Raw genomic sequence first — 56,173 nt, 5'->3', positions numbered from 1 at the left:
CTTCGGGACGGCGCCGCGCACCAAGAGCTACACCGTCAAGGCGGTCTTCGAAGTCGGCATGACCGAGTTCGACCAGACCTTCGTGTTCATGCCGCTGACCGAGGCCCAGGCCTTCTTCAACAAGGACGGCGACGTGAGCATGATCGAGATCTACGTCGACGATCCCGACCATGTCGGCGACATGCGCGAGCCCCTGGAGATGGCGGCCGAGCGCCCGATCCTGCTCACCGACTGGCGCCAGCGCAACCGGACCTTCTTCGGGGCCCTGGAGGTCGAGCGGAACGTCATGTTCCTGATCCTCAGCCTGATCGTCGTGGTGGCGACGCTCAACATCGTCTCCGGCCTGATCCTGCTGGTGCGCGACAAGTCGAGCGACATCGCCATCCTGCGCACCATGGGGGCGACCCCGGGCACGATCATGCGGGTGTTCCTGATCAACGGTGCGCTGATCGGCGTCGTCGGGACGCTCAGCGGGCTGGGGCTCGGCGTCCTGATCACCCTCAACATCAAGCCGATCCAGCACGTGCTGTTTCCGGGGGCCTGGGACCCCACGGTGCGGTTCCTCGCCGAGATCCCGGCCCAGATGAACCCGAAGGAGATCACTGCCGTGGTGATCACCTCCCTGCTGTTGTCGCTCGCGGCGACGCTGTATCCCTCCTGGCGCGCCGCCCGGCTCGATCCGGTGCAGGCCCTCCGCTACGGCTGACGGGCCCATCCGATGAGCGATTCGAGCCAGACCGCCGGCGACCCGCCGGTGCCGGCCCTGTTCTTCTCCCGCGTCGAGCGGCGCTACGCCCAGGCCGAGGGCGCCCTGGAGATCCTGCGCGGGGCCGATCTCGCGATCTGGCCGGGCGAGCTGGTGGCGCTCGTGGCGCCCTCGGGCGCCGGCAAGTCGACGCTGCTGCACCTCGCCGGCCTGTTGGAGCGGCCCGACGGGGGCGAGATCTACATCGGCGGCCACCCGACCGCCGCGATGGCGGATGCCGAGCGGACCCGCCTGCGGCGCGAGGAGATGGGCTTCGTCTACCAGTTCCACCATCTCCTGCCGGAATTCTCCGCGCTGGAGAACGTGGTGATGCCCCAGCTCATCCGCGGCCTGAAGCGCCCGGAGGCGAAGGCCCGGGCCACGGAGCTCCTCAGCTTCCTGGGCCTCAAGGAGCGGCTGCCGCACCGCCCCGCGGAGCTGTCGGGGGGCGAGCAGCAGCGCGTCGCCATCGCCCGGGCGGTGGCCAACGGCCCGCGCCTCCTTCTCGCCGACGAGCCGACCGGCAACCTCGATCCCGGGACGGCGGGCCACGTCTTCTCGGTCCTGATGGCCCTGGTCCGCGCCTCGGGGCTCGCCGCCCTGGTCGCGACCCACAACCTGGAACTGGCCGCCCGCATGGATCGGCGGGTCACCATCCGGGACGGCCTGATCACGCAGCTCGACTGAGCGGCCCCACATCCGGGCAGAGTGCCCCGTGCGCCGGCGCAGCGACGGCACGCGGCGAACGCCCGCCCACGCGTGCACCGTCGGCCTCGATCAACCACAAGGCGCATCGCTTCGAACCCGCGACGCGACCCGGTCCGCGGGCCTACGCTCCCCGCAAGTGCACGCGATCTTTAATCCGTCGCGCCGCGTGCGGCGCGTCACGCCGCGGAAGACGCCCGCTCCCTACCTTACGATCACGCAAGATAAAACAGAGCCGAACAACCGGCCTGTACTGCGTGATCTCTGGAGCCTGACCATGAAGACCCGTATCGCCGTCGCCGTCACCGCACTTGTCCTTGGCGTCGCTCCGATCTCGTCCGCTCTGGCGGCGAACGGCGCCCGCTGGACAGGCTTCACTCCCTACGAGGTCGAGACCACGGGCGCGCTGGGCCTCGGGGTCCACGACAATCCCAACTATGTCGGCTGCCCGCTGAGCTCGGCCGCCGAGGGCAACGCCGATCAGCAGACCCGGCCGGTGAAGCAGTACGGCCAGACCGCCGGCGGCTACCGCTGCTGATCCGACGGGAGGACGGATGAAGCTGAAAGCGCTCTCCTACGTCATGATCGGCGCCTTCGTGAGCGGCCTGCTCATGACCATCGTCGGTTCGGCCACCACGTTGTTGGGCCAGTGATCGGAGGCGCCGCCCCGTACAGGGCGGCGCCTCCCGCGCGCGCGGCCGGTGCAGTCAGGACGCGCCGGAACCGGCCTCCGCGCTCGTCAGCCGCTCCACGTAATCGCAGGCGTCGCGGATGGCATCGGGGCCTTCCGCCATCCGAGCCCGGGCCGCCGCGCAGGCCCGCGCCACCGCGGGGTCGGCGAGGAGCCGCCCGAGCACGCGCGCCGCGCGCGCGGGCCGGAAGGCGCGGCGGCTCAGGGTGGCGCCCAGATCCCGATCCTTCAGCCGCCGCCCCTCGTCGAAATGGTCGAAGGCCACCGGCACCACGAGCTGCGGGACGCCCGCCGCCAGGGCCTGCGCGACCGTGCCGACGCCGCCGTGATGGACCAGCGCCGCGCTGCGCGGCAGCAGGGCGCTCAGGGGCGCGTAGGGAAGGTGGACGATCCCGGCCGGCAGCGGCTTCGGGATCTGCCCGCCCTGGGGGGCGAGCAGGACGCCGCGCCGGCCCATGCGCCGGCACAGCCGCACCGCGGTGTCGAAGAAGCCGGCGCCCTGGCGCATGGCCGAGCCGTAGGTGAACACGATCGGCGGGTCGCCCGCGTCGAGGAACGCTTCCAGCTCCGGCGGCATGGCCGCCACGTCGCCGAACCGGTCGACCAGCGGGAAGCCGAGCTGCACCGCCTGGCCCGGCCAGTCGGCCTGCGGCTCCGCGTACCAGTCGGGAAACATCAGGAGCATGCCGGTCGGGCTGTTCCACCAGTGCCGCAGCCGGTAGACCGGATCGAGGCCGAGACGCGCCCGCAGGGCGTTCAGCGGCGGCAGCGTGAACGGGCCGACCGCCACCTTGTCGACGCCGAGATTCACGTAGGCCCGCAGGGCGGCCGGCAGCACGCGCGGCAGCGGCAGGCCCGGCAGGCGCGGCGGATCGTACCGGCTCTCGATCAGGAACGGCATGACGTGCAGCGTCGCGGTCGGCAGATCGTAGAGATCCTGCGCGAGCCGCGCGCCCCAGCCCAGCGGCGAGGCGACCACCCGCAGGTCGACCCCCCGGGCGCGGGTCGCGCCGAGCCACAGGCAGGCCGCCTCGGCGACCTGCAGGGCGTAATCGAACATCGGGCGGAAGCCCTGCTGCGGGTGCCAGAGATCCGGCTGGCGGATCACCGCCTCGTAATCCGCCACCGTACCCAGGGGCTGGAAGGCGAGGCCCGCCCGGCGGGCCATCGCCTCGAACGGGGCCGGGGCCGCGAGCGAGACGCCGTGACCGCGCTTCAGGAGCTCGTGCCCCAGCGCGATGAACGGCAGCACATCGCCATGTGTGCCGACGGCCACGAGGGCGACGTCGAACCGTTCGACCGTCCGGTGCGCGGGAATGGCTTGCTCCTTCGAACCCCCCAGCCGGTGACGAGTTCGTCTCGAAGGCGGGGGCATGCCAGCCCGCCCGATCCGCATCAAGACACTTTTTACCTTATCGGAGAAACGGGACCGCCCTGTGACCCGCGGGCCCTTCCAAAGGAACAAAACATGAACATACTAGGACCGGAACACAGGAGGCAGGTCGATGCTGAAGCGGATGGTCCTGACCGGAATGGTCGAGTTCATGGCGTTCGGGATGCTGTTCGCGGCTTTCGGCGCCTGGGCGATAGCCTTGGCACCGGTTCGTTAGCCGGTTTTTTCCGAAGACCGCCCGGTTCCGTCCGCGGACGGGTTATGCACAGGCGATGGGCCGCCGGACGCCGATTGTCCACAGGGGCGGGCCGAACTGGTGCTTCCGGAGCACGACCGGTGGATATCGTCCTTCGGCGGCCCGGCACACGTCGACTTGAGGCCGGCGAGCGGGGATGCTGCCCGACCCCGGAACAAGGTCGGCCATGCCACGCCAGCTCAAGGAGGTCGGATTCGTCCACCTCCACGTCCACTCGTCCTATTCTCTCCTCGAAGGGGCGCTGAAGGTCGGTTCCCTGATCAAGGCGGCGGTCGCCGACCGGCAGCCGGCCCTGGCGCTCACCGACACCAACAACCTGTTCGGGGCGCTGGAATTCTCCGAGAAGGCGGCCGGGGAGGGCGTCCAGCCGATCGCCGGCGTGCAGCTCTCGGTGGCGTTCGAGGCCGCCGACCCGCATCAGCGCCAGGCACCGACGAGCCACGGCATCGTGCTCCTCGCCCAGGACGAGACCGGCTACGCCAACCTGCTGCGGCTGGCGAGCCGCGCCTATTTCGACACGGCGCTCGGCGAGGCACCGCGCCTGGATGCGGGAGCACTGGCGGGCGCCTCCGAGGGACTGATCGCGCTGACCGGCGGGATGGCGGGCCCCCTCGACGCGGCCTTCCGGGCGGGCCGACCGGAGCTCGCCCTCAACCGTCTGAAGCGCCTAAAAGAGACCTTCGGCGAGGACCGGCTCTACGTGGAGATCCAGCGCCACGGCCTGCCCGAGGAGGGGCGGATCGAGACCGCGCTCCTCGACCTCGCCGGTCGGCACGGCCTCGGGATCGTGGCGACGAACGAGCCCTTCTTCGCCAAGCCGGACGATTACGACGCCCACGACGCGCTGCTCGCCATCGCGGAGGGCCGCCTCGTCTCCGACGACCGCCGCCGCCGGCTGACGCCGACGCACGCCTTCAAGACCCGCGCCGAGATGGCCGAGCTGTTCCGCGACCTGCCGGACGCGCTCCAGGCCACGGTCGAGATCGCCATGCGCTGCGCGGTCCGGGCGCGGACCCGCAAGCCGATCCTGCCGAATTTCGGCGCCGTAGCGGCGGGCGAGACGCCTCCCATGGCGGATGCCCTGGCCGAGGCGTCCGACGCGGGCGCGCAGGCGGTCTCGGCCGACGAGCCGACCGAGCTGCGCCGGCAGGCCGAGGCCGGGCTGGAGCTGCGCCTGAAGCAGCACGGCACGGCGCCGGGCTTCTCCGAGGAGGATTACCGCAAGCGCCTCGCGTTCGAGCTCGACGTCATCGTCAAGATGAAGTTCCCGGGCTACTTCCTGATCGTCTCGGACTTCATCAAGTGGGCCAAGGACCACGACATCCCGGTGGGGCCTGGCCGCGGCTCCGGCGCCGGCTCGCTGGTGGCGTGGTCGCTGCTCATCACCGACCTCGACCCGCTCCGCTTCGGCCTGCTGTTCGAGCGCTTCCTCAACCCCGAGCGCGTCTCGATGCCGGATTTCGACATCGACTTCTGCGTCGAGGGCCGCGAGCGGGTGATCAAGTACGTGCAGCAGCGCTACGGCGAGGGGCAGGTCGGGCAGATCATCACCTTCGGCACGCTGCTCGCCCGCGGCGTGCTGCGCGACGTCGGCCGCGTCCTCGAGATGCCCTACGGGCAGGTCGACAAGCTGACCAAGCTCGTGCCGCAGAACCCGGCCAACCCGGTGACGCTCGCCCAGGCGATCGAGGGCGAGCCCAAGCTCCAGCAGGCCATGGAGGAGGAGCCGGTCGTCGGTCGGCTCATCGACATCGCCAAGAAGCTGGAGGGCCTGCACCGCCACGCCTCGACCCACGCCGCCGGCGTGGTGATCGGCGACCGGCCCCTGGAGGAGCTGGTCCCGCTCTACCGAGACCCGAAGACCGGCATGCGGGTGACCCAGTTCAACATGAAGTGGGTCGAGCAGGCGGGGCTGGTGAAGTTCGACTTCCTGGGCCTCAAGACCCTGACCATGCTGCGCTGCTGCACGGATCTCCTCAAGCAGCGCGGCATCCACATCGACCTCGCCTCGCTGCCGCTCGACGACCCGAACACCTACGGGCCCATGGGCCGGGGCGAGACGGTCGGCGTGTTCCAGGTGGAATCGGCCGGCATGCGCAAGGCGCTCTGCGAGATGCAGGCCGACCGGCTGGAGGACATCATCGCCCTGGTGGCGCTCTACCGGCCGGGCCCGATGGCCAACATCCCGGTCTACTGCGAGCGCAAGCTCGGCCGCGACGCCGGCAACGAGGCGTCCTGGTACCCGGACCCGAAGCTGGAGCCGATGCTGAAGGAGACCTTCGGCATCATCGTCTACCAGGAACAGGTGATGGAGATCGCCAAGGTGCTCGCCGGCTACTCGCTCGGCGAGGCCGACATGCTCCGGCGCGCCATGGGCAAGAAGATCCGCGCCGAGATGGACGCGCAGCGCGACCGGTTCCTGAAGGGCTGCACCGAGCGCGGCCTGACCAAGGCCAAGGCCAACGAGATCTTCGACCTCCTCGCCAAGTTCGCCGATTACGGCTTCAACAAGAGCCACGCGGCGGCCTACGCGCTGCTGACCTACCAGACTGCCTACCTGAAGGCGAACTTCCCGGTCGAGTTCCTGGCCGCCGCCATGACCCTCGACATCGACAACACCGACAAGCTGGCCGAATTCCGCCAGGACGCCCAGCGCCTGAAGATCACGGTCGAGCCGCCCTCGATCAACACCTCGGGCGAGGTGTTCGAGGTGCGCGACGGCAAGATCTTCTACGCGCTGGCCGCCATCAAGGGCGTCGGCCGCGAGGCGGTGCGGGCGCTGGTGGAGGCCCGCGGCGACCGGCCGTTCAAGGACCTCGCCTGCCTCGCCCGCCGGTTGAACCCCCGGATGATCAACAAGCGCACCCTGGAGAGCCTCGTCCAGGCGGGGGCGCTCGACTGCATCGAGCCGGACCGGGCCCGCGCCTTCGCGGCGGTGGAGCCGATCATGAAGCTCGCGGCCAGCGCGGCGGAGGCCGAGACCGCCGGCGTCACCGACATGTTCGGCGGCGTGGTGGCGGACGACGTGTCCCTGCGTATCCCGCCCCACGAGATCTGGCCGATGGCCGACACGCTGAAGCGCGAGTACGCGGCGATCGGCTTCTTCATCTCGGGCCATCCGCTCGACGAGTACGGCGACCTTCTCGACAAGCTGCGGGTGCAGAGCTGGACGGATTTCTGCCGCGCGGTCCGGGCCGGGACCTCGAGCGTCGGCCGGGTCGCGGCCTCGGTGCTCGACCGGGCGGAGCGGCGGACCAAGACCGGCAACAAGATGGGTATCGTCACCCTGTCGGACCGGACCGCGCATTTCGAGGCGATCATCTTCTCCGAGGGCCTCGGCCAGTACCGCGACATCCTCGAGCCGGGCCGCCCGCTCGTCCTTCAGCTTCAGGCCAACCTGGAGGGCGAGGACGTGCGCGCCCGCATCCTCACCGCGGAACCCCTGGACCAGGCGGTCGCCCGCCACCAGAAGGGCATCCGCATCCATCTGAGCGACCCGCGCGGCGTCGCCCCCGTGCAGCAGCGCCTGTCCATGCGGGGCGAGAGCGAGGTCTCGCTGATCCTCAAGCTCGACGGCGGCGAGCGCGAGGTGGAGATCCGGCTGCCCGGAAAATTCCAGGCGAGTCCGGCGCTCGCCGGCCAGCTCCGGACCGTGCCGGGTGTGGTGCAGGTGGAGGTGAGCTAGCCTCCCCCGGCGTGCGGAAGACCGTCCCGTCATTCCGGGGCTCGCCTCGGGCGAGCCCCGGAATGACGGCGCGGATGCCTGACCGAGAACACTCGCGAAACCCGACCGGTTGGACCTCGGCGCACCCTGCGACGAGGATCCATGGACCAGCCCCGTCCGAAACCCGACACCGACGACCCGGACAGGCCACGCGGCCGTGGCAGCCTCCTCCACGCCCTCGGTACCGGGGTGATCACCGGCGCCGCCGACGACGACCCCTCCGCCATCGGCACCTATGCGAGCGCCGGCGCCCGGTACGGCCTCGGGTTCCTGTGGATCGCGCCGGTCGTCCTGCCGATGATGGTCGTGGTCGTCTACCTCTCTGCCAAGCTCGGGCAGGTCTACGGCAAGGGCCTGTTCGCCATCGTGCGCGACCGCTACCCGCGCTGGGTCCTCTACCCGCTCGTGGCCGGCGCCTTCGGGGGCAACGTCATCGAGGCGGCGGCCAATCTCGGCGGGATCGGCGCGGCCCTCAACCTGCTGGTCCCGGTCCCGATCCCCGCCATCGTGGTCGGCGCCGCCGCGGCGATCCTGAGCCTGCAGATCTTCGGCTCCTACGCGCTCCTGCGGGACATCTTCCGCTGGCTGGCGCTCGCCCTGTTCGCCTACGTGGCGGCCGCGATCCTGGCCCGTCCCGACCCCGCCGAGATCCTGCGCGGCACCCTCGTGCCGCAGGTCCGGTTCGATGCCGACTTCCTGGCGATGATCGTCGCCTGCATCGGCACCTCGCTCTCGGCCTACATCTACACGTGGCAGTCGAACCAGGAGGTCGAGGAGGAGATCGCCCTGGGACGGCGCACGCTGCGGCAGCGCAAGGGTGCGACCGATGCCGAGCTGCGCAAGACCCGCCGGGACGTGATGATCGGGATGCTGTTCTCGAACATCATCCTCTACTTCATCGTCCTGTCCACGGGCGCGACGCTGCATCAGGCGGGGCAGACCGAGATCGAGAGCGCCGCCCAGGCCGCGGCCGCCCTGGAGCCCCTGGCGGGGGCAGGGGCCAAGTACCTGTTCGCCCTCGGGGTCGTCGGCGTCGGCTTCCTGGCGGTGCCGGTGATGACCACGGGGGCGGCCTACGACCTCGTGCAGGGGATCGGCCGGACAGGCAGCCTGCACGCCCGTCCGAGCGAGGCCAAGCTGTTCTACGGCACGATCGCGGCCGTGACCGTGCTGGCGGTGGGTCTGAACTTTCTCGGCTTCAACCCGATGCGGGCGCTCGTCTGGTCCGGCATCGTGCAGGGCTTCTCGGTGCCGCCGCTCCTGCTCCTCATGATGCTGATGACCAACGACCGGGCCGTGATGGGCGGCCGCGTCAATGGCCGCGTGACCAACGGGCTCGGATGGCTGACCACCGCGGCGACCTTCCTCGCCACGCTCTGCTTGGTCGGGACATGGGTCCTGTGAGGCGCCGGCCGGGCCGCCTCAGAACGGCGCCGCGAGGCAGCCGTCGAGGGCCGCCTTCAGGGCGGCGGCGTCGGCCTCCGCGACCGTGAACGTCGCCGTTAGGGCGGGGTCTCCCGGGCGCGGGCTCGCCTGTGTCCAGGTCAGCTTGGTCCCGGGCTGGGCGAGGGCCAGGGCCACCCCGCGCAGCGGATCCTCGCCCCGGCGCGCGCCCGTCACCGTCAGCGTGAAGCCCGCCTCCGGCCCGGTCGCGGCGCCCCGGACCGGCATGCGCACGGAGCGCACGCTGCCGTCACTGGAAACCAGGATCCCGGTGAGGGGCTTCTCGCTGTCGGCCCCTTCGAGGCCCGCGAAGTCGAAGCGCGGCGCCAGCTCGGCGAAGCGCGGCACGGTCATCGCGGCGGACAGGCCGGTGCCGCCCGGATCGCAGGCGACGTGCAGGGTCGCCGGCCGCCGGTCCGCCTCGAGGGTCGCGGTGCCGGTCAGGTCCGCGCTGCCGCCGGGCGCCCGGGCGCTCCCGGCCAGCAGCGGCGTCCGGCCGGTGAGGATGTCGGACAGGCTGTCCCCGCGGCTCAGCGGTCCGGCCAGGAGAGCAACGGCGGCGATGACGACCACCGCCAGGGCCACGCCGATCCGGAGCCGCATCCTATCCTCCCCCTGTGGACATCACGGGCCGGCGGCATAGACGATCGCGGCCGCATCGCAACCCTTCGTTCACCACGTCCGCGGGGAATCGGCTGGCCGCGCGCCCGCGTGCACTGCAGCAACTCCGTAAAAACCGATCGTTCCTATGCACCGACGCTCAAGCCTGAGCGTCACCATGCGCACGAAGATCCTGCTCGTCCTCACCCTCCTCGTCTACGTCACCACCGGCCGTGCCCCCGGCATCCGGGAGCCGCGCAACCCGGACGCGGAGCACGGCGGCGGGCGGGTCGTGGTCGCGACCAAGCGGGCCTGGATCTGAGCCGCCGGCATCCGGTCGTCGCCCTCGGTGGACGCGTTCGGCTCCGTCCGCGCGCGAGGCGCGGAGGGCGGGGGATCACGCTCCCGGCGCGCAGGCCCTGAGCCGCGCGGCCACCAGGGCCTGGAGGCTCCAGAGGTGGCGGTCGCGGATCCCGAGGCGCTCGCAGGCCTCCACGGTCCGGAACAGGTACTCGGCGCTCGGCCCCTTGTGGCCGCAGGCCGCGGCGATCTTCTCGGCGATCTCCGCATCCGAGAGGCGGCCGGCGTAGCGGTCGCTGGCGCGGTTGGCCAGGAAGGTCAGGGCCGAGACGGTCCCGGCCTCCGTGGCGACCGGCAGCCAGCGGGCGACGTAGCCGCGGCCGCGCATCTCGCGGCGCCAGACCGGCATCAGCGCCTCGCGGATCTCCATGCCGGGCAGGCGGAAGGCCACGCCCCGGCACAGGCCGCCGCGGTCCAGCGCCAGCACGAAGCCCGGCCGTTCCGGCGTCCCGCGGAACCGGCGCTGAAGCAGGCAGAACCGGCGATGGAAGCCGCGCACGGTCCCGATCCGGCGCTCGGCGACTGGAAATTCCGGATTCCACATCAGCGAGCCGTAGGCGAAGACCCAGAGGTCGCTGCCCTCGCGCCCGGCGACGATCGCGTCGAGCCCGGGGCGCAGCTCCGCGTCCGAGAGAACCTCGAGGGCGCTCGGGTCGTCGGGGATCGGGACGGAATGGGCGCGGGCGATCAGGTCGAGGCTGAGGTCGAGGGTGCGGGCGGGCGCGGCGGGCATGGGCCCTCAACGCCCGGGCCTCACGGCTTGTTGCCCAGCGCGTCGAGTTCGGGGAAGGGTCGGGTGCGGTGCCCGGCGCAGACCTCGTCGTCGTCGAGCACTGAGAGCCGGTCGTTGTCGTCGAGCAGCACCACCCTCGGCCGCTCGGGCTTGCCGAAGGTCCGCCCGTACATCCGGCCCGACACGCAGTAGATCACCCGGCCGCCGTCCGCGATCGGCCCGGCGATCCGGCTGCCCGCGAACCGGACGGGCAGCAGGGACACCGCGCCGAACTCGACCTGCCTCAGGGCCAGGGCGGCGATGCGCCGGAGGAGGGCCGGGGAGGGGACAGACTCGGCGGCGGGCCTCGATGCCCGCGGCGCGGCCTGCGCACCGGCGGCGAGGAGGACCATCAGGGCGGCGAGGGCGGCGCGGCGCGGCATCGGTCATCGCTACCCGGCCAAGGCTGCCTGGGGCTGGGCACCGCGCGGGGCAGCGCCGACCGCCGCGGCTCCCTATATGAGAGGCAGGCGCGGAGCGCACCGCTCACCCGATCTCTCACACGAAGACGCGACGTTCGATGCAGTGGACCGACGACGCCCTGGTGCTCGGCCTGCGCCGGCACGGGGAGACCGGCGTCATCCTCGAGGCCATGACCGAGGCCCACGGGCGCCACCTCGGCCTCGTGCACGGCGGGCGCTCGCGCCGGATGCAGCCCGTTCTGCAGGCCGGGAACCGCGTCCGCCTGACGTGGCGGGCGCGCCTCGACGACGGCCTCGGCTCCTACGCGGTGGAACCCCTCGAGTCGCAGCTCTCGCGGCTGATCGGATCGAGCCTCGCCCTCTACGGCATGAACCACATGGCCGCCCTGCTGCGGCTCCTCCCCGAGCGCGACCCGCATCCGGCGCTCTACGAGGCGGCGGGGATTCTGGTCGAGCACCTCGACGACCCCGCCGTCGCGCCGCCGCTGATGGTGCGCTTCGAGCTGGCGATCCTGTCGGAACTCGGCTTCGGCCTCGACCTGACCGCCTGTGCGGCCACCGGCGGCAACGACGCCTTGGCCTATGTGTCACCGAAGAGCGGCCGGGCGGTCAGCGCCTCGGCGGGCGAGCCCTACCGGGACCGCCTGCTGGCGCTCCCGACCTTCCTGCACGCGGGCGGGTCCCCCGGTCCCGACGGCGTTGCCCAAGGGTTTACCTTGACGGGATACTTCCTCGACCGGCACGTCTGGGGTCCGCGCGGCCTCGGGCCGCCCGAGGAGCGGGCGCGATTCGTTGCGCTCGGCCGCGAGGCCGGGTAGTGTTCGCGTTCTGTTCCGAACACGTCCGGGCTTGAGCGCCGCTCGAGCCGGAACGACCAAACCCGTCATTCCGGGGCCGCGGAGCGGAGCCCGGAATCCAGACGCGCACGCGGCCCGGCAGGATCGTCCGTCTCCTCCGGCAGGGCGGGTCTGGATTCCGGGCTCGCCTCCGGCGCCCCGGAATGACGGATTGCTGCATGAGGTGGCGCCGCCGTTCGGCGGCCCCGCCCTGAGACAGGAGCCGTCATGGGCCAGCCCTTCGAGCCGCCGTCCGGCGACGGGATCGAGAGCGTCGAGCTGAAATCCGCGCTGGAGGAGCGCTACCTCGCCTACGCGCTCTCCACGATCATGCACCGGGCCCTGCCGGACGCCCGCGACGGGTTGAAGCCCGTGCACCGGCGCATTCTGTACGGGATGCGGCTGCTCCGGCTCGACCCGACCACCGCGCACAAGAAATGCGCCAAGATCGTCGGCGACGTGATGGGCGATTTCCACCCGCACGGCGACCAGGCGATCTACGACGCGCTGGTGCGGCTCTCCCAGGACTTCGCCCAGCGCTACCCGCTGGTCGACGGCCAGGGCAACTTCGGCAACATCGACGGCGATGGCCCGGCCGCCTACCGCTACACCGAGGCGCGGCTCACCGAGGTCGCGCGCCTCCTGCTCGACGGGATCGACGAGGACACGGTCGACTTCCGCCCGTCCTACAACGGCGAGAAGGAGGAGCCGGTCGTCCTGCCGGCGGCCTTCCCGAACCTGCTCGCCAACGGCAGCCAGGGCATCGCGGTCGGCATGGCGACCTCGATCCCGCCGCACAACGCCGCCGAGCTGTGCGACGCGGCGCTCTACCTGATCAATCATCCCGAGGCGACGTCGGGTCAGCTCGCCAAGTTCGTCCAGGGGCCGGATTTCCCGACCGGCGGCATCCTGATCGACTCGGCCGAGTCGGTCGCCGAGGCCTACCGGACCGGCCGCGGCGCCTTCCGGGTCCGGGCCCGCTGGGCCAAGGAGGATCTCGGCCGCGGCACGTGGAACATCGTCGTCACCGAGATTCCCTACGGCATCCCGAAGGGCCGGCTGATCGAGAAGATGGCCGAGCTGCTGCAGGAGAAGAAGCTGCCGCTCCTCGCCGACGTGCGCGACGAATCGGCCGAGGACGTGCGCATCGTGCTGGAGCCGCGCTCGCGCACGGTCGATCCCGTGATCCTGATGGAATCTTTGTTCCGGCTGACCGAGCTGGAGGCGCGGATTCCGCTCAACCTCAACGTCCTGGTCGGCGGCCTCGTGCCGAAGGTGATCGGGCTCGCCGAGTGCCTGCGCGAATGGGTCGACCACCGCCGCGTGGTGCTGCAGCGCCGCTCGCGCTACCGCCTCGGCCAGATCGACCGGCGCCTTGAGATCCTGGGCGGCCTGCTCATCGTCTATCTCGACCTCGACGAGGTGATCCGCATCATCCGCGAGGAGGACGAGCCGAAGGCCGCCCTCATGGCCCGGTTCGAGCTGACCGAGATCCAGGCCAACGCGATCCTCGACACCCGCCTGCGCTCCCTGCGGAAGCTCGAAGAGATGGAGCTGAAGCGCGAGTTCGACGCGCTCACCGCCGAGAAGGCCGAGATCGACGCCCTGCTCGCCTCCGAGCCGGCGCAGTGGAAGGCGATCCAGGCGCAGATCCGCGCCGTGAAGAAGACCTTCGGGCCCGAGACCAAGCTCGGCAAGCGCCGCACGACGCTCGCGAGCCCGCCGGATGTCGGCGGCATCGACTTCACCGCGGCGCTGGTCGAGCGCGAGCCGATCACCGTGATCGTCTCGACCAAGGGGTGGATCCGGGCGCTGAAGGGCCACGTCGCCGACCTGTCGGGTGTGGCCTTCAAGGGCGACGACACCCTGAAGATCGCCTTCCCGACCGAGACCACCCAGAAGATCCTGCTGCTCGCCACCAACGGCAAGGTGTTCACGCTCGAGGCCTCGAAGCTGCCGGGCGGGCGCGGCTTCGGCGATCCGGTGCGACTGATGGCCGACCTCGACGACGGCACCGAGATCGTGGCGGCGCTGCCCTACCGGCCGGAGACCAAGCTGCTGATCGCGGGCTCCGACGGGCGCGGCTTCGTGGCGCCCGCGGACGCGCTGGTGGCCAACACCCGCAAGGGCAAGAACGTGCTGGGCCTCGACGGCGACGCCACGGCCGCCGTGCTGGTACCGGCCGACGGCGACCACGTGGCGGTGGTGAACACCGAGAAGCTGCTCCTGATCTTCCCGGTCTCCGAGGTGGCGGAACTCGCCCGCGGCAAGGGCGTGCGGCTCCAGCGCTGCCGCAGCGGAAGCCTCCTCGACGCGCACGTCTTCAAGCTGGCGGACGGTCTGCCCTGGCAGGACGGCTCGGCCGAAGGCCGACTCGCCAACGTCTCGGTGCTGGAGAAATGGCTCGGCCACCGGGCCGAGGTCGGGCTGATGATGGCGCGCAGCTTCCCGAAATTCGAGCGGTTCGGGCGGTGAGGGAGGCCGGGGGCGCTCCAGTGCCCCCTCCCGGCCTGAGGTGCCAGTGCTCGCTGGACCCCTCCTTCTGGACGGCTCCACCGCAGCTCAGGACGAGGGCGCGGTCGGGCGCGGTCTCCGCGTTGCGGAGGCCGCTGTCCTCAATGCGCCCGCTGGGCGAGCCAGAGCGCGCCGAAGGCCAGCACGCCGCCACCGAGCGGAACCGCGAGCAGGAGGAGAAGCTGGGCTGTCGTCATGGCCGAAGGTTCCGCAATGCGTGCCTCACGGCCCAATGTATGGCGCCACTCATGATCCAGCAAACCACCATGGCGATGAGCACGGGCGCGAAGTGCGGACGATCCGACAGGGCGGTCGAGATGAACGGCGCGAAACCGCCGACGGCGAAGATCGCGACGGCCAGGCCGTTGGCGTAGGTCGCCGAGAACTTGATCCGCTCGTTCGCCACGAGCGTGTCGCGCGCTTCGCTCTCCGCTTCCGACATCGAACCAGAGCCCCCGGCCGGCCGCGAGCTTAGCCGATACCGGCGACGCGGACCATGAGCCTGCCGGCCGCCTCACCGCCCCGTCACGGCCGCCTCGTCCGCCGCCCAGAGGTGCTGTGCCGCGTAGGCCCGGAACGGGCGCCACGCCTCCGCCCGGGCCAGGAGCTCCGCCGGGCTCGGCCGCCCGGTGCCGGTCTCCAGCGCCCGCAGCAGCCCGACATCGCCCACCGGCAGGGCGTCGGGCAGCTTGAGCGCCCGCATGGCGATGTACTGCGCGGTCCAGGGCCCGATCCCGCGGATCGCCGTGAAGCGGAGCAGAGCGGCCTCCAGCGACTCGGCCGGAGCGAACAGGTCCGGGTCGGCCAGCGCCGCCGCCGCGAGCGCCCGGATCGCCGCGCCGCGGGCGCGGGGCATGTTGAGCGCCCGGGCGACATCCGCCTCGACCAGATCCGCCGGCGCCGGGAAGACGTGGGTCAGGCCGCCCGACGGCTCCGCCAGCGGCGTCCCGAACGCCGCCACCAGCTTGCCCGCGAGGCCGATCGCGGCCGCCACCGACACCTGCTGGCCGAGGATCGCCCGGCAGCCGGTCTCGAACGGGTCCCAAGCCCCCGGCAGGCGCAGACCCGGCCGCGCGGCCACGAGCGGGGCCAGGATCGGATCCCCGGCGAGGCAGGCCGCGACGGCGCCGGGATCGGCGTCGCAGTCGAACAGGCGGCGCAGGCGCCCGGCGACCGCTTCGGCGTGCCCGGCCTCGACGCCGCGGAGCGTGACGCGCAGGCCGTCCGCGCCGGGGGCCACCGTCAGGAGGCCGTGCCGCCCCGCGACGCTGACGGTACGCGCGTAGGCCGCCGCGGGATCCGTCACCTCGACGCCCGGGATCGCCCGCTTGGCCAGGAAGGCGCGGATCGCCCCCCAGTCGTAGGGCGGCCGGACGGGCAGGCAGAGCTCGATCGCCTCCGCAAACACGAAGGGCGGCCTCTCGGCCGCCCCGCTGGTCGCGTCTCCGGACAGGTGATCCCGCCTCAGCCGCGCTGGTCGACCGGCACGTAGTCGCGCTGGGTCGGACCGACGTAGAGCTGGCGCGGACGGCCAATCTTCTGCGACGGGTCCTCGATCATCTCGGCCCACTGGGCGATCCAGCCGACCGTGCGGGCCACGGCGAACAGCACGGTGAACATGTCGGTCGGGAAGCCCATCGCCTTGAGGGTGATGCCCGAGTAGAAATCGATGTTCGGGTAGAGCTTCTTCTCGATGAAGTACTCGTCCTTGAGGGCGATCTGCTCCAGCTCCATGGCGACGTGCAGCAGCGGATCGTCGGTCTTCCCGAGCTCCTTCAGCACCTGGTGGGTGGTGCTCTGCATGATCCGGGCGCGCGGGTCGTAGTTCTTGTAGACCCGGTGGCCGAAGCCCATCAGGCGGAACGGGTCGTTCTTGTCCTTGGCCTTGGCGACGTACTTGCCGACGTTCTCCGGAGTGCCGATCTCCATCAGCATCTTCAGCGCCGCCTCGTTGGCGCCGCCATGGGCCGGGCCCCACAGGCAGGCGATGCCGGCCGCGATGCAGGCGAAGGGATTGGCGCCCGAAGAGCCGGCGAGCCGCACCGTCGAGGTCGAGGCGTTCTGCTCGTGGTCGGCGTGCAGGATGAAGATCTTGTCGAGCGCGCGGGCGAAGACCGGGTTCACCTCGTACTCCTCGCACGGCACCGCGTAGCACATGCGCAGGAAGTTCGACGTGTAGTCGAGGTCGTTCTTCGGGTACACGAACGGCTGACCGATCGAGTACTTGTAGGCCATCGCGGCGAGCGTCGGCATCTTGGCGATCATGCGGATCGACGCGATCAGCCGCTGGCTCTCGTCCGTGATGTCGGTGGAGTCGTGGTAGAAGGCCGAGAGGGCGCCCACCGAGGCGACCATGACGGCCATCGGGTGCGCGTCGCGGCGGAAGCCGGTGAAGAACCGGTTCATCTGGTCGTGCACCATGGTGTGGCGCGTGACCCGGTACTCGAAATCGGCCCGCTGGGCGGCGGTCGGCAGGGCGCCGAACAGCATCAGGTAGCAGGTCTCGAGGAAGTCGCCCTTCTCGGCGAGCTGCTCGATCGGGTAGCCGCGGTACAGCAGCACGCCCTCGTCGCCGTCGATGTAGGTGATCTTCGACTCGCAGGAGGCCGTCGAGGTGAAGCCCGGGTCGAAGGTGAAGGCGCCGGTCTGGGCGTAGAGCTTGCCGATATCGATCACGTCCGGCCCGATCGTGCCGGATTTCACCGGCAGTTCGATCGACTTGCCGTCCACGGTGATGGTGCTGGGTGCGCTCATGGATCGTGGACCCTTCTCTGGCGACGTGGCGGATGCCGGCCTCGGGCTGCCCGAGTCGGTCCCGGGGGCCTGAGCACACGCATTATGCTGCGGGTGCTCACAGCCATGGGTTACCCAAACGGCAGTGCAGCAGCAACGGGGTCGGTGACAACCCGCCCCCGACGCCAAGCGAATTCCGCCAACTGAATTCCACCCAACGCAATCCGGGCCGGGGCCCGCAGTTCCCGGTCCGCGCGCGGCAGTCTCAGCCCTGCGGCGCCTGATCCTCGAGGCGCGCCAGGGTTTCCTCCCGGCCGAGCACCGCCATCACGTCGAACAGGGGCGGGGAGGTGGTGCGGCCAGTCAGCGCCGCGCGCAGGGGCTGGGCGACCTGTCCGAGCTTGCAGCCGGCCGATTCCGCGTACTGGCGCACCGCGCCCTCGGTGGAGGCCGCGCTCCAGTCGGGCAGCGCCTCGAGCACCGGCCGCACGCCGGCGAGGCGGCCGCGCCCCTCGTCGGAGAGGAGGGCGCGGGCCTTGTCGTCCAGTGCCAGGGGCCGCTGGGCGTAGAGGTAGTAGGCGCTGTCGAGGAGCTCGATCAGCGTCTTGGCCCGCTCCTTCAGGCCTGGCATGGCTTGGATCAGCTTGTCCTTGAGGTCGGGCTGAAGCGGCGCCGACAGGCCGCGCTCCGGCCCGACATTCGGAAGGATGGTCTCGATCGCCGCGACGAGATCGGCATCGGCGCTGGTGCGGATATAGAGGCCGTTGAGGTTGGCGAGCTTGGCGAAGTCGAACCGCGCCGCGGAGCGACCGACCGCCCCGAGGTCGAAGGCCGCGACCATCTCCTCGGTGGAGAAGACCTCCTGGTCGCCGTGGCTCCAGCCGAGCCGCACGAGGTAGTTGCGCAGGGCCGCCGGCAGGTAGCCGAGATCGCGATAGGCCTCGACGCCGAGCGCCCCGTGGCGCTTCGAGAGCTTGGCCCCGTCCGCCCCGTGGATCAGCGGGATATGGGCCATCCGGGGGATGTCCCAACCCAGGGCGGAGAAGATCTGGCTCTGGCGCGCCGCGTTGGTGAGGTGGTCGTCGCCGCGGATGATCTGCGTGACGCCCATGTCGTGGTCGTCGACCACCACGGCGAGCATGTAGGTCGGCGTCCCGTCCGAGCGCAGGAGGACGAGGTCGTCGAGGTCCTTGTTGGCCCAGGTCACCCGGCCCTGGACGGCGTCCTCGACCACGGTCTCGCCCTCGGTCGGCGCGCGCAGGCGGATCACCGGCTTGACCCCGGCGGGCGCCTCGGACGGGTCGCGGTCGCGCCAGCGGCCGTCGTAGCGCGGGGCGCGCCCCTCCGCGCGGGCGGTCTCGCGCATCTGCGCGAGTTCCTCGGCGGTGGCGTAGCAGTGATAGGCGCGGCCCGCGGCCAGCAGCTCCTCGGCCACGGCGCGGTGGCGCTCGGCGCGGGCGAACTGGAAGACCACGTCGCCGTCCCAGTCGAGGCCGAGCCAGGACAGGCCGTCGAGGATCGCGTCGATCGCGCCCTTGGTGGAGCGCTCCCGGTCGGTATCCTCGATGCGCAGCAGCATCTTCCCGCCGGTGTGGCGGGCGTAGAGCCAGTTAAACAAGGCCGTGCGGGCCCCGCCGATGTGCAGGTAGCCGGTGGGCGAGGGGGCGAAGCGCGTGATGACGGCTGAGGACATCGGTCCGGTATGTTCCGGGGCTGGTCGCGGACGGAGCGCGACGGACGGCGAAGGGGCGGCGGAGCGGCGAGGGGCTCGACAGGGCGCCCGTAGCACGAAGAGCCGGCTGTAGCACGGGCCGGCGGATGCGTTAAGAATCGCCCGCAGAATCGCTCGACCCCGACGACAGGTCGCGCGGAGCGGGGCGGCGGCGATGCGGCGGATCGGCGCGAGGCGGGCGGGCGGCGCGGTGGCGCTGATCGGCCCGCGCGTCCGAGCCCTCCCGCCCGCCCTACCGGCGCTCCGCGGCTGGGTCGCCGCCGGTCTCGCCCGCGAGGCCGAGCAGCGCCGGCTGTTTCCCTGGCTGGCAGTGGCCTTCGGCGGCGGGATCCTGGTCTACTTCGCGGCGGCCGACGGCGCGCCGAGCCTGGCCGCGCCCCTGATCGCGGCCGCCCTCGCGCTGGCGCCGGTCCCCGTCCTCGGCGCGCGGCCGGCGGCCCTGGCGGCGGCGCTCGCGGTGGCGGCCGCGCTCCTCGGCTTCGCGGCGGCGACCTGGCGGGTCTCGCAGGTCGCCGCGCCGATCCTGACGCGCACCACGATCGGTCCGCTCGTCGGAACGGTCGAGGCCCTGGACGAGCGCGAGGTCGGCGCCCGGCTGGTGATCCGGGTGGAGAGCTTCGCCGGCCTCGCGCCCGAGGCGCGGCCCGCCCGGGTGCGGGTCTCGTTCCGCAAGACGCCGATCCCGCGCCCCGGGGACGTCGTCGCCGCCACGGCGCGGCTGCTGCCGCCCCCGGAGGCGGCCCGGCCCGGCGGCTACGACTTCGCCCGGGACGCCTACTTCCAGGGGATCGGCGCGGTGGGCTCGCTGGTCGGCGCGGTCACCGTCCGGGCGCCGTCCGAGCCGCCGCCGCTGGGCCTGCGGCTCGCCGCGGCACTGGACGCGGCCCGCAACGGGCTCACGCGCCGGATCGCGGAGGCCGCCGGCGGCCAGGCGGGCGCGGTGGCGGCGGCCCTGGTGACCGGCAAGCGCGGCCTCATCGGACCGGCGACCAACGACGCGCTCCGCGCCGCGGGCATCTACCACGTGGTCTCAATCATGCGAGTTGACTGGCAGAATTTGGTGGAATATCCGCTTCGCGACTTCAACCTCTCAGGTAGCTGCCGTCGCCGTCCCCCAGCACGCCCAACGCATGTCCGCCCGGTCCTCGGCCTCAAGCGTCGTGCGTAGGACCACGTGAGTCGCGAAAGCGAGACGTGTGAGGAAGTCCGCCGACGTCGCGAAAAGGGGGGCGCGGGCGCCCTACCGGGCGGATCGCGCGGGCACGCAGCGAGCGTCGGCGACCAGCTCGCCTGGCGCCGCCGCCCCGACGACGTCCGCGCACAAATCGGGCCGGCCCCCGCAGCAGTCTTCCAGAAGGTATCTCACCAAGCCGCCGAGGGCTTCCGGTACCGCCGTATAGATCACGCAATTCGACTGCCGCCGCGACCTGGCCAAACCCGCCTGCTCCAACTGTGCCAGGTGGAACGACATCGTGGAGGGCGTGCCGCCGACCTCCTTGGCGATGAGCCCTGCGGCGAGTCCCTCGGGATGGCTACGGAGCAACGCGCGCATGGCACGCAGCCGGGTGTCCTGAGCGAGGGCGAGCAGTACGGTTAAGGCCGCCTTGTCGTTTAGCATGGGTTCATGTTTCGATTGCTATCGAAATTGGAAGAGTTACAAACGGCGCAGCTTGATCGGTTTCGGTACGTTTCAGCATGAGCGACCAATTGCAAGGGGCCGTCGACATGGATGGCCGTGCGCCAGGGGGAGAATTACTTAGGAGTGACTTGGCAGGTCACCTCGCTGCTCCGCTGCGCGACTATTTCGGTCATATCGAGCGCGAACCGTTGCCCCTCGCGCTGGCCGAACTCGTCGCGCGGTTCGAGGCATCCTTCGCGCGACAGGGGCGGACCGTCGCCAACGAGTTCCGCGACGACCTGATCAGGGCCTTGCCGGCGCTGCGCACCTTCGCATTGTCGCTCGCCGGAGACGTGACCCGGGCCGACGACCTCGTGCAGGAGACCTTCGCCCGCGCCTGGGCGAAGTGGCACTACTTCACGCCCGGCACGAACTTCACCGCCTGGCTCTTCACGATCCTGCGCAACCAATTCTACTCGGAGACGAGGAAGAAGAAGCGCGAGGTCGAGGATGCCGAGGGCACCCTGGCCGGCAAGCTGGAAACCAGGGCCGACCAGGAGGACGCCAGCACCCTCAAGGTCGTCTGGGAGAAGATCGGCAGACTGCCGGAGGGGCAGCGGCAAGCCCTGCTGCTCGTCGGGGCGGAGGGCCGAACCTACGAGGAGGCCGCGACCCTGTTGGGCTGCCAGGTCGGCACCGTCAAAAGCCGCGTGAGCCGTGCCCGGGCACTGCTCGTCGAGCAGCTCGGCATGGGGGAACAGGGACAGCCGGCCTGAACGGCGACCGCGAACGGTCGACGTCGCAGGCGGCTCGAAGAGGTTTGATCCCGATATTGCAGGCGAAGACACGCGTCACCGGGTCGGTGCGTGCGTCGTCGCGTGCGTGGCAAGGCCGGGCGGCAGCAACGTCGGGCCGTGTCCAGGCTATGGCCTCAGGCTGCCAAGCGCTCGACGAAGGTGCCGCGAAGCTTGCCGGCCGTCTCACCGTGGGCGGTGCGGCAACTGTCCGGCACGTCATCGTCGGACGTCCACCGGCATTCCAGGCGGCCGCTCACCGGGTCGATGGACCACCGGGCGCGCAGGTTGCCGCGCCGGGCCGGAGCCAGCGTGGACGGGGTGATGGATCGCGGGGCGACGAAGCCGTTCCGCAGGTCCGCGGCGACGGCGCGCGCACGGGCGAGAGCGCGGATCGAGACGATCATGTTCATGGTGCACCTCTTGTGGTCCGGCCGTCCGAGCGGCCGGTTCCCGGAGGTGCGCCGGGTCAGGCGTCCAAGCGGGAAACGGTCGGCGCGAACGGCGCGGACAATCGACTGTGACTGTCGCTTGGCATGGGGGTTCAGGATTCCTGAATGTGAGATGCGCGGAGCCGATCAGGGCTTTGCCGGGCCCCGACGCGTTGGCACCGGACCCTCGCGCAGTCAAGCACCGACATGCCTCGCCGCGGTGCGTTCACGCGAGTGTGCGGACATCTCGGCTGAAGCCCCAGACCGTGACGCCGCAGCAACCACTTGCGCATCGGCTGACCGGCAGGACCCCTCGTCTCCCGGGTACGAACCGCCATCGAGGCTCAACGTCGAATTATCACCCACGAGGGTCCGGCATGGCCGCCAGTCCGGGCGGTCGGGGCAGTGAACGCAAATTTAGTGGACGTCGATGCCCGCGACACCCTACTCTAGAATCATTCTAGACTGAGTTGCCGGGGGCGGCCTTGCTTTTAACGATGGAACCGCGGTCCGCGGCCGCAGACGGCGACCGGGGCTCCCGCGATCACCGTGGAGCGGCTCCCGGAAGCGCGACGGCCGACGTCCGCTACCGGACATCCATATCGCGCGCAATACGACTGCCGGCGGTTGTCTTGGGCGTCGTCTGCTTGATGGGCGGGGGCGTCTGGTCGATGCGCGATACGCTGCTCCCCTCGACTGAGGCGGTCATTCGCCCCTACCTCGTTCGGATGGGGTTCGCGGCGGAGGCCGCCCCTGAGGCGTCGACGCGGTCGAGCGACCAGGCCGAAGGCGCGACCCAGGTCGATCCGAACGTGGTGATCCTCGATGCCGCCGGCCAGGCAAGTCTCCGGCTCGCTTCGGGGCAGGCGACGACCCGCCGGCTCCTTCAGCCGGTGCGGGCGCCGGGGACGGTCGCCTTCGACGAGCGTCGCGTCGCGCACGTGAAGCCGCGCACGCCGGGCCGGGTGACGAGCCTCGCGGTTCAACCCGGCGACGCCGTCCGGGCCGGACAGACGCTTGCGACCCTCGACGCGGCGGGCGTCCTCGACGCGCGCAACGGCCTTTCCGAGGCGAAGGCGAGCCTCGCCGAGGCGCAGGCGACCGAGGCGGTCGCCGAGACGAACCTGAAGCGCGGGCTCGATCTCCTGAAGGTCGGCGGCGTCGCGCAGTCGGAGGCGGACCGCCGCAGGGTCGATCTCGCCAAGGCCCATGCGGCGACGCTTTCGGCCCAGTCGAAGGTCGAGTTGTTCACCGCCCAGTACGAGCGCCTCGCCCCGGAAGCCGGGGCCGCCCCGGGCACCAGCGCCATCGTCGCGCCCCTCGACGGCGTCGTGACGACCGCGGGCATCACCCTGGGCGAGGTGGTCGATACCGGCCGGGATGCCTTCACGGTGGCGGATCCGTCACGGGTGCAGGTGCTGGCGAGCCTCTACGGCAGCGACATGACCGCGGTGAAAGCCGGCGACGCCGCGTCCGTGAGGGCGGCTCCCGGCCGTCCCCGCCTCGACGGCCGGGTCCGATCCGTGAACGCCGCGGTCGACCCCGCCAGCAACACGGCACCCGCGCGGATCGAGATCGACAACTCGGCGGGCCTGCTGCGCGCCAACATGTTCGTCTCGGTCGAGATCGCCGCCGACCTCAACCGGGAGGGGGTGACCATACCGGCCTCCGCCGTCCAGCAGACGCAAGACGGTCCCATCGCCTTCGTGCGCACGGGGGAGGAGCGTTTCGAGAGGCGGACGCTGACCCTCGGACTGCAGAGGCCCGACTGGGTCGAGGTGGTCGATGGCGTCACCGAGGGCGAGACCGTGGCGACCGACGGCAGCTTCGGCCTCAAGGCCATCCTCATGCGCGGCCTCCTGGGCTCGACGGATTGATCCGATGTCGGCTTGGTTTTCCCTCCTGATCCGCCGCCGCTGGCTCGTCCTCGCGGTCGCGTTGGCCGGCGCGGCCGGCGGCCTCGCCAACCTGCGGGGCCTGTCCGTCGACGCGGTGCCCGACATCTCGCCCAAGCAGGTGATGATCCTCACGCAGTCGCCGGGCCTCGGGCCGCTTGAGGTCGAGCGCCTGGTCAGCTTCCCCGTGGAAAACGCGATGGCGGGCGCGCCGGGGCTCACCGGCATCCGCTCGACGTCGAGGGCCGGCGTCTCCGCCGTCTACGTCACCTTCGACGACGGCGTTCCCGTCACGGAAGCTCGCGCGCAGGTGTTCCAGCGGCTGCCCGCGGCCAAGGCCATGATGCCGGCAGGCGTCGGCGACCCGCAGATGGGTCCGATGGCGACGGGGCTCGGGGAGATCTACCAGTTCGAGCTGCGCGGTCCCGCATACTCGCCGATGGAGCTTAAGCGTATCCTGCAATGGACCGTCGCGCCCCGGTTGAAGCTGACGCCCGGCATCGCCGACGTGAACATCTACGGCGGACAGTTGCCGACCTACGAGGCGCGCGTCTCCTCCGACGCGCTCCGACGCTACGGCATCACGCTGGGGCAGGTCTACGCCGCGTTGTCCGAGAACAACCTGGCGCGCGGCGGTGCCTACATCGAGCACAACGACCAGCAGCAGACGATCCGCGGCCTCGGCCTCGCCAAGGGCCCCTCGGACATCGCCGGCATCGTGGTGGCCACCAATGCTGGCGGCCTGCCGGTCACCGTCGCGGACCTCGGCGAGGTCGTCGAGGCGCCGAAGGTCCGCCTGGGCGCGGTCAGCCACGACGCCGGCGGCGAGACGGTGGTCGGCATCGCCATGATGCAGCAGGGCGAGAACGCCAGCGCCGTGGTGGAGAGGGTGAAGGCCACCGTCGAGGAACTGAGCCCCCAACTTCCGCCGGGCGTCGAGATCAAGCCCTATTACGACCGGTCGACCCTCGTCGAGCGGACGATCCGCACGGTCGAGCACAACCTCGTCGAGGGCGCCGCGCTCGTCGTTGCGGTCCTGCTCCTCCTGCTCGGCAACCTGCGAGCCGGGCTCGTCGTCGCGGCCGCCATACCGCTCTCCATGCTGATGGCGTTCGCGGGCATGCGTTTCCTCGGGCTGTCGGGCAACCTGATGAGCCTCGGCGCCATCGACTTCGGCCTGATCGTCGACGGCGCCGTGGTGATGGTCGAGAACGTGTTGCGCGCCCGCGGCGAGCATCCGGACCGGCCGCCCTTCGAGGTGATCCGCGACGCCGCCGCCGAGGTGGCGAAGCCCATCCTCTTCGCGGTGGCCATCATCATGCTCGTGTACGTGCCGGTGCTCGCCCTCGAAGGTGTGGCCGGGAAGATGTTCCGCCCGATGGCGGTGACCGTGATCCTGGCGCTCGCCGGCTCCCTCGTCCTCACCATGACGCTGATGCCCGCGCTCGCGGCGATCATGCTCTCGGGCAGCGGCGTCGGCGAGCGGGAGACCCGGTTGGTCCGTGCGATGCGCGCGACCTACGAGCCGGTGCTCCGGGTCGCCGAGCGGCGGTCGGGCGTCACGGTGCTCGTAACCCTTGTCCTCTTCGCGGGAAGCTGCCTGCTGGCGACCCGGCTAGGGGGGGAGTTCCTGCCGAAGCTCTCCGAGGGCTCCATCGTCGTCACCTCGGAGAAGCTGCCGGGCATCAACCTCGACGCGTCCCTCATGGCGGTCAACCGGATCGAGTCGGTGCTGAAGTCCTTTCCGGAAGTGAAGCGCGTCGTGTCGCTCACCGGCAGCGCCGAGATCCCCACCGACCCGATGGGCGTGGAATCGACCGACAGCTTCATCGCGTTGACCGACCCCTCGACGTGGACCACGGCGGAGACGCAGGAGGGGCTCGTGGCGGCCTTCGAAGCGCGCCTGCGGGCGAAGGTGCCGGGGGTGGCGTATTCCTTCTCGCAGCCGATCCAGATGCGGATGGACGACCTGTTGGAGGGCGTGCGCGGCGACGTGGCCATCAGCCTCTACGGCGACGATCTCGAAGTCCTCAAGGACAGGGCCGACGCCATCGTGCGCGCCGTCTCCGGCGTCCGCGGGGCCGCCGACGTGAAGGCCGAGGCGCAGGCCGGGATGCCGGCCGTGACCATCCAGGTCGACCGCGCCGCGGCGGCTCGCTACGGCGTCAGCGCGAGCGACATCCTCGACGTGGTCGAAGCGGTCGGAGGACGCTCGTCCGGGATGGTCTACCGCGAGGACAACGCCATCACCGACATCGTGGTGAGGCTCGACGCCGGCGACCGCGGCGACGTCGGGCGGATACGCTCCCTGCCCGTCGGTCGCGCGGGCCGGCCGCTCGTTCCGCTGTCCGAGGTCGCGACCGTCGAGGCCGGGACCGGGCCGGCGCAGATCAGCCGCGAGCGCCTTCAGCGCCGCATCTCCGTCCAGGCCAACGTCCGGGGCCGCGACGTCCAGGGCTTCGTCGCGGAGGCGCGGGAAGCCGTCAGGAGCCAGGTGTCCCTGCCGCCGCGCTACGCCCTCCGATGGAGCGGGCAATTCCAGAACCTGCAGGAGGCCACCTCACGTCTCTCGGTGGTGGTTCCCGCCGCGATGGCGGCGATCCTGCTGCTGCTGGTCGTCATGTTCGGCGATCTGCGGATCGCGGGCTTGATCTTCCTCAACGTGCCGGTGGCGGCGACGGGGGGCATCGTCGCGCTCTACCTCCGCGGATTACCCTTCTCGGTCTCGGCCGCCGTTGGGTTCATCGCCACCTTCGGCATCGCGGTGCTGAACGGCGTGGTCCTGGCGAGCTACATCCGCGACCTGGAACGCTCGGGCCTCTCGCCGGAGGCGGCTGCGATGCAAGCCGCGAGGATGCGGCTCCGCCCGGTCATGACCACCGCCCTGGTCGCGACGCTCGGGTTCCTGCCGATGGCGCTGTCGACCAGCGCGGGCGCCGAGGTGCAACGTCCCCTGGCGACGGTCGTGATCGGCGGCCTGCTCACCGCGACGCTGCTGACGCTCGTGGTGCTGCCCGCGGTCTACCCCTTCGTTTCCAAACTGCGTTGGCCGGGCGCCAAGGCGGTCGCGAAGGAAGGACGGTCACCGCTTCCCGCAGGTCGGGTCAGCGTCGATGCGTGACCGAAGACTTTCATTCGTGGCGGGGCTGATCCTGGTCTGCGGCATGGTCGCGCCCGCGGCGTCGCGAACATTCGCCTGCCCGGACTTCCTGCGCATGCACGGCTTCCTCAGGCAAGCGACGGCGGCCTGCCGGTTCTCGGCGTTCAATCCCGCCATCGTCGAGCAGGCGCGCGAATGTTTCGAGGAGGTCGGATCCAGCATCGGCGCGACGGAAATCTACTCCGGCGCGGCGCAGTTCGACCGGCTGGCCGCCTATAGGAACCTGGATGCCGTATGCGCGGGGCTCTCAACCAAGTTTCCGACGGTCGTACGTCCGTGACCGCCGGACGCCGCGTCTCCCAACGTCCGACCAGCCTGCCGCAACCGGTCGACGCCTGCCGCCCGATCCCCGAACCTCGTTCGAACGGCCGGCCGACAAGATCTTCAAACCGACGAAAACTCCGGAGATGGGTTGCACATGATCCGTACCATGTTCGCGATGCTCGCCACCGTGGCCGGGCTTTCCGCCGCCCTGGGCCAGCAACCCGCCGCGTCGCCCGACGCGCCCGCATCCTTCGTCGAACCGACGGACGCGGCGCATCGGCACTGCTCCGGCTCGTGCTTGAAGACCGGCGCCCTGCAATGGTTCTGCCGCCCCGACCAATCCTGCTCGCTCGATTGCGGCAGCGCGCCCCCGAAGATGCACTGCCACGACCCGAAGCGGTGATCGGACGGCACTGCGGACCAGCCTCCCGATGCCGGCAGTGACGGCCATCGCAAGGACGTCCGCAAAAGCCGGCTGAGGCGGGCCCGGAACTTCCTCGATGAGCCCCTCACGCGCGATGCTGCTTCGCTCGCCTTCGCAGGGTCGTAGATGATGGCAAGACGGTTTGACCGTGCGACGAACCGCTGGCTGCCTATGACTGCGGTCGCCGTTGCTCCGTCCGGGAATGAGATCCCTGACCGTGGCGACGGCAACGGCATCGGTGGAGGCCGGCGGGTCCTGGTAGCTCGGGATACGAACACGACCCGCCGACTTCAGTGCGTGATCACTACGGCTTGGTGGCCGGCGCGGGGTTGGTCGTCGCCGGAGGAGGCGCGGGGTTCGCCGGCGCCGTGGCGGCAGGGGGCGGGGGAGGCGGAGGCACGGTGTTCTCGGCCTTCTTCTCGTCCTTGCAGGCCGCGAGCGCGAGCATGCCGACGAGCGGCAGCAGGTAGCGAATACGCATGGGCGTTCCTCCGGTTTGGCCATTGTAGGCGGCCAGGAACGTTAACCGGGCGCGGTTCGATCCGGCGCGCCGCAGTCCCGGCCGTCCACCAGTGCCCGTTCATGAGCGGAATGGCTGCGGCGAACGACAATAATCGCTTCGACTTCAAGAGCAGACCGGCGACGCAAGACGGGTTTTGCCGACGCGGCTGAATGCACCGTTTCCACAAATCGGTCGCACCCGGGGCTTCACCGGACAACTGCCTCGCGGGACGCCATCGAGCGATCACATGGTGGTGCTTCGCTCCGAACCGTCCTTCCGCTCCCCTATCTTCATCGCGACATCGAAGGGACGGTCGAGAATGCGACAGGTGAAGGTCAGGCTGATGGAGCCGGGTCTGCGCCCCCGGCGGACGCGTTTGGAAATCCCCGGTTGGGCGGGCGATCCCGAGCCCCGCACGGACGGCTCGCAGGAATATGCTTGGCATTGCATCCCCTTCTCGGAGGCGGCCAAAGGCGGGATCGAGCTGTTCTACCCCTACGACGCCGAGTTGCGCGTGAGTACCCGGGACGGAAAGCTGGTCTTCGAAGGCGACTTCGCCGAGCCCGGCGGCCCGGGGCCGCAACGGCCGCCGTTCCGGAGCTTCGGCGACGCCTACTACACCTATCAGATCCTCATCGACCTGAAGGTGGAGGAAGGCTGGGCGATCAAGACCGAGACCCACCCGCGCTTCTACACCGACCGGACCGGGACCGTACCGGTCGCCGTGCCGGCCCTCATCCGGCACTGGTGGCCGATGATGTACTTTATGGTCTTCAAGTCCCCGGACGAGGGCCGCACCCACGTGTTCCGGAAGGACGAGCCCTTCATGCAGGTCACCGTCGTCCCGGCCGACGACGACTTCGAACTGGTGGCCATGTCCGAGGAGGAGGCCGCCGAGCGCGAACTCCAATCGCGCCGCATCTACGCCAGCCGCGAGACGTTGGCGGCCGATTCCCAATGGACGTCGGCAACAAACACCGTCTTCGACGGCACCTATCGGCGCATACTGGGCGCCGCCAAGAGCCAACGGTGAGGTCGGACGGGGCGGGGACGTTCGCCCCGCCGCGTCGGGCTCAATACCCGTAGGGCACGAAGTAGCCGTGATGGTGATGGTGGTGATGATGATGATGGTACCGCCGGTAGTACCGGTGGTGATGATGGTGATGATGATAGTACGGCTCGTAGAAACCGTGATGATGGTGGTGGTGGTGATGGTAGTAGTAATACTGCGCCTGCTGGACCGTCGCCTCGCCCTCGGAGGCGGCCGGTAGCGGTTCGGCCTTCGCTTCGGCCTCGTCGGCCTCCCTGAGGAGCGCCACCGCATCGGGGATTGGCTTGAGCAGGTCGGCGTAGCTCTCGGCCTGCATGGCGGCGGTCAGCCCTGTCGGAGCGGGCATGGCGGCCTGCGCCGGGTCGGCGGCGGAGAGCAGGGTGACGGCCCCGATCAGGCCAGCGACTGTCTTGTCCATCGACGGGATCCTTCCTTGTACGCCGCTTCCGTCCTCGGAGAAGCGCGGACCGAAGCGCCGCCAAAAACACCACCCGCCGGAAAGCCGTTCCGGTTAAGCCAGGGCCAGGCCATCACTTCTCCGGGATGAGCGCCGAAGTCCTCGCTTCCGTTCGTTTGACCGGCGCCGATACGTCGTGAGACGAAGTTCAGTCGGTTTCCTTCGCAGCCTTAGTTGCCGCGTCCGGCGCAATTACGACATTGCATCGTTCCCAAAGCCATACGGCCTGGGCCTGCCGTTCTTCGACGAGACGGCGATGGCGGGACGGTGGCGGGGGCCTTGCTGATCCAACTTGCGGACATCCGCGCAGGCTGGGCCCAGCGATTCGTGGTGTCACCGGACGCGCAGGCATCCTTCGTCGAGCCGACCGACGCGGCCCACCGGCATTGCTCGGGCTCCTGCCGGAGAACCGGCGCCCTGCGGTGGTTCTCCGGCCCGACCAGACTGCTCGCTCGATTGCGCGACCGCACCGCCGAAGATGTACTGCCACGTTCCGAAGCGGTAGTCAGACGGCCTTGCCGACCAGACTGCCGATGCCCGCCGTGACGGCCATGGCCAGCACGCCCCAGAACGTCACCCGCGCCGTGGCCCGGGCGATGGGTGCGCCGCCCGCCTTCGCGCCGAGCGCGCCCAACACGGCCAGGAACACCAGCGAGGCCCCGGACACGGTGTAGACCGCGAGGTTGCCGGGCGAGAGCGCCGCCGTCGCCAGGGGCAACGCCGCGCCGGCCGAGAAGGTCGCCGCCGAGGTCAGCGCCGCCTGGACCGGCCGGGCCGCCGTCACCTCGGAGATGCCGAGTTCGTCACGGGCGTGGGCGCCGAGCGCGTCCTTGGCCATCAGTTGCTCGGCGACCTGAAGGGCGAGGGAATGGTCGAGGCCGCGGTCGACGTAGATCCGCGCCAGTTCCTCCCGCTCGGCGCCCGGGTCGTCGGCAAGTTCCTGGCGTTCGCGGGCGAGGTCGGCCTGTTCGGTGTCGGCCTGGGAACTGACCGAGACGTACTCGCCCGCCGCCATCGACATCGCGCCCGCCACGAGGCCGGCGCTCCCGGCGACGAGGATCTCGCCGGTATTGGCGGCGGAGGCCGCCACGCCGACGATCAGGCTGGCGGTGGAGACGAGGCCGTCGTTCGCGCCGAGGACGGCGGCGCGCAGCCAGCCGATGCGGTCGATGAGGTGACGCTCACGGTGGACGGGTCGCATGGTCGTCAGGATCTCCGGGGCAGCATGCGACGCAGGACGGCGTCATGCCAGAGGTAGTGGTGCACGAGGGCGGCGACCGCGTGGAACAGGGCCAGGGCCATCAGGATGTTGGCGGCGAGCCCGTGCCAGTGCGTCAGGGACCGCCGCCATTCCGGGTCGCCGAGTTGCGGCAAGCTCACCGGACCGAGGGAGACGCCGCGCACGAAGGCGTTGGCGATGCCCAGGCCGACGATGACGATCAGCAGGACGTACAGCGCGGCGTGGGTCGCCTTGGCCAAGCGATGGAGGGGGCCGGGATCCTCGACCGGCAGGTCGCGACCCCTCGTCCGACGCCAGACGAGGAAGGCGACGACGAGGCCGGTGAGAAGGAAGCCCAGGTCGAAATGGGCAGACCAGATGCCGGAGCGCAGGGCGCCCTTGGGGACAAGGTCTTCGAGGAAAGTCCCGACCAGCCACAAGCCGAGCACGAGCACGGCGGTCAGCCAATGCAGCGCGATGGTGCCGCCGTCGTATCGCGCCGCCTGGCGCGTCATGTCCCCACGTGCCGTCATGGTCGAGGTCCTGCCTAAGCCGGTGATGCTGCGGTGTGATGACGGTCGCGGACCGCCGAGCCCGCCGGGGCGATGGCTCGCCTGCCCTTGGCGCTGAGAAACCAAAGGCCCTCGGGGTCCCGGCTCGACAGTCGCGGCCGGATCAGCCCGCGCTCGCGCAGGGACCGGACGGTGCGCATCTCCCACGGCTTGGGCGAGACGAGCGGCCCCTCCCGGTCGAGCCGGAGGAGCATGGCCCGCTGACCGGGCGTGAGGAGAGGCGGGGGAGCGGTTCGATCCCGAGGCTGCATAGCCTTTTTAGAACTACTATAAACTATTTGCGGGTCAAGGGCGCCCCCGCGCCTGGCTGCGGGGGCGCATCGCCTCAAGGCTTGGCGGGCGCCTGGCCCGGAGCCTTCTGGCCCTGCAGGTCGACCGGCTTGTTGTCGTTGAGATCCCAGCCGGTGTTCGGGTCGGTCTGCGTCCGCTGGAGTTGGGCCCGCATCTGCCACTGGTACTTGGCGATGCCGTGCTCGACCTCCTGCAGGAGGTTCGAGGTGGTCGGATCGACGTCCTCCGTCGTCTTGATGGCCGCGTGCACCTCTTCGCCGACACGCTTGTAGGCGTTGGTGAACCATACGAGGATCTGCGCGTCGTCGAGAAAGCCGCCGGGGATCTCGGGCACGCCCGAGGTCTTCACGATGGTGTTGGCGCGCCCGTCCGCCGAGACGCCGATGGCCAGCAGCCGCTCGGCGATGGTGTCGGCGTACTTCGACAATCCCTCGTAGTGCTCCTGCAGCAGGAGGTGCAGCGGGTAGTACAGGGTGCCGGACGCGTTCCAGTGGGCCTGCTTCGTCTGCAACTGAAGCTGCTGCAACTCGGTCAAGGTCTGCTGGAGGGCGGCGACGTCCTTCCTCATCCCGTCCTCGCCGGCGCCGAGGTCGATCACCGGCTGGCGGCTGACCTCGTTCGTCGGGAACGCGCCGGTCGGCTGGCGGCTCGTCACCTGGGTCTGCGAGGACTGGCGCACCCCGTCGGTCTTCTGGTCGGACGACTGCGAGCCCGACGGCGGCGTGGCGGTAGTTTCCTGGGCGACCTGCATGCGCGCCAGGATCTGGGTGGCGGAGGGGGCTGCGGCCTTTGTGGAACCGGCGGCCGTGGCGGCCTCGCGGGCCAGGGCCGGAGAGAGCGCCGTCGAGGCCAGCAGGAGCGCGGCCGCCACGGCGTAAATCGAACGGGTCATCTAAAACCTTGGGAAGACTGCTTCGAGGACGACCGGCACGCCCGCAGGCGGTCGGCAGACCTCAGCAAGGACAACCAGGGCGTTCTTCCCGTTCCGGTGTGAACCCGAATTTACGAACCGGTGATCCCCGCATCGCTTGCCACCGGGGACGGTCCGGGGCACGGGTCGGCGATGCCTTCGGAGCGCTTTCGGGGGTCCGTTCGTTGCTTGGCCTTGTCCCGGCGAGTGCTGCCGGGCGGCTGCGGCTTCTTGAGGGGGGATCGAACCGGTGACGGCCACTCTGCGCTACGAGGTGCGGCTGGCGACCCGCGACGGACGTCGGGTCCTCACGGCGCGCGCGGAACGCGAAGTCGCGCTGATGGCCGAGTCGGTCATCAGGCGCTACGGCGACGATGTCCTCGACGTGGGTTTCTCGGTCGCGACCCCAGACCAGGCGGCGAGCCGGCGGATCGCCCTCTACCTCTCGACGCTTGTCCACGAACTCGACCCGGCTTGACGCCGTACCCCGTCTCGGGTCCGACGCCCTGCTACGGCGGCGCCACGCGCAGAAGCTCTTCCAGCGCCCGGGTGGTCGCGGCCTCCTCGACCGGCTTCACCAGCCAAGGCGCCGTCGCGTGCCGGACCGGCCGCATTCTCGGATCGCTGCCGGTCGTGAACAGGAACGGCACGCCGACCGAGGCGAGAGCATCGGCGACCGGGAAAACGAGACCGTCGCGAAGATCCACATCCAGGACCGCGGCGTCAGGCCGGCCGTCATGGAGAAGATGCAACGCCGCACTGGCCGACGGCACCGGACCGAGCACCGTGGCACCGGCGGCCTCAAGCGTCCGTTTGACGAGATGTGCACGATAGTAGTCGTCCTCGACGACGAGGATGCTTCGGCCGGCCAAAGCTGTCATCGGCAAAGCTCCGCTCGCCCTGGTCCGATTTCTGGGCAGACCGGAAGATCGTCGCCACCAACCAGATTAGTAGAGGAAGTGAATTTCGCCCGATGTTCGTCCGCGAACCGAAGTTCGGCGGGGTGGCGACAAAGATCGCATACCTTCGGCACGCGACGGTCCTTACGAACCTGCCGACGGCCCCCGGAATGGTCGCGGTCCAGCGTCCAGGCAGGCAACTATCGTCCGCCGTTGCAGAGCAGTTGCGGGGGCGCGGTCGAGCAGCTCAGGGCGCAGGACTGCGCGGGACCGCAAAACCATTGCAGGCTTCCGCTCTTCAGGCATGCACCGCCGCAGGTCCGGTGGAGGGCATCGACCGGTTTGACGAGGGAAGCGGGGACGAGAAGCTGTGTCTTGGAGGGCCGGGCGATGGCCGGGGCCGCAACCGACGCGATGGCGAGTAGCCCCAGAATGGCCCGCCTCATAGTCTTGTTCATCCTTCGCCGATCCAATGGATCACAGCAAGGCGGCCATGGCCGGACCCGTTCCCGGATGAATTGAAATTTAGGGATACTGCCGGATACAGGAACACTACCTTTAAGGCCGCCTCGTCCGCTTATCGTTCGGCGAGAATGACGGCGACCGGCATTCCCTCGTCGGCAATGGCGGTCGTCATCCAGAGGTTAAAGCCCGGGAACGGTCGCGTCCCCGGGCGGCCGGATCATGCCTTGCCGGTGACCTTGTCGGCGACGTGCTTGGCGCCGTCCTTGACGTCCCCGGTCGCCTTTTGGGCCTCGCCCTTGAGTTCCTGGGCGTGGCCCTCGGCCTTCAGCTTGTCGTTGCCCGTCGCGTTGCCGATGCCCTGCTTCACGTTGCCGACGGCCTCGTTGGCCAAGCCCTTGATCTTGTCGGTGGTGCTGCTCATGGCGGTTCTCCATCGCGGCCGGATCGGTCACGGGAACGTCGAACGGCCTCGGATCGCAGGTCGTTCCCCGGGGACGGTCACGTCTCAGGCATCGAAGGTTTGCCCGCAGGGCGAGGGTGGAGGATGACGTGACGCTGTCGCGGTTCGGGGCCGTCGCCACCTTCCAGGTGACGTTCACGGAGTTGTTCATCGCCGCCACCGTGATCGCGACGGCGGCCTATCGGTTCGGTTGGCGCAGCGTCGCGTTCGGGTCGTTCCTGGGGGCGGCCGGCGTCGCGGTCCTGGCGGCCCTGTTGCAGGTCGCCGCCTACCGGATCGCCTTGCACTGGCTGGACTGGATCTCCGCCCTGCTGCTGCTCGGGTTCGGCCTGTACCTCGCCTACGAGTTCCTCACGGGCCTGGGCGAGCGACACGGCCCGGACGTTGGACCCCATGGCGCCGGCTGGGACCTGCCGGTCAATGCCGGAGGGGTCGGCGTCGCGGCCTGGGCCTTGGCGGCGGAGGGGCTGGAGATCCTGGTGGTCTGGCTCGGCGTCTCGCTGCGCGAGGGGCCGGCGACCGCGACCACCGGTGTCGGGGCGGGGCTGGCCGTCGTCGCCCTGCTGGGCTTGCTGCTGAGGAGCGCCCGCATCTTCCGGCGCGTGCCCCCCTACGTGTTGGATGGCATCGCCGCGGTGATGGTCACCGGCTACGGAGTCTACTTCCTGTGGCTCGCCTATTCCGGTGCGGCCTAGCGTGACGTCGGTGAGGCCGCCGCCGGTTCCGCTCGTCGGCGCGGCCATCCGTGCGGCTCGCGATGCCGGCCCGGAGGTTCCTCGTAGGAAGCCTCGGCGTCGGCTTCAGTGATGGACATGCCCCATCTCCGCCTGTGCCCGTTCCGAACCCTGATCGGGATGGGCGGGATCATAGACCTGCACCACCGACATCATGCCTCCGTCCTCGTGTTCGAGGATGTGGCAGTGGAAGACGAAGAACCCGATCTGCTGGCGCGCATGGAAGGGGATGGTGACGAAGACCCGACCCGGCCGACCGTCGTCGGCGGCCGGGGGGACCGGAAGCGTATCGTGCCAGACGTCGACGCCGGCATTCGGGGTCGCCCCCTGCGCCTCGGGCACGTAGCCGGCGATGATGTTCGTAGGGTCCTGGATGGAGAGCGGCCCTTGCGGGACCCCCGTGTCCGAAGCCTCGGAGAGACGGAACTTGCCCTGGTGGATGTGGAAGTTGTGCAGTTCCTTGGTCGTGTTGATGAGCTCCCAAACCTCCTGCTCCCCGTAGCGTGCGCAGACGTGGGGAATGGACTGCGGGGCGGCCATCGCCTCGTGGGGGAACACGCTCGGCTTGACGGTCGTGTGTGCCGGATCGATGGGCGTCCCGTCCCCGGCGACGACCTCGCTGCCGAGGCGGAATTCCTTGCCGTCCTCGCTGTTCGCGAACGTGATCCGGCGCCTGGCGGCCTGGCCCGGCGGCAGCACGATGCAGTTCTCCGGGGCCGCCGCGGCGGTCGGCGACATTCGGGCTTTCGCTAGGGGGGACGCGCCGCCGTTGCGGGGCAGGACGATTTCGGGCAGGCGCCCGGCCGCCGGCGCGAATGCCGCGTGCATCCGAGGTGTCGCCGCCATGGGAGCCGGCGCCTCGATGCGCATGAGGTCGATGCGCGGCCACGGATCGCCGGCGGACCCGGTGGTGATCCCGGCCGTTCGCAACGTCATGGTGCCCGCACCGGGTCTGGGCGCCGGCAGGAAGATCTCGGCGCGTCCGGCCGGCATGAGAAGCAGCGACTTCAACTGCACGCCGACCTTGAGGCCGGCCCCGCCGGCCGGCACGGTTCCGGCTATCAGGCCGTCGACCGTGACGACGTCCATGGCCTTCGGTTCGTCCGGCGCGGCGTCGTCGCTGATCTGCAGCAGATAGCTGACGTTGGCGCTGAGGTTCGCGATGCGCAGGAGTTGATTGCGCCCGGCGACCATTCGGTCCGTCGGGAAGGCTTGGCCGTTCACGGTGAACATCCACACGGTCGAGGTCGGCGGCGCCGACCCCTTGTCGGGAGCGAAGCAGAAGCCGGGGATCGCGGTGGACGGGGTGTCCGGCGGGTTCTTCGACGATGGATTTGACTGGGAGGGGCAGGCGCCGGGTGAGTAGGCATCCCCCTTGAGCCATTGCGCGACGGCCCCGGCGCTGGTCGGCTTGTCCGGCGTCGCGTCCGCGCCGACGCGAAGCTGGATGTCGCGTAGCGCGACGTAGCGGACATCGGTCCGGTCGAGGGCGGCCTTGGCCGCGGGGTTCAACCCGGGGGTCGCCTTCAGGTCCGCCAGCGTGTCGCCCACTTGCAGCAGGCCGGATTGCCCGGCCATCACATCGATCCTGGCCTTGCCGTGCACGTGGGCGTGGAACCAGTTCAAGCCGCTCGGATAGGGATGGTCCGGGCCCCCGCCCCAGAACAAGGCGCCCGGCAGCTTCGCCGGGATCGTGATGGCGAACTTGGCGGTCTTACCGGGTTGATCCTCGACGTAGACGGAGTCGCCGTAGGGCGGGCACCGGCGCGGCGGAACGATGAGCCCGTGCGTGTGCAGGTTGATGCCGCTGTCCGGAGCGGTGGGATCGGCGAATTCGTTGGTCAGGTCGAACCGAAGCGTGTCGCCGGGCTGCGCCGTCACCAGGAACGGCCGGTACAGGTTCTCCTTCCCCGCGCTGTAGCCGGGAAGCGTGACTTTGTACGGACCGACGTCGTCCCGGAGCGCGTTGCGGACGTATAGGTGTGCCTTGACCCGCGATCCGAACGGTCCCGGCGCCGGGCATCCGGCCCCGGTCGGCGGCGTGGAGGCCACGGCAGCGCCCGACAGCGGGCGTGGCGGCTGGAGATCGGCTCCCCGGGAGAGCGATGGCGCGACCGCCGACACGAGCGTCGCAACCAAGAGGATCGGAACGCGCATCGACGGTCCTTCTCTCATTTGGTCGGCCCGAAAGTCGGAGCACGGACGAACGAAGTCCGTTCGGGCCAGGGGTAAATCTTGCGAGACGATCTCAAGGAATCGATGAATAAGGGGGCTACTCTACTCGTTCGAACGTGAGCGTCGAGACCATGTCCTGGCCGGTACGCGTAAATTTGATCGGTGCCGTCTTGATCGTAAGCAGCTTTCCTTCGATCTCGAAGAAACGGGTTTGGTCGCCCCCGATCCATTCCGGCCGCCACGAGGTTAGGATGTGGTGGATTATCTTGTTTCCTTCGACTTTATAAGTGCCGGCGTAGGCGCCGACGATGCTCTTTTGGAGCGCCACCCGCTCCGCATCCGTGTATGCCGCCGCTGCCGGCCTCGGTGCATCGCCGCTCATCAGAAAGACGACCACATGACCTCCTGGCGAATACTGAATGTATCCGGTCGGTCGGTCGCCGAAAGGCCGAGTGACCTCATTCGTGTCCAGGAATTCTTGCGAATATCCGTTCAGTTGCCACGTCCCAACGACGGGCAGGTTTTCTGCCGAACGGGCCGGCAAGGCGATCACGCCGATACAGAGCACGAGCCCGACAGAGACGGCATCGGTCCGCTTCATGGTCTCTCCCTCCCTACTGAACCCTCAGGTCCGAGCCGCGTTCGTCGGTCGAATAGGGTAGTACGTTTCGTCGATTACCACTACCTCTGAAGACTAAGGTATTGTCTCAGGCCGAAATGGGTTGGCACAGGTCGAATTTTGTATTCCCCGGTCAGTCCGGGGTGAGCTCGGCGTTTGGTCCGCTGCATATCCTGACCTTGCACCCACTGGGCTCTCGGCTTTTGTCTGTGGTCTGCGCGCAGGCCGCCTCATGATCGCGTTTCGATGAGGGACGAGTCTGGATGCGACGGCGGACTTGCCATAGGGCCACCATCCACGTCATTCCGGTTCGCCTCTGGCACGTCCCCGTGAGCACGACCCTGCGAGAAGGGGCGCACCCGGCCTCGATCCCGGCAAACGGTGAGACGCCTTTGCGGTCTTGGCGGCCAGGGCGTGTACCGCGCCGAGGCGGAAGGCTGAGCCGCCCGCCCGCAACTGGAGCATCGTCAGCCCCGTCTTGCGCGCCGGCGCCACCATTGCGCGGCGGTTGCCCCGGCGCTGCGCCGGAATGGGCGCTCGCGCCTTGAGCCCGGACCGCTTCCAGCCCCGGTGCATCATCACGCGCGCCGCCTCGGACGGTACCGCCCGCGCATCGCCGGCGGTCGACCGCGAGCACGGCGCCGTGCCGATGTCGGCCCTCGACGCCTGCAATCGCCGTTTCAGGCGGGCCGCGGTCGTCTTGGCATGCGCTGGGTTCGCCCCAAAGGGGGAACGGTCGACCAAGTTCGAGTTGCGTTCGCCCCGATGGACCACGAAGCTCGACGAGATCCCGGCCGTGAAGGCGGCTTGCGAAGCAGGATCAAGGGATGCCGGTATCCTACACGGCGTGACCACGCAGCCACGGCACGATGGCGGCCGCCAGTTCGGCCGGCCGCTCGATGGGGATCATATGTCCCGTACCCTCGACCACGACCATCGTGGCGCCGGCGATGCCGTCGCGCAATTCCCGGCTCTCGTCGAGGCTGCGCAGGGCGTCCCGTTCCGCGGCGACGACCAGGGTGGGGCAGCGGATCGAGGCGAGGCGGTCGAGGTCGCCGGTTCGCTCCTGCGAGGCGTGCCTGACGAACACCGCCCCCCCGACGCGCTCGCTCATCGCCCGCACCCGCTCGATCATGGCCTCGTCGTCGGCCCGGTCGGGGTGCAGCGAACTCAGGACGCCGTTCCGGCTCAGCCCGCGGAAGCGTTCGGTGTCGACGTTCCTCGCGGCGAACGTCTTTCGCCGTGTCTGGGCAGAGGTGTCGGCCCTGGCCGACGTCGCCACCAGGACGAGGGCCTGCACCCGGTCCGGCGCAAGCCGTGCGACCTCGCGGGCGACGTAGCCGCCCATCGAGAACCCCACGATTGCGAAGCGGCGAGGCGCCGAGGCGAGGACGTGGCTCGCCATCCCCTCGATTGTCGCCGAGCGACTGAGATCGCCGTGGGAAACCTCGCCGACGTCGCCGAAATCGGCGACGACATCGTCCCACAGGGAGGCATCCGCCATGAACCCCGGGAGCAGGAGGATGTGCATGTCCGGCGCCTCGCCGTCGTCGCTCACGCACTAAGGGCTGGGGTAGCCTGGACCCACTTCGTCCCGCCGTCGACGGGCCGCAGGCCCATCGTGCTCTTGAAACGGCCGGAGAGGAGCGTGGCGACGTGATGCTCCGGCGCGGCCGGCTCCGGGAGCATGAGCGTCTTGCCGTCGTCGCCGACGGGGATTTCGTCACCGAAGCTTTCGGCGAAATCGACGGCTTGATCCTCGTCATCGACGCGGTGGGCGGCGTGCACGAGGTCCGGTTGGTTCAGGTCGCGGCCGCGCACCACCCGCGCGTGGGGCGCACCGTCGCCGTCCTTCCAGCACACCCAAAGCACGTCCGCCCGGTCCTCGGCCCTCAAGGTGGCCCGAGAACCTCGGCCGCCGTGGGAATTGGTCACGACGGCGATGTTGAAGACGACTTGGTGCCAATCGGACATGGATGCCTCCGTGGAGCGGAGGGCCATCCTGGACGATGCGTCTTAAGAGTGTTTGACCCGGGGCCTCAGGCTTCCCGTCGGCCGTATCGCCCATCGACGGGCGCCTCGAAGTAGCGCCGATGGGTCACGCGCACGTCCATCTTCTTCCGGAGGGTGCCGGCGGTGAGGGGCTCCTTGTGGAGTGCGGCGCCACGGATGGTCCAGGTGCGCAGCCCGGACAGGATCTCGTCGGGCGTGAGGGGGCCGCGCTCGGCGATGAGCTCGGCTATCTCCCCCATGACGCGGTCCCAGAACTCCTCGGCCCGGAAGCGGTCGAGTTGGTTCTCGACCTTCGCGAGGCGGGCGAGGACGCGGGCGGCCTCGTCGGCGGCGGCCTCGGCCCTGGCGACGAGCGCGGCGTTTTCGGCTTGGAGGGTCTCGACCATGCCGAGCAGGTGCTCGCGGTCCTGCTTTTCGTCGGCGGCCATGGCGGCGGCGGCCTCGCGCTCGCGGGAGAAGGCTTGGGTGGCCTCGCGCTTGGCCTGTTTCCAGAGGTCGAGGGCGAGCGCCTGCCCGGCGGCCTTCATGGCCTTGGACATGTCTGTGGGTTCGAGCTTGGGGTCGTAGCCGCGCTTCTTCCGCCACGCGCGCAGGTGCTTGCAGACCTCGCGCGGCGAGCCGCCGGTGGGCAGGGCCTCGCGGACCTTGCGCAGGCTGGGCCGCTCGCCCTTGGCGAGCATGGCGTCGGCGACGAGGAAGACGGTGAACTCGGACGGCATGGGTGCTCCCCGGGGGTGCGGGAAGCATGCCCGGTCCGGGTTAAGCGAGCGCTGCCGGCGGGTCCCGCGAAGGCGCGGATTCGCGACTCGTCGCCCGGGTACCGGGTAGCGCCATCCGATACCTCGCGCGCGATGGTTTTCGGCCTGTTGGCTCAGGGGCGCGGTCCCTCGACCGCGCCCCGCCGTCAGTGCTTCCAGAGCTTGCGGAGGCGGTTGACGAACGCGTCCTTCCTCATCTTCCGGCCATCGGGGCGGACAATGCGGACGCTTCCGGGGGGCAGGTCGAAAACCCGCTTGATGACCCGCTCCAGGGTTTTGACGCTGCAGTCGGACCTCGCGCGGCGATGGCGAAGGCTAGGCTGGGTGCGTTCGGTGTTTGTCACGGACATGATGCAACGCTCCTTTCGATAGGAGGCGCGGTCGCGTGATTACGATAAGCGGGTCACGACCGACGACCTCACCCGCGCCCCGAAGGTGCGAGGGATTGGCGGCGGCCCCCGGTTCGACCGGGGGTTCGGCCCGGGCGGACATCCACCCAGGTGTCGCTTGGAAGCGCTGCGCGCGACCGGACCCACTGTTGTGAAAACTGACGCGGCTCCGCCGGGGGTCAAGGCTGTCGGCGTTCGAACGCAGCCTTGCTCGGCGGCATATGGTGATTGGTTGCAGGCGGCCATCGACCTCAGGGCGGATTACCGCCGGGTTGAGCACGAACAGCGCGGTCTGGGACGCTTGGCCCGGTGGACCGGAACCACCGGGCGTGTTCTCTATGTGTTCGCGAAGGGCGCCTTATGCGCGGTCGCGTACCATCGTCGATAAGGACTCGTCCTTCCCGGATTGGCCATTGGAGGTCGGGTCGGACGAATCCCTTCGGAATGGCATAGCTTGCCCTTGTGGGCTGCCGGCGACCTGTCTTCAATGGACCCCAGGTGGGATGGACCGATGTCCGGTTGGATGACCAGCGAGCAACGTTATGCGTGGCAACTCCAGCTGCACCTCAAGCTGAGGATGCTGAGCGGCGTCGCCTTCCAGGACTTCTTCGCCGACGTCATGACCCGCGCCCACAGGGACGATTTCATCAAGACGCGTCCGCTCGGCACCCTCGGCGACAGGGGCTGCGACGGCTACTTGGCTTCGGTCGGCCGGGCGTTCGCCTGCTACGGCAAGGTGGACGATGCCGCGCCGAGCGTGCCGAGCATCATCGAGAAGATGGACGAGGATTTCGCCAAGGCCAGCGGCCACCTCAGGAGCGCCATGAAGGAATGGCACTTCGTCCATAACCTGCTCGACGGAACCGCGACCGATGCGACGGTGATCAAGCTGGAAGAGATGCGTCTCGTCCATGGCGGTCATAAGTTCGGGCATTTCGGCCGGGCCGGGTTCGAGGATGCGATCTTCGGCATGCACGAGGCCGACATCATCTCGCTGATCGGCATGGCGGTGACGGCCGAGGACACCCGGAACATGAAGATCAAGGATGTCGCCGATCTGGTCGACGGCATCATGACCGCCATAGACGAAACGCCCTTCGACGGGAGCATCGAACCGAAGCCGGTGCCTTCAAAGAAGTTGGAGATCAACAAGATCCCCCCGCACTGGCGCCACACGATCAGGGGGCACATGGGCAACATCCCCTTGATCGAGGACTACTTCGGGCAGCACCTCGACGCGGAGCGTGGCGAGAAGGTCGCCGCGCTCTTCAAGGCCCGCTACGTGCAATTGAGGGAGCAGGGGCTCGCGGCCGGCGACATCATGCAGAAGCTCTACGAGGGCATCGTCGGGATCGGGACCGTGACGAACGACCGGATCGTCGCCGCCGGGGCGATCCTCACGTTCCTGTTCGACGCCTGCAACATCTTCGAGGACAAGCCGGGTGGGACCGCGGCATGATCCTGCCCGGCAAGCACCTCTCCGGCGCGCGTTCCCTTCTCGGCGTCGGCGGCGAGATCCTGGAACAACTCCGGCATCCGCGCGACGTGTCCGATCTATGGGAGAGCTTCCGGACCGCGCATCAGGCGCGCCAGCACTCCGATCCGGTTTCGTTCGACTGGTTCGTGACCGCGCTGACGTTCCTGTACACGGTCGGGGCCGTTCACATGACCGGAGGCATGATCGCGCCGGGGAAGGGTGAGCCATGATCCTCACCCTTGGCAGCAGCCTCCCGAAGTTCAAGGAACTCAAGTTCCGGGCCGGGTTGAACGTGGTCCTCTCGACCCGTGCGGAAGGCTCCGACGAGGGGCGGACCCGGAACAGCGCCGGCAAGTCGAGCTTCGTCGAGCTCGTCCACTTCCTGCTCGGTGCCGATTGCGACAAGGGCGACCTCTTCCGCAAGGATGCCCTCGCCGGACATTCCTTCCACGGCACTTTTCGCATCGCAGGCGAGGACGTCCGCGTCGAGCGCAGCGGGGCGGCCCCGGCGAGGGTCCTCGTGGATGCCCAGGTCGCCGAGCGTCTCGGGGTCGCGATCAAGGTCGACAAGGCGTCGGGCGCGACTTACGTCTCGAACGCCGATTGGAGGCAGTACCTCGGCCACGTCATGTTCGGGCTGCCGGCGACCCTGGAGGGTTCCAGTTACGGCGAGCCCTACACCCCCGGGTTCCGCTCGATGTTCTCGTACTTCGCGAGACGCGAACGGTCCGGCGGCTTCAACTCGCCCGAACTCCAGGCGGGCCAGCAGCAGCGCTGGGATTGGCAGGAGAACCTGTCCTACCTCCTCGGCTTGGATTGGCGCGTATCCCACGCCCTCCATAACGTCCGCCAGCGCGAGCGCATGCTCAAGGAGTTGAAGAAAGCCGCGAAGGGCGGCGCCCTGGGCCCGGTGATCGGAAAGTCGGCGGAGCTTCGCCCCCTGGTCGTGCTGGCCAGGGATAAGGCCGAGAAACTGCGCGACCGGCTCTCGCGCTTCGAAGTGGTGGACTCGTACAAGGAGTTGTCGGCGGAGGCTGCGAGGGCGAAGACCGAGATCCAGGCCATCGCGCGCCGGGCCGTGTCGCTCAACGAGACCATCGCCTACCTACGCAACGCCGTCGAGGGCGAGCAGGCAACCTCCGCCTTGGCCGACGTGGAGCGCTTGTTCAAGGCCGTCGGCGTGGAATTGCCCGGCCTCGTCGTGCAGCGGCGTCGCGATCAGGTCGCCGCTTTCCAGGCGTCGGTCCTCGCGAACAGGCGGGCTCACTTGACGGGCGAGATCGCGCGCGCGGAAGGCGAGCTCCGCGACGGGGAACGGCGCTCGGCGTCGCTTGAGGTCGAGAGGACGCGCCTACTCCGCGTCCTGAGCGCGGGCGGCGCGCTCGAAGACTTCGTCGAATTGCAGGCTTTGCTGGCGGAAGCCGAGGCTTCGCATGCATCCCTTCAGGAACGTCTGAAGTCCGCGGAAGCGCTCGAACGGGAATCGACCCAACTCGACGTTGAGCGCGGCAACATCAAGCTGCAGTTGAGCGCCAACCTTCAGGACAAGCAATCGCATACCGAGGACGCGATGCTTCTCATCGGAGGGGCGATCAAGGAATTGTACCAGGGCGACCGGACCGGAGGCTTCGAGGTCGAGGCGACCGACAACGGCGCGGAGTTCCGCATCACCATCCAAGGCGACAGCGGCGGCGGGATTTCCAACATGGAGATCTTCTGCCTCGACTTTGCGCTGTTCACTCTCTGGCAGAGGAAGAAGATGGGGCCGGGCTTCCTCATCCACGACAGCCGGCTTTTCGACGGCGTCGACGCGCGCCAAGTCCTCAAGGCACTCGAACTGGGCAAGGCATCGGCCGAGACGTTCGGCGGCCAGTACATCGTCTGCCTGAACTCGGACGTCCAGGAAACACTGTCGCCGGGAACCGCCATCGCCTGGGACGATGTAGTCGTAAAGCCCGTGCTTTCGGACCGCGAGGACGGGGGGCTTTTCGGCTTCCGCTTCGACTGACCCCGCAGTTTCGTCCGATCAGCCGACGGCGGCGGGGAATATCGCATCCGCGGCCCCCTTCATGAAACGGCCGGTGGTCGGCAGCAGCAGCAAGGCGATCCGCGTGGCGCCGTCCAAGCGCAGCACATGGCCGCTCATGGCGGCCCGGTCGCTGATCCGGCCCGGTGTCGGCGGTATCATATCGCGGAGCAAGCCCTGGACGAACTCGTCGAGACGCACGAGGGTCAGGTCGGCGGGCAGGACGTACCGCTCGACCGCATCGATCAAGGCTCGGTTCGAACGCTCTTCGGCACAGGCGTCGCGACCTTCGGGGGTAACGGATAGTCCGTCGTTGCGACCGGCGACCCACCTCACCTTCCGCAGGAAGTCGACATAGTCTGAAAGGCGTGTCCGCGAGACGTATGTCCCGTCCCCACCCGCCTCTCCGGCCTTGAGGAGAAAGGCCGCGTTGCCGCGCGCCGCGGCCACCAGGGCGTCGAAAGGCCGGCCCTCGTCCCTGATGAGCCTCAATAGTATGAAGATCCGGCCGTAGACCGTCCGGTCCGAAGCGAAGACGTTGTAACGGTCGGAGACCACGTTCGGAGCCTCGACGACGACCGTGTCTCCCAGATCGCCGAAGCAGACCGGGTGCTGCGAGTCCCGGGGATTGCCTACGACCAGCCTGCGTCGTGCCTCCTCGAACAGCCTGGCGTACGTGATGCCGCCCGCCAAGCGGTCGACCCTCTGGTCGTTCTTCCGGATCGGCTGCTCGAAGGCGCGCAGGAGAGCATCCGAGAAATTGGCCTCGAACGCGTAGGCGTCGCCGGTGGCGAACATCGCGAAGGATTGGTCCAGGAGCTGGGCGAAGGTTCTGCGGGTACGGCCGGCGTGGCACGTATCGAGTATGCAGACGATGCGGGCGAAGTTCGCGTCCCTGGCCTCGTGCAGGAGTTGGGTCAGGGACATGACCTTGTCGTTGCCGCCGTCGTCGACGCCCAGCACGAGATTGAGGTCGTGCGTCTCCCGGTTCGTGCTGTGACCCACGAAGTAGACGAGCAGTTCGGTCTCGGCCCCGACGCCGCGGGCCGCCTCGAAATGATGGATGACCTCGGTGCGTCTCGGGTTGTGGAGCGGCACCGGCATTCCATCGGGATCGAGGAGGCTGCGGTAGCCGTAGCGGTCTTCGACGAACAGCTTGGTCCAGCGGTCGGTCAAGCCCCGGATTCGCTGGGGAGACGGCCTGTCGCGGCCCTTCGCCAGCCAACTTCCGATGACGAGGGCGCGCCTGTCGGGCATCAGGAGATCCCCGCATCCTTCAGCGCGGCCTTGATCGCCGCCTTGGCCATCGGGAGCGCGATATTCTTGCCGAACACCTTCACCCTGACGACGAATGTTTCGTTCCGGCCCTCCTCGCCGGCCTGTGCGTCGCGCTTACGGGCCTCCGCGATCTCGTTCAACGTGAAGACGAACGACTGGTAGTAAACCTTGAGCATGTCCGGCTCGACCGCGACGTGCATGAGCCAGTGAAGCACGGCGTCGATGCCTTGCGCCCCCTTCGGCGGGGGCACCGCTTTCGGCTTCGGGGAGGGCAGATCGAGCCGACCCGCAAGCTTGTCGAGTTCGGCTTGGATGTCGTCGCGCAGCCCATCGAGGTCGAGGCCCGCCGTCGCAACCCCGCCGGTCACGAGCTCGACGCGGATGTCTGCCTTGGCCATTGGGAGCCGCTCCGTATGCTGGGGTGCGGGTTTGAGTCCGCGCTTGGCATCAATCCTAGATTGTATGGCCACGCGGTACTCGGCAAGTAGGAGGCCCTCACAGGAATGCATCTCGCCGCCGCGTGCGGGTCCTGCACTCCGGCTTCCGGCGTCGCCGATCCAGGAAACCTCCTTGCACCGAAGAGCGGGAACGGCCCTGAGCCGCGTCGGCGCCCATCCCGGCCGACCGGCTTCCGCCCCGGCGCGGCGGCCTTCCCGCTCTTGCCGTTGGACATGCGACCACACCGACCCTCGACCACTTGTCGATGTCCTTGCGAGCTGTCACGCTTAACTTCGGAGGGGCGCCTTGGGACACATAGACGTCACACTGAAGAAGCTTCTCTCGGGGGGAGCCCCGGAGTTTCTCCAACAGATCGGCTTTCCCAGAAAGATCCACTTTCTGCCCGGCGAGGTGTACGAGGATACGGAACTTAGGGTGGATGTTCTCGCCCGCAGTGTGACCGGCGAAGGACCATTCCTTCACGCCGAAATGCAGGCCAACAATCATCCTGAAATGCTCATACGGATGCTGCGTTATCGCGGAGGCATCGCGAAGAGGCTGGTGGACGAAGGGAGGCACGTCATCGCCGCAGGCGCACCGATGCCCGAGATCGACCAAATCTGCGTGTATGTCGGTCGGCAGGACATGTCGATGCAGCCGAGCTTCGAGAGCCTCGGCGACCGTTTGAGTTTCAGGCTTGTGGATGCCCGCAACCTGAGGGCGGACAAGCAACTGGGAAGCGCATCCATCAACGACGTCGTGCTGAGCGTGATATGTCGCGATGGCTCGACGCCTCAGGTGGTGGAGCGTATCTTGAACCGGATCGCAGTTCTGGAACCATCGGCCCGCTCGGATGCGTTCGTCCGTTTGGCGATGCTGGCCAATTTGCGTGGCGTGAGGGACAGGGTTCTCGCGAGGAGAGGGGAAATGGGTTTCTCGGTCGATGTGAGCGATGTGCCTTTGTTCGAGGACGCCTTCAAGCGCGACCGGACTTCCACGACCCGGAAGGCATTCGCCGCCATGATCATCAACGCCTTGGAAAGCAGGTTCGGGGACGAGGCGGTGCCTCACGGCATCAGGGACACGCTTGAGGACCTGACCGAAGACGCATTGCTTCGCATGAACCAGAGGGTCGCGGGTTCGAAGTCGGTGGAGGAAGTGCTGGGAAACCATATGCCCGCTTCCTCCAGAACTTTCCGCTAGCGGCCGTCGGGGCCGAAACCGAAAGACGACGAACGTCACGGGCTTCGACCGTAACCTTCGATCAATCGGCTCATCGCCGACGCGCATCCGGGTATGGGCGACCGATCCCGACCCATTCCTTCGTGGCTTGCGTCACCGCCGCATGCGGGCCCTGAACTCCAGCTTCCGGCGGCGCAGGCCGGTGGCCGACTTCAGGAGAAATGCGTCGAGCGCCTCGCACCGCCGCCCCGCCTCGGCCTCTAGGAGCCCCGCGACCGAGGGCCCGGCATCGGCGTAGAGCAACGCGGCGAACCTCGCCCGCACGGTCCTCGACACCACGCCGGCATCGTCCTCCGCGTCTCGCGGCATCACCGAACGCTCCGGGATCTCGGCGAACGAGCGCCAGAGGTCGAAGGCGGTCCGGTCGTCCTCCACCAGCAGCATCCGGCAGGTCTCGGGCGTCACCGGCAGGTGCCGGCGCGACCAAAGGCGCTCCTCGTCCCCGGGCTCCCACTCGGCCGCCACCCGCGAGCGGAAGGCCCTGTACTCCTCGCAATCGTATCGGCTCGGGGCTGCCGCCTCGAAGAACAGTTCGCCCTCGGGCAGGCGGTCCACGTCGCCCGGCGTCGGATGGGCGCCGAAACGCAGGAACCGCGCATAGCCGACGGTGTCCCATGCATCGCCCTCGGCGGCCGGGCCGGGCTCGCCGACGTAGGTCACCGGGTCCAGCGTGAAGACCATCCTCAGGCCGCCCCGGCGGTCAGGGTCGGCGACCACACCGAGACCGACGTCCTGGCAGATCGCACAGTGCGTGCGGCCCAGCGGGGTCAGCTTGGGGCGGGCGAAGAGCAACGCGTTCTCCTCGCCGTCCTCCCATTCTCCCCGGGACACCGTCGCCTCTGCGTAGGCCACCATCCGCGTCAGAAGCGGGATCACCGGGGTGCTGCCGCCGTCGTGCATGGAGGCGGCCGGACCGTGGAAGACCATCTCGTCCTTCGCGGCGTCGAAGCCGAGTTCCAACCGGCGCGCCTCGGCAAGAAACCGGGCGAGCTCGAAGCGGCGCCCGGGGTTCGAGAGGTGGTCGGCGATCCGGTTGATGTCCCCGGCAAGCTCCGCGTCCGGTTCGAGTTCGGGTTCGGCGCGGAAGGGCTCCAGGAAGGCCGCGACCGCATCGGCCAGATCGGCGAGCAACGCCCCCTCGTCGACGGCATGGCCATTCTTGCGGGCGTGGCGCGCGACGGCCTTCACGTGGTCGACATGGGCCCCGATGCCGGTCGCCAGCCGCTTCGTGACCGGCTCGCCGGCCATCTCGCCGTCCGTCAGGTAGAAGCGTCCCGTCGCGCTGGGCTGGCTCGCGCGCCCGGCTCCCACAAGGACCTTGGTCGGCTGCAGCCCGAAGCGGCGCAACATCGACGTCACGGCGCGCGTCGCGGCCAACGCCTGTTCCCGCGAGAGCTTCCGCGGGCCCTTCCAGCCGCTCTTTGGCTTCGTCATCTCCGCGGCGAAGGCCAGGACGGCGGCGGGGCCTGTACTGTCCAGGGCGTCGTCCATCATCGCCTTCACGGTCAAGGTGGCGTCGGTCGTCATGGTCGGTCTCCGGTCAGGGGGAGACGGGAGCATGCGATCCGCCGTCGTCTGTCGCATTAAGAGTATGCCATACGCCCCCAAGGACAATTTGGCATAAAGATCTTCGCCAATTGGCTTAGCGTGGCCTGGAACTGGCCACGCCCCAGGGCTGACCATCCCCGCAACGGCTTCAGCAGCCGCATGCGGACCATCACATGTCGACCCAGTTTCGCTGCGTGACCATCTCGCCATCGCCGCAGTTCGGCTCAGGCATCTCGCACTGGCCGCTTACCCGTGGGGCCTTCGCTCTCGGCGTTACCAGCGGCTCCTCGGGGTAATCTTCGATATACCGGACCTCCCTGAACCCGGGCATCGATTGAGCAACGAACCAGCCGCATCCATCGGGCGCCGGGGTATCGGGTAGCGCTACCCGGTACCTCGATGACGAGTCGTGTTTCCGCGCCCCGGGCCGGGGGCCTGAACGGCCTGCGGCAGCGCCCCGGCAACGCGGGTCCTGTGGATCCCCGCGTCCCGGGCTTGCGCCGGCGGGACGGTCGCGACACGGTCGACGCAGCCCAGGAGAACGGTCATGATACCCGCGAGCCCGCATCCGACCGACTGACGCCGGAGTGCCGCCGCGTGCCGAGCCTCCGCATCCCGCGAGGCTCCCATGTCACCCAGAACCCTGTGGTCGAGCGACCACCATTTCCACCACCGCGCCATCCTCGACGAGCGGATGGCGGTCCGCCGACCGTTCGCCTCCATCGAAGAACACGACGAGACGCTGATCGCCAACTGGAACGCGGCCGTGCGGCCGGAGGACACCGTCTGGCACCTCGGCGATTTCTGCTACCGTTGCCCCGAGGAGCGCGCCCAGGCGATCTTCCGCCGCCTCAACGGGCGCAAGTTCCTCGTGCGCGGCAACCACGACAAGGTCGGCGCCCGCCTGCCGTGGGACGGGCCCGTCGTGGACGTCGCCCGGACCGTGGTGCCCGATCCCGAGACGGGCGCGCCGGTCGGGGTGTTCATGTTCCACTACGCCTGCCGTGTCTGGCCGCGCATGCACCGCGGCGACATCCACCTCTACGGGCATTCCCACGGCACCTTGCCGGGGACCGCCGCCAGCACCGACGTCGGCGTCGATTGCTTCGGCTTCCGTCCGGTCACCCTCGCCGAGATCCGCCTTCGCTTGGCCGAGAACGCCCAAGCCTATGGGGATGGGCGATGACCGCGCGTAAGCTCTGGGTCTTCAGCGACCTGCACCAAGACTGGATGGGGAACGCCTGGGACCCGGCCGCGCACGCGCCGCCGGACGGCTTCGACGTGGCCGTCGTCGCGGGCGACGTGCATATGCCGCTGATGCGGGCCCTCGATTGGTTCGGCGAACGCCTGCCCGGAGTGCCGGTCGTCTACGTCCCGGGAAACCACGACTTTTGGTGGGACCGCGGCGATGAGCGCTACACGATCCACGACCAACTAGAGCGCGGACGCGACCGTGCGGCCGCGCTCGGCATCCACCTCCTGCTCGACGAAGCGGCGGTGGTCGGCGGCACCCGGTTCCTGGGCGGCACGCTCTGGACCGACTTCCGGCTCGGCTCCTTCTCGCTGGCGCACGCCTCCCGTACCGCCCAGGGCCGCGACGGCATGGTCGACTACCGTCGAATCCGCACAGGGCCGCGCTCGCGCGACCGGATCGAGCCCGAGGAGATCCTCGCCATGCACCGCGCGACCCGCGCCTTCCTCGACGCCGAGCTCGCCCGCCCGCACGACGGGCCGACCGTGGTGGTGACCCACCACGCCCCGCATCCGGACAGCCTGCCGGACCGGCACGCCCACCTCGCGTGGTGCGACGCCTCCGACCTGACGGCGATGATCGAGGAGCGCGGGCCGAACCTTTGGGTGCACGGCCACGTCCATCGACGCTCCGATTATCGGATCGGATACACCCGTATCGTCTGCAACGCCCGCGGCCACGTCGACGAGCCGACCGGCTTCGTGCCCAGCCTCGTCGTTGAAATCGCCATCGCATAGGGCTGCAACGGGTACCGGCCTGGGGATCCACATGACGATTGCGGCGGAGTGCGGATGGACCGCCAAAACTGGCGCCGGCGGCGTTGACGACCGGGGTTTTGTACACTTTATGTTCACGGGTGATCACGGGTCACCGCCCGCATCCCGGAGCCCTCCGTGCCCCCTCTCGACGGCCTCATACCGGACGCCCGTCCGCTGCCCCCGGGCGGCGCCGCAAATCCCGTCCACGCGTTCCGCTGGGCCTGACCGGGCATACCACCGGCGGCCCGCGCATGAGGTCGCCATGAATATCCACACCTCCGCCGAACCTCTCCTGCCTCAAAATTTGGACAGCCAGATCGGCCTCGTCTTCAAGCGCTTGGCAGGGATCTACGAAGCGTGCGGCCAGTCCGGGCTCGAAACCGCCGTGCGCGCCACACTCGTCGCACTGGGCCGGGTCGCCCTCGAAGAAGGCGAGCGCCGCGCCCGCACCCTGTCAGAACGGACCGGTCCGCGCCCCGGCGACGTCCGGGTCACCGCCCAGGCCCGACGCACCGGCGACCCGGACACCTTCGACGTCGCCGACTGATCCTCCGTCCGCCATCCCGCCCGGGAGAGACCAGCATGAGCCATCGCCCGCCGCCGATACCCCGGCCCGGCTCGCCGCCCTCACGCGGCGCGGCCGTCGCGCGACCCGGAAGGGTCCGGCGCGTCCCCACGCCCCTAGAACTTCGCATCCCCGAGGTCCGCCACCGCGCCTGAGAGCGCCCGGCCGCCTCGTGAAGGAGGCCGCCGTGAAGAAGTCCCTCAAGCACGTCCCCAAGTCCCAGCCCGACGCCTACGACGACATGGCGTCGCTCGACGAGTTCACCGCGACCGACCCGCGTCCGGGCCACGACCCCGCCGAGCCCGCCCCCCGATTGATCCTGGCGATGTCGCTCGTACAGGGCTCCCTGACCGCCCGCGACCGCGCACGGATCGCACGGGACACCGGCACCGCTATGATCGTCGGCGTGCCCGGCCCCGACTGGGTCGACCCCGTCGCCGCCGCCCTGACCCGGGTCGGGTCCTGGGGCGTCACCTTCAGGCGCAAGGGCGGCAAGGCGTCCGAGAAGCCCGAGACCGGCTCGGACGAGGCCGCCGTCGTCCTCGGGGCCGGCCGGAACGTCCTGGGCGTCTCGCACGACCCCGACCGCCTCCTTCCCGCCTCCCTCGTCGCCACTCAGGACATCCGGATCGACCTGCCGCCGCCGGGGCCGTGGGTCCTGCGCGCCGCCATCGAGCTCGTCACCGGCATGCGCCCACGCCGAGTCCCCCAGGGCGCCGCCCGCGGGCTGACCTTCGACGAGGTGACGGCCTGCCTGCGCCGCGGCAGCCGACCGTCCGACTGCGTCCGCAGGCTCGTCGCGGCCTCCCAGGCCAAGCTGCGTGGGGACGTCGCGCTGAACGACGTCCCGGTCCTGTCCGAAACCCACGGCTACGGGGAAGCCGCCGATTGGGGGCTACGTCTCGCCGCCGCGGTCGAGGAATGGAGAAACGATAGAAGAAATTTTTCCGACTTACCTGAGAAGTGCGCCGTGTTTTCCGGCCCGGCCGGCGTCGGAAAGTCAAGCTACGTCCGCTCGCTCGCCAAGACCCTGGGCATGCCGCTCGTCGCCACCAGCGTCGCGGCCTGGTTCACGTCCGGCGGCTACCTCGACCAAGTGCTCAAGGCCATCGACGCGGTGTTCGCGCAGGCCGCATCCCTCAGCCCTGCGGTTCTTTTCCTGGATGAGATCGACGCGATCCCGAATAGGTCGAGGATCGACAGCCGTCATGCCGAGTATTGGATCGCCCTGACCTCGCACATCCTCACCAAGCTGGACTCGGCGACATCAGGGGACACTTCTCGGCTGGTCGTCGTCGGGGCGACCAATTTCCCCGAGCGCCTCGACGAGGCGCTCATCCGCCCCGGGCGCCTGAACAGGGTCATCCCGATCCACATGCCCGACCAAGCCGCCGTCGCCGGCATCCTCCGGCAGCACCTGGGTGACGACCTCCCCGGCGCCGACCTCGCGCCGCTCGCCGTCGTCGGCCTGGGCTCCACCGGCGCGGAGATCGCCTCCTGGGTCCGGGGAGCGCGGGATGCCGCCCTGTCCGAACGCCGACCGATGTCCCTGCCCGACCTCGTCGCTCGCATCGCCCCGCCGGAGACCCGCTCGCCAGCCGCACAACTAGCGGTCGCCCGTCATGAATCGGCTCACTGCCTCGGAACCGAGATTTTAGCGGTCGGAACCGTCGAGGCCGTCTCCATCGTAGGGCGCGGGCGCTTCGCGGGGCGGACCAACGCCCGGCTGCGCGCCGTCGAGACCATGACCGGAGACGAGATCGACGCCCTGGTCGTATCGGTCCTCTGCGGGCGGGCCGCCGACGAGCATTGGGGCGCGCCGACCTCCGGGGCCGCGGGCGGGACCGGCAGCGACCTCGCCGTGGCCACCCACCTCGTCGCTTGCAAGCACGGTTCGTACGGCCTCGGGGGCACCCTGGCGTACAGGGGGCCTCCGTCGGAAATCACGGCGCTCGTCGAGAGAAACCCAGGCCTCATGGCCATCGTCGAGGCAGACCTGCGGCGGCTGTACGAAACCGCGCAGGCGCTGATCAGGGATAACGAGGCGGTCGTCGAAGCCTTGGCCCGCCGCCTCGTCCGTTCCCGCATCCTATCGGGCGCCGAGGTCCGGGCCGTGATCGGGTCGCCGGAGCTTCCAGAAATCCCAGTAGACACCCGCCTCGCGGACGTGGGAGGCGCGCATGGATGAGGAACGCATGGATGCCGCCGTCGCCGAGGTCGTCGTCGGCCTCGTCCGGGCCCGGCGCGACCTTGAACCGGCTACCTTCCGCGACATGGTTGGCGCGATCATGATCAAGATCGACCAGGGATTGGAGTTAGCCATTGAGCGGGCCTACCGACGAAGGCCGGCCAAGCAGGAGGGAAACGTCGTCTTGTTTCCCACCGCGCCATCCAGCGAAGGTTCAGGCTGAGGCCCGCCGGGGTCGAACTTCGAGAGGCACGCCGCACTCCATCCGTTCCACGGGTGGACCAGCTCTCCAAGTCGACATGTCAAGCCTTGACTAAATTCGTGGGCGAGCAAGATTCTACAAACCAAATAACGGCTAACTTATTATTGCATAACGACTTTGTGCCTTGCTCTCTCTTGCGGGGCATGCTTTTTTGGTTGGAGCTAGTCATGTCGACGATGATGCACGGCTTGACGGTGCATGGCCTGTTTGGATGGGCGCGGGCTACGGAAGCTCCCCCCCTCCCAAGACGGGATGCCGGGTATTCGGAAGGCTATTTCATGGATCTCGATGCGCCATACGCGTTCTTCGTGACCCGGGCTTTCACCGTGCCGGAAATCGCAGAGACGCTCGGCATTTCCGTCAATCAGGTCCTTGGCCACATTCAGGACGGCACTCTCGCCGCCATCAACGTGGGTCGCGGCGCGACCCGCCGCGATCTTCGAGTTACCGATACAGGCCTCGAAAACTTCGTGAGGGCCCGAGAGGTTTCGCCAAATCCAAACAAGCCATTGCCGCGGAAGATGCGTCTGCCCACTGCATTGCAGGAAAGCTCGTTGGCACCGGACGGATACGCCGCTCGTCGAGCCGCGAGACGGGCCAAGACGGAGGATCGCCGATGACCAAGCGCGGTACCAAGCGGCAAAGCCCCAGGTGGATCTACAAGAGCGCTTCTAGTCCCTTTTGGCAGTACGATTTCCGTATCGGCGGCGAACGCCATTACGGTTCGACCGAGCGCACGGACGAGACGGAAGCGGCAGCAGTCGCGGCCGAATTGCAAGAGGAAGCGGCGCGCGAGCACCGTCGAGCCTGCGACCGGACGGGGCAGGTCGGCCGTCTACGCAACATCACATGGCTCGCCGCCCTGGACAGCTATTTCGTCGAGATCCTCCGGCAAAACTGGGCCGCAGGATCCGCGACCGCCGCAGAGACGCGCTTCGACTGGCTTACCGACCAGATCGGCGAGCGTACTTCGGTACTCGCCATCGACGACGACACGCTGAAGAACCTCTGCAAGGCGCTCAGGGCGAAGCGCCGGTTCGACGATCCGACCAAGGATACCATCGCACCTCGCACGATCAACACATACATCCATCAGGTCCAAGCCGTCCTGAACCACGTTCGCGACGATCTGAAGATCCCGCTTCCCGATGCACCGACATGGTCGAAGCACCTGCAGGAGACCGAGCAAAGAACCCGGTTGATTTCGGCCCGCGAATTGACGAGCATCGAGGCGGAAGCCGACGAGGATCTATGGAATTGCATCGAGTTCAGCCTTGAAAGCGCGATCCGGAAGCGGTCGACGGCTCTTTTGACGTGGGATCAAGTCGACCTTGAAGCCGGCGTCATCAGGTTTCGAAACAAGGCCCGTTCGCGGGGCAAGCGAAAGCTGAAGGGCCAGGTAAGACAAGTCCGGGAGGTGAACATCACCGACCGGATCGCCGAAATCCTTCGAGCGCAAGAGGGAAAGCACGATACGGCCGTCTTCACCTTCGTCGCCCGTCGCACCTTCTTTCAATCGAAGAACGGAACCCAATACATCGAGGGCCGGCGCTACCCGATGACCGTGTCGTCGTACACTAGAAGTTACCGCGCGCTCTGTGATCGCCTCGGCATCAAGGATCTGACTATCCACGACCTGCGGCGAAGCCGGGGCTCGTTCGTCTACCGGGCGACCGGGAGCCTGGGACATGCACAGCACACACTCAAGCACGCGAACTACCGCCAGACCGAGGAGGCATACGCCTTCATGACGACCGCCGAGACGGGCCGCGCCATGGAGGCAGGCACCGCATACTCGGATGCGATGGTTGCAGCGTTTAAGGCCAGGACCGGACGAGCGCCCGGGAGGCGCCGTCCCGGAAAGTTCCCAGAGAAGGTCGAGACAACGGCCATATCCTCTTACCTTTCAATGGCTTACCAGGCGACGTCGACATTCACGCCTTCAATATGGACGTTTGACGTCGGTTGTGTGCAGGCGACATACCCGCTTTCAAGCAAGTTACTGGGTAGACTCGAAAATTCCGAACCAGCGCGTTCGTTGATGAGTCATTCTACGGGGCTGATGCTGAAGACGTTGCATCACAGAGCCACACACAGTGCTACTGAGCATTCC

General features: G+C 69.1%; 52 protein-coding genes and 2 pseudogenes (2 of these 54 running past the window's edge). 29 read left to right on the top strand and 25 right to left on the bottom strand.

Features of this window, described 5'->3' with window-relative positions; translation table 11 throughout:
• From ME121_RS09890 to ME121_RS09880, 3 genes are all read left to right on the top strand, one after another.
• Nucleotides 1–706, top strand: the 3' portion of a protein-coding gene (locus ME121_RS09890; protein ID WP_012319019.1) for a lipoprotein-releasing ABC transporter permease subunit. It extends 605 nt beyond the left edge of the window; only the last 706 of its 1,311 coding nucleotides appear in the window; its start codon lies off the left edge, out of view; it ends in the stop codon at nt 704–706.
• Between the two features lie 12 nt (nt 707–718).
• Nucleotides 719–1,432: an ABC transporter ATP-binding protein gene (locus tag ME121_RS09885; RefSeq protein ID WP_012319018.1), complete on the top strand. Its 714-nt coding sequence runs from the start codon at nt 719–721 to the stop codon at nt 1,430–1,432.
• Nucleotides 1,433–1,727: 295 nt separating this feature from the next.
• Nucleotides 1,728–1,988 (top strand): hypothetical protein, encoded by a 261-nt coding sequence (locus tag ME121_RS09880; protein ID WP_053622713.1) that lies wholly within the window; start codon nt 1,728–1,730, stop codon nt 1,986–1,988.
• A 169-nt stretch (nt 1,989–2,157) separates the two neighbouring features.
• Here the strand turns inward: ME121_RS09880 and ME121_RS09875 are convergent, their stop codons facing one another.
• On the bottom strand, nt 2,158–3,417 hold the full coding sequence (locus tag ME121_RS09875) for a glycosyltransferase (RefSeq protein WP_029359985.1): 1,260 nt from the start codon (nt 3,415–3,417) through the stop codon (nt 2,158–2,160).
• A 539-nt stretch (nt 3,418–3,956) separates the two neighbouring features.
• Here ME121_RS09875 and dnaE point away from each other — a divergent pair.
• Together dnaE and ME121_RS09865 are read left to right on the top strand one after the other, a co-directional pair.
• Nucleotides 3,957–7,475, top strand: coding sequence for a DNA polymerase III subunit alpha (gene dnaE / locus ME121_RS09870; protein ID WP_043073647.1), 3,519 nt, complete (start codon nt 3,957–3,959; stop codon nt 7,473–7,475).
• A gap of 141 nt (nt 7,476–7,616) precedes the next feature.
• Nucleotides 7,617–8,918 (top strand): Nramp family divalent metal transporter, encoded by a 1,302-nt coding sequence (locus ME121_RS09865; protein WP_059408768.1) that lies wholly within the window; start codon nt 7,617–7,619, stop codon nt 8,916–8,918.
• A gap of 18 nt (nt 8,919–8,936) precedes the next feature.
• Here ME121_RS09865 and ME121_RS09860 read toward each other — a convergent pair whose 3' ends face one another.
• The gene (locus ME121_RS09860; RefSeq protein ID WP_024830248.1) at nt 8,937–9,560 is read right to left on the bottom strand and encodes a hypothetical protein; all 624 of its coding nucleotides are present in this window, start codon (nt 9,558–9,560) and stop codon (nt 8,937–8,939) included.
• Nucleotides 9,561–9,735: 175 nt separating this feature from the next.
• Here ME121_RS09860 and ME121_RS33515 point away from each other — a divergent pair, with 175 nt between their 5' ends.
• The gene (locus ME121_RS33515; protein WP_012319010.1) at nt 9,736–9,879 is read left to right on the top strand and encodes a hypothetical protein; all 144 of its coding nucleotides are present in this window, start codon (nt 9,736–9,738) and stop codon (nt 9,877–9,879) included.
• 75 nt (nt 9,880–9,954) lie between these two features.
• Here ME121_RS33515 and ME121_RS09855 read toward each other — a convergent pair whose 3' ends face one another.
• Nucleotides 9,955–10,650 (bottom strand): gamma-glutamylcyclotransferase, encoded by a 696-nt coding sequence (locus ME121_RS09855; RefSeq protein WP_012319009.1) that lies wholly within the window; start codon nt 10,648–10,650, stop codon nt 9,955–9,957.
• A gap of 20 nt (nt 10,651–10,670) precedes the next feature.
• Nucleotides 10,671–11,072, bottom strand: coding sequence for a hypothetical protein (locus tag ME121_RS09850; protein ID WP_012319008.1), 402 nt, complete (start codon nt 11,070–11,072; stop codon nt 10,671–10,673).
• 137 nt (nt 11,073–11,209) lie between these two features.
• Between ME121_RS09850 and recO the strand changes: the two genes are divergently transcribed.
• Nucleotides 11,210–11,929 carry a DNA repair protein RecO gene (gene recO / locus ME121_RS09845; RefSeq protein ID WP_024830250.1) on the top strand — a complete coding sequence of 240 codons (720 nt, stop codon included), beginning with the start codon at nt 11,210–11,212 and terminating at the stop codon, nt 11,927–11,929.
• 246 nt (nt 11,930–12,175) lie between these two features.
• Nucleotides 12,176–14,422, top strand: coding sequence for a DNA topoisomerase IV subunit A (gene parC / locus ME121_RS09840; RefSeq protein WP_029359989.1), 2,247 nt, complete (start codon nt 12,176–12,178; stop codon nt 14,420–14,422).
• A 232-nt stretch (nt 14,423–14,654) separates the two neighbouring features.
• Here the strand turns inward: parC and ME121_RS09835 are convergent, their stop codons facing one another.
• From ME121_RS09835 to gltX, 4 genes are all read right to left on the bottom strand, one after another.
• A complete protein-coding gene (locus ME121_RS09835) occupies nt 14,655–14,903 on the bottom strand; it encodes a hypothetical protein (RefSeq protein ID WP_012319004.1) in 249 nt (82 codons plus the stop codon).
• Nucleotides 14,904–14,975: 72 nt separating this feature from the next.
• A complete protein-coding gene (locus ME121_RS09830; RefSeq protein ID WP_059408767.1) occupies nt 14,976–15,869 on the bottom strand; it encodes a DNA-3-methyladenine glycosylase family protein in 894 nt (297 codons plus the stop codon).
• A gap of 56 nt (nt 15,870–15,925) precedes the next feature.
• On the bottom strand, nt 15,926–17,215 hold the full coding sequence (gene gltA / locus ME121_RS09825; protein ID WP_012319002.1) for a citrate synthase: 1,290 nt from the start codon (nt 17,213–17,215) through the stop codon (nt 15,926–15,928).
• Between the two features lie 244 nt (nt 17,216–17,459).
• Nucleotides 17,460–18,887, bottom strand: a complete 1,428-nt coding sequence (gene gltX / locus ME121_RS09820) for a glutamate--tRNA ligase (protein WP_058621120.1) — start codon at nt 18,885–18,887, stop codon at nt 17,460–17,462.
• Between the two features lie 193 nt (nt 18,888–19,080).
• Between gltX and ME121_RS09815 the strand changes: the two are divergent.
• Nucleotides 19,081–19,962 (top strand): annotated as a pseudogene (locus tag ME121_RS09815) (DUF4131 domain-containing protein); the annotation flags it as partial.
• Nucleotides 19,963–20,166: 204 nt separating this feature from the next.
• Here ME121_RS09815 and ME121_RS09810 read toward each other — a convergent pair.
• Entirely contained in the window at nt 20,167–20,544 is a 378-nt protein-coding gene (locus tag ME121_RS09810) for an ArsR/SmtB family transcription factor (RefSeq protein WP_059408766.1), read from the bottom strand.
• Nucleotides 20,545–20,651: 107 nt separating this feature from the next.
• Between ME121_RS09810 and ME121_RS09805 the strand changes: the two genes are divergently transcribed.
• Nucleotides 20,652–21,320: a sigma-70 family RNA polymerase sigma factor gene (locus ME121_RS09805; RefSeq protein WP_245337805.1), complete on the top strand. Its 669-nt coding sequence runs from the start codon at nt 20,652–20,654 to the stop codon at nt 21,318–21,320.
• Between the two features lie 155 nt (nt 21,321–21,475).
• Here ME121_RS09805 and ME121_RS09800 read toward each other — a convergent pair whose 3' ends face one another.
• The gene (locus ME121_RS09800) at nt 21,476–21,751 is read right to left on the bottom strand and encodes a hypothetical protein (protein ID WP_059408764.1); all 276 of its coding nucleotides are present in this window, start codon (nt 21,749–21,751) and stop codon (nt 21,476–21,478) included.
• Between the two features lie 689 nt (nt 21,752–22,440).
• Here ME121_RS09800 and ME121_RS09795 point away from each other — a divergent pair.
• From ME121_RS09795 to ME121_RS09780, 4 genes are all read left to right on the top strand, one after another.
• On the top strand, nt 22,441–23,646 hold the full coding sequence (locus ME121_RS09795) for an efflux RND transporter periplasmic adaptor subunit (RefSeq protein WP_245337806.1): 1,206 nt from the start codon (nt 22,441–22,443) through the stop codon (nt 23,644–23,646).
• A 4-nt stretch (nt 23,647–23,650) separates the two neighbouring features.
• Nucleotides 23,651–26,785, top strand: a complete 3,135-nt coding sequence (locus tag ME121_RS09790; RefSeq protein ID WP_059408762.1) for an efflux RND transporter permease subunit — start codon at nt 23,651–23,653, stop codon at nt 26,783–26,785.
• 16 nt (nt 26,786–26,801) lie between these two features.
• On the top strand, nt 26,802–27,104 hold the full coding sequence (locus tag ME121_RS09785) for a hypothetical protein (RefSeq protein ID WP_059408761.1): 303 nt from the start codon (nt 26,802–26,804) through the stop codon (nt 27,102–27,104).
• 138 nt (nt 27,105–27,242) lie between these two features.
• Nucleotides 27,243–27,491, top strand: coding sequence for a hypothetical protein (locus tag ME121_RS09780; protein WP_059408760.1), 249 nt, complete (start codon nt 27,243–27,245; stop codon nt 27,489–27,491).
• A 325-nt stretch (nt 27,492–27,816) separates the two neighbouring features.
• Here ME121_RS09780 and ME121_RS33510 read toward each other — a convergent pair whose 3' ends face one another.
• Nucleotides 27,817–27,993: a hypothetical protein gene (locus ME121_RS33510; RefSeq protein WP_179239986.1), complete on the bottom strand. Its 177-nt coding sequence runs from the start codon at nt 27,991–27,993 to the stop codon at nt 27,817–27,819.
• Between the two features lie 340 nt (nt 27,994–28,333).
• Between ME121_RS33510 and ME121_RS09775 the strand changes: the two genes are divergently transcribed.
• Nucleotides 28,334–29,047 carry a DUF6065 family protein gene (locus ME121_RS09775; protein ID WP_059408759.1) on the top strand — a complete coding sequence of 238 codons (714 nt, stop codon included), beginning with the start codon at nt 28,334–28,336 and terminating at the stop codon, nt 29,045–29,047.
• A gap of 40 nt (nt 29,048–29,087) precedes the next feature.
• On the opposite strand, the gene ME121_RS09770 is transcribed toward ME121_RS09775, so the two are convergent.
• The 4 genes from ME121_RS09770 to ME121_RS09755 form a co-directional block, all read right to left on the bottom strand.
• Nucleotides 29,088–29,483, bottom strand: a complete 396-nt coding sequence (locus ME121_RS09770) for a hypothetical protein (protein WP_059408758.1) — start codon at nt 29,481–29,483, stop codon at nt 29,088–29,090.
• Nucleotides 29,484–30,027: 544 nt separating this feature from the next.
• Complete coding sequence (locus ME121_RS09765; RefSeq protein ID WP_059408757.1) at nt 30,028–30,723, bottom strand: VIT1/CCC1 transporter family protein; 696 nt, start codon at nt 30,721–30,723, stop codon at nt 30,028–30,030.
• Nucleotides 30,724–30,728: 5 nt separating this feature from the next.
• Entirely contained in the window at nt 30,729–31,274 is a 546-nt protein-coding gene (locus ME121_RS09760; RefSeq protein WP_059408756.1) for a cytochrome b, read from the bottom strand.
• A gap of 364 nt (nt 31,275–31,638) precedes the next feature.
• Nucleotides 31,639–32,496 (bottom strand): Dps family protein, encoded by an 858-nt coding sequence (locus ME121_RS09755; RefSeq protein WP_059408755.1) that lies wholly within the window; start codon nt 32,494–32,496, stop codon nt 31,639–31,641.
• Between the two features lie 268 nt (nt 32,497–32,764).
• On the opposite strand from ME121_RS09755, the gene ME121_RS09750 reads away from it, so the two are divergent.
• A complete protein-coding gene (locus ME121_RS09750) occupies nt 32,765–32,992 on the top strand; it encodes a hypothetical protein (RefSeq protein WP_059408754.1) in 228 nt (75 codons plus the stop codon).
• A 31-nt stretch (nt 32,993–33,023) separates the two neighbouring features.
• Here the strand turns inward: ME121_RS09750 and ME121_RS09745 are convergent, their stop codons facing one another.
• Nucleotides 33,024–33,395 carry a response regulator gene (locus ME121_RS09745; protein ID WP_059408753.1) on the bottom strand — a complete coding sequence of 124 codons (372 nt, stop codon included), beginning with the start codon at nt 33,393–33,395 and terminating at the stop codon, nt 33,024–33,026.
• A 700-nt stretch (nt 33,396–34,095) separates the two neighbouring features.
• Nucleotides 34,096–34,299 carry a CsbD family protein gene (locus ME121_RS09740; RefSeq protein WP_059408752.1) on the bottom strand — a complete coding sequence of 68 codons (204 nt, stop codon included), beginning with the start codon at nt 34,297–34,299 and terminating at the stop codon, nt 34,096–34,098.
• Between the two features lie 128 nt (nt 34,300–34,427).
• Here ME121_RS09740 and ME121_RS09735 point away from each other — a divergent pair, with 128 nt between their 5' ends.
• Nucleotides 34,428–35,033, top strand: coding sequence for a hypothetical protein (locus ME121_RS09735; protein WP_206406786.1), 606 nt, complete (start codon nt 34,428–34,430; stop codon nt 35,031–35,033).
• A 105-nt stretch (nt 35,034–35,138) separates the two neighbouring features.
• On the opposite strand, the gene ME121_RS09730 is transcribed toward ME121_RS09735, so the two are convergent.
• Both ME121_RS09730 and ME121_RS33505 read right to left on the bottom strand, forming a co-directional pair.
• Nucleotides 35,139–37,229 (bottom strand): multicopper oxidase family protein, encoded by a 2,091-nt coding sequence (locus tag ME121_RS09730; protein ID WP_059408750.1) that lies wholly within the window; start codon nt 37,227–37,229, stop codon nt 35,139–35,141.
• Between the two features lie 115 nt (nt 37,230–37,344).
• Nucleotides 37,345–37,848, bottom strand: coding sequence for a lipocalin-like domain-containing protein (locus ME121_RS33505; RefSeq protein ID WP_089231306.1), 504 nt, complete (start codon nt 37,846–37,848; stop codon nt 37,345–37,347).
• Between the two features lie 547 nt (nt 37,849–38,395).
• Between ME121_RS33505 and ME121_RS33500 the strand changes: the two are divergent.
• Nucleotides 38,396–38,653, top strand: a pseudogene (locus ME121_RS33500) (DUF4113 domain-containing protein); the annotation flags it as partial.
• A gap of 51 nt (nt 38,654–38,704) precedes the next feature.
• On the opposite strand, the gene ME121_RS09720 reads toward ME121_RS33500, so the two are convergent.
• The 3 genes from ME121_RS09720 to ME121_RS33495 all read right to left on the bottom strand — a co-directional run bounded on the left by ME121_RS09720 (nt 38,705) and on the right by ME121_RS33495 (nt 40,598).
• Complete coding sequence (locus tag ME121_RS09720; protein WP_059408775.1) at nt 38,705–39,397, bottom strand: alpha/beta fold hydrolase; 693 nt, start codon at nt 39,395–39,397, stop codon at nt 38,705–38,707.
• 23 nt (nt 39,398–39,420) lie between these two features.
• Entirely contained in the window at nt 39,421–39,840 is a 420-nt protein-coding gene (locus tag ME121_RS09715; protein WP_089231308.1) for a hypothetical protein, read from the bottom strand.
• Nucleotides 39,841–39,905: 65 nt separating this feature from the next.
• Nucleotides 39,906–40,598, bottom strand: coding sequence for a DNA-binding protein (locus tag ME121_RS33495; protein WP_089231310.1), 693 nt, complete (start codon nt 40,596–40,598; stop codon nt 39,906–39,908).
• 939 nt (nt 40,599–41,537) lie between these two features.
• Between ME121_RS33495 and ME121_RS09700 the strand changes: the two genes are divergently transcribed.
• The 3 genes from ME121_RS09700 to ME121_RS09690 are packed head-to-tail and all read left to right on the top strand — an operon-like array spanning nt 41,538 to nt 44,511.
• A complete protein-coding gene (locus ME121_RS09700) occupies nt 41,538–42,485 on the top strand; it encodes an ABC-three component system protein (RefSeq protein WP_089231314.1) in 948 nt (315 codons plus the stop codon).
• Nucleotides 42,482–42,733 (top strand): ABC-three component system middle component 6, encoded by a 252-nt coding sequence (locus ME121_RS09695; protein WP_059408745.1) that lies wholly within the window; start codon nt 42,482–42,484, stop codon nt 42,731–42,733. The genes ME121_RS09700 and ME121_RS09695 overlap by 4 nt, the downstream gene beginning before the upstream one ends.
• Nucleotides 42,730–44,511 carry an ABC-three component system protein gene (locus ME121_RS09690; RefSeq protein WP_059408744.1) on the top strand — a complete coding sequence of 594 codons (1,782 nt, stop codon included), beginning with the start codon at nt 42,730–42,732 and terminating at the stop codon, nt 44,509–44,511. The genes ME121_RS09695 and ME121_RS09690 overlap by 4 nt, the downstream gene beginning before the upstream one ends.
• Before the next feature lie 18 nt (nt 44,512–44,529).
• Here ME121_RS09690 and ME121_RS09685 read toward each other — a convergent pair whose 3' ends face one another.
• Complete coding sequence (locus tag ME121_RS09685; RefSeq protein ID WP_059408743.1) at nt 44,530–45,786, bottom strand: hypothetical protein; 1,257 nt, start codon at nt 45,784–45,786, stop codon at nt 44,530–44,532.
• Entirely contained in the window at nt 45,786–46,205 is a 420-nt protein-coding gene (locus ME121_RS09680) for a hypothetical protein (protein WP_059408742.1), read from the bottom strand. The genes ME121_RS09685 and ME121_RS09680 overlap by 1 nt, the downstream gene beginning before the upstream one ends.
• Before the next feature lie 346 nt (nt 46,206–46,551).
• On the opposite strand from ME121_RS09680, the gene ME121_RS09675 reads away from it, so the two are divergent.
• Entirely contained in the window at nt 46,552–47,448 is an 897-nt protein-coding gene (locus ME121_RS09675) for a hypothetical protein (RefSeq protein ID WP_059408741.1), read from the top strand.
• A gap of 132 nt (nt 47,449–47,580) precedes the next feature.
• Here ME121_RS09675 and ME121_RS09670 read toward each other — a convergent pair whose 3' ends face one another.
• Entirely contained in the window at nt 47,581–49,014 is a 1,434-nt protein-coding gene (locus ME121_RS09670) for a hypothetical protein (RefSeq protein ID WP_059408740.1), read from the bottom strand.
• A gap of 649 nt (nt 49,015–49,663) precedes the next feature.
• Here ME121_RS09670 and ME121_RS09665 point away from each other — a divergent pair.
• The 7 genes from ME121_RS09665 to ME121_RS09640 all read left to right on the top strand — a co-directional run.
• A complete protein-coding gene (locus ME121_RS09665) occupies nt 49,664–50,221 on the top strand; it encodes a metallophosphoesterase (RefSeq protein ID WP_059408739.1) in 558 nt (185 codons plus the stop codon).
• Nucleotides 50,218–51,024: a metallophosphoesterase gene (locus ME121_RS09660; protein ID WP_059408738.1), complete on the top strand. Its 807-nt coding sequence runs from the start codon at nt 50,218–50,220 to the stop codon at nt 51,022–51,024. Before ME121_RS09665 ends, ME121_RS09660 begins: the two co-directional genes overlap by 4 nt.
• 283 nt (nt 51,025–51,307) lie before the next feature.
• Nucleotides 51,308–51,592, top strand: coding sequence for a hypothetical protein (locus ME121_RS09655; RefSeq protein WP_143739266.1), 285 nt, complete (start codon nt 51,308–51,310; stop codon nt 51,590–51,592).
• A gap of 205 nt (nt 51,593–51,797) precedes the next feature.
• The gene (locus ME121_RS09650) at nt 51,798–53,798 is read left to right on the top strand and encodes an AAA family ATPase (protein WP_143739267.1); all 2,001 of its coding nucleotides are present in this window, start codon (nt 51,798–51,800) and stop codon (nt 53,796–53,798) included.
• Nucleotides 53,791–54,021: a hypothetical protein gene (locus ME121_RS09645; protein ID WP_059408735.1), complete on the top strand. Its 231-nt coding sequence runs from the start codon at nt 53,791–53,793 to the stop codon at nt 54,019–54,021. The genes ME121_RS09650 and ME121_RS09645 overlap by 8 nt, the downstream gene beginning before the upstream one ends.
• A 206-nt stretch (nt 54,022–54,227) precedes the next feature.
• Nucleotides 54,228–54,680 (top strand): MerR family transcriptional regulator, encoded by a 453-nt coding sequence (locus tag ME121_RS33490; protein ID WP_179239987.1) that lies wholly within the window; start codon nt 54,228–54,230, stop codon nt 54,678–54,680.
• On the top strand, nt 54,677–56,173 hold the 5' portion of the coding sequence (locus ME121_RS09640; protein ID WP_059408734.1) for a tyrosine-type recombinase/integrase. It continues 360 nt past the right edge of the window; only the first 1,497 of its 1,857 coding nucleotides appear in the window; it begins with the start codon at nt 54,677–54,679; the stop codon falls past the right edge of the window. Before ME121_RS33490 ends, ME121_RS09640 begins: the two co-directional genes overlap by 4 nt.

It is taken from the genome of Methylobacterium sp. ME121 (assembly GCF_000974725.1).
In the GTDB taxonomy this organism is placed as follows: Bacteria; Pseudomonadota; Alphaproteobacteria; order Rhizobiales; family Beijerinckiaceae; genus Methylobacterium; species Methylobacterium radiotolerans.
Note: the sequence above shows the minus strand (reverse complement) of the source record. Positions and strands in the feature narration are given on the sequence as shown.

Bases quoted from the DNA above. Each gene is read 5' to 3' on its own strand.
- ME121_RS09765 (WP_059408757.1), bottom strand. From the start codon at position 30,723: ATGCGACCCGTCCACCGTGAGCGTCACCTCATCGACCGCATCGGCTGG.
- ME121_RS09645 (WP_059408735.1), top strand. From the start codon at position 53,791: ATGGATGAGGAACGCATGGATGCCGCCGTCGCCGAGGTCGTCGTCGGC.
- ME121_RS09740 (WP_059408752.1), bottom strand. From the start codon at position 34,299: ATGAGCAGCACCACCGACAAGATCAAGGGCTTGGCCAACGAGGCCGTC.
- ME121_RS09855 (WP_012319009.1), bottom strand. From the start codon at position 10,650: ATGCCCGCCGCGCCCGCCCGCACCCTCGACCTCAGCCTCGACCTGATC.
- ME121_RS09790 (WP_059408762.1), top strand. From the start codon at position 23,651: ATGTCGGCTTGGTTTTCCCTCCTGATCCGCCGCCGCTGGCTCGTCCTC.
- ME121_RS09810 (WP_059408766.1), bottom strand. From the start codon at position 20,544: ATGCTAAACGACAAGGCGGCCTTAACCGTACTGCTCGCCCTCGCTCAG.
- ME121_RS33495 (WP_089231310.1), bottom strand. From the start codon at position 40,598: ATGCCGTCCGAGTTCACCGTCTTCCTCGTCGCCGACGCCATGCTCGCC.
- ME121_RS33515 (WP_012319010.1), top strand. From the start codon at position 9,736: ATGCGCACGAAGATCCTGCTCGTCCTCACCCTCCTCGTCTACGTCACC.
- ME121_RS09760 (WP_059408756.1), bottom strand. From the start codon at position 31,274: ATGACGGCACGTGGGGACATGACGCGCCAGGCGGCGCGATACGACGGC.
- ME121_RS09720 (WP_059408775.1), bottom strand. From the start codon at position 39,397: ATGCACATCCTCCTGCTCCCGGGGTTCATGGCGGATGCCTCCCTGTGG.
- ME121_RS09655 (WP_143739266.1), top strand. From the start codon at position 51,308: ATGAATATCCACACCTCCGCCGAACCTCTCCTGCCTCAAAATTTGGAC.
- dnaE (WP_043073647.1), top strand. From the start codon at position 3,957: ATGCCACGCCAGCTCAAGGAGGTCGGATTCGTCCACCTCCACGTCCAC.
- ME121_RS09730 (WP_059408750.1), bottom strand. From the start codon at position 37,229: ATGCGCGTTCCGATCCTCTTGGTTGCGACGCTCGTGTCGGCGGTCGCG.
- parC (WP_029359989.1), top strand. From the start codon at position 12,176: ATGGGCCAGCCCTTCGAGCCGCCGTCCGGCGACGGGATCGAGAGCGTC.
- ME121_RS09865 (WP_059408768.1), top strand. From the start codon at position 7,617: ATGGACCAGCCCCGTCCGAAACCCGACACCGACGACCCGGACAGGCCA.
- ME121_RS33505 (WP_089231306.1), bottom strand. From the start codon at position 37,848: ATGAAGCGGACCGATGCCGTCTCTGTCGGGCTCGTGCTCTGTATCGGC.
- ME121_RS33510 (WP_179239986.1), bottom strand. From the start codon at position 27,993: ATGCGTATTCGCTACCTGCTGCCGCTCGTCGGCATGCTCGCGCTCGCG.
- gltA (WP_012319002.1), bottom strand. From the start codon at position 17,215: ATGAGCGCACCCAGCACCATCACCGTGGACGGCAAGTCGATCGAACTG.
- ME121_RS09665 (WP_059408739.1), top strand. From the start codon at position 49,664: ATGTCACCCAGAACCCTGTGGTCGAGCGACCACCATTTCCACCACCGC.
- ME121_RS09860 (WP_024830248.1), bottom strand. From the start codon at position 9,560: ATGCGGCTCCGGATCGGCGTGGCCCTGGCGGTGGTCGTCATCGCCGCC.
- ME121_RS09755 (WP_059408755.1), bottom strand. From the start codon at position 32,496: ATGACCCGTTCGATTTACGCCGTGGCGGCCGCGCTCCTGCTGGCCTCG.
- ME121_RS09690 (WP_059408744.1), top strand. From the start codon at position 42,730: ATGATCCTCACCCTTGGCAGCAGCCTCCCGAAGTTCAAGGAACTCAAG.
- ME121_RS09880 (WP_053622713.1), top strand. From the start codon at position 1,728: ATGAAGACCCGTATCGCCGTCGCCGTCACCGCACTTGTCCTTGGCGTC.
- ME121_RS09680 (WP_059408742.1), bottom strand. From the start codon at position 46,205: ATGGCCAAGGCAGACATCCGCGTCGAGCTCGTGACCGGCGGGGTTGCG.
- ME121_RS09885 (WP_012319018.1), top strand. From the start codon at position 719: ATGAGCGATTCGAGCCAGACCGCCGGCGACCCGCCGGTGCCGGCCCTG.
- recO (WP_024830250.1), top strand. From the start codon at position 11,210: ATGCAGTGGACCGACGACGCCCTGGTGCTCGGCCTGCGCCGGCACGGG.
- ME121_RS09850 (WP_012319008.1), bottom strand. From the start codon at position 11,072: ATGCCGCGCCGCGCCGCCCTCGCCGCCCTGATGGTCCTCCTCGCCGCC.
- gltX (WP_058621120.1), bottom strand. From the start codon at position 18,887: ATGTCCTCAGCCGTCATCACGCGCTTCGCCCCCTCGCCCACCGGCTAC.
- ME121_RS09660 (WP_059408738.1), top strand. From the start codon at position 50,218: ATGACCGCGCGTAAGCTCTGGGTCTTCAGCGACCTGCACCAAGACTGG.
- ME121_RS09670 (WP_059408740.1), bottom strand. From the start codon at position 49,014: ATGACGACCGACGCCACCTTGACCGTGAAGGCGATGATGGACGACGCC.
- ME121_RS09795 (WP_245337806.1), top strand. From the start codon at position 22,441: ATGCGCGATACGCTGCTCCCCTCGACTGAGGCGGTCATTCGCCCCTAC.
- ME121_RS09835 (WP_012319004.1), bottom strand. From the start codon at position 14,903: ATGTCGGAAGCGGAGAGCGAAGCGCGCGACACGCTCGTGGCGAACGAG.
- ME121_RS09700 (WP_089231314.1), top strand. From the start codon at position 41,538: ATGTCCGGTTGGATGACCAGCGAGCAACGTTATGCGTGGCAACTCCAG.
- ME121_RS09780 (WP_059408760.1), top strand. From the start codon at position 27,243: ATGATCCGTACCATGTTCGCGATGCTCGCCACCGTGGCCGGGCTTTCC.
- ME121_RS33490 (WP_179239987.1), top strand. From the start codon at position 54,228: ATGTCGACGATGATGCACGGCTTGACGGTGCATGGCCTGTTTGGATGG.
- ME121_RS09685 (WP_059408743.1), bottom strand. From the start codon at position 45,786: ATGCCCGACAGGCGCGCCCTCGTCATCGGAAGTTGGCTGGCGAAGGGC.
- ME121_RS09745 (WP_059408753.1), bottom strand. From the start codon at position 33,395: ATGACAGCTTTGGCCGGCCGAAGCATCCTCGTCGTCGAGGACGACTAC.
- ME121_RS09715 (WP_089231308.1), bottom strand. From the start codon at position 39,840: ATGTCCGATTGGCACCAAGTCGTCTTCAACATCGCCGTCGTGACCAAT.
- ME121_RS09695 (WP_059408745.1), top strand. From the start codon at position 42,482: ATGATCCTGCCCGGCAAGCACCTCTCCGGCGCGCGTTCCCTTCTCGGC.
- ME121_RS09800 (WP_059408764.1), bottom strand. From the start codon at position 21,751: ATGAACATGATCGTCTCGATCCGCGCTCTCGCCCGTGCGCGCGCCGTC.
- ME121_RS09775 (WP_059408759.1), top strand. From the start codon at position 28,334: ATGCGACAGGTGAAGGTCAGGCTGATGGAGCCGGGTCTGCGCCCCCGG.
- ME121_RS09805 (WP_245337805.1), top strand. From the start codon at position 20,652: ATGGATGGCCGTGCGCCAGGGGGAGAATTACTTAGGAGTGACTTGGCA.
- ME121_RS09770 (WP_059408758.1), bottom strand. From the start codon at position 29,483: ATGGACAAGACAGTCGCTGGCCTGATCGGGGCCGTCACCCTGCTCTCC.